Genomic DNA, 57,671 nt, shown 5'->3' with positions numbered 1-57,671 from the left:
CCGCGTGACGGTCGCTCACTACAGCGACGCGACCGCGCCGTACTTCGAGAAAATGGCCCGCAACTTCGAGAAGGCCAACCCCGGCACGACCATCAAGATCGAAGACGTGAACTGGGACACGCTGCAACAGAAGCTGCAAACGGACATCTCCGGCGGCGCCAACGCGGACCTCGCGATCGTCGGCACGCGCTGGCTGCTCGACTTCGTGAAGGACGACGTCGCCGAGCCGCTCGACGGTTATATGGACGCGAACTTCAAGGCCCGCTTCATCGGTCCGTTCCTGGCTCCCGGCCAGATCAACGGCAAGACCTACGGGTTGCCGATCGCCGCTTCCGCGCGCGCGCTGTACTACAACAAGGATCTGCTCGCGAAGGTCGGCTACCCCGACGGCCCGAAGACCTGGAATGAAGTGATCGATGCATCGAAGAAGCTGAAGGCGCAAGGCATCGCCGGCTTCGGTCTGCAAGGCAAGGAAATCGAAACCGACGTCTACTTTTACTACGCGCTGTGGACGATGGGCGGCGACGTGGTCGGCAAGGACGGCAAGGCCGCGTTCAATTCGCCGGCGGGCGTGAAGGCCGCGACGATGTACAAGCAGATGATCGACCAGGGTCTCACGCAACCGGGCGTCACCGGCTATAGCCGCGAAGACGTGCAGAACCTGTTCAAGCAGGGCCGCGTCGCGATGGTGATCTCCGCGCCGTTCCTCGCCAAGCAGATCAAGAAGGAAGCGCCGAACCTGAAGTACGGCATCGATCCGGTGCCGATGGGCACGACGCACGCCACCTACGCGGTCACCGACTCGATCGTGATGTTCAAGAACTCGAAGGTGAAGAAGACCGCGTGGAAGTTCCTCGACTATCTGTTCACGAAGGAACCGCGCGTCGAGTTCACGACGACCGAAGGCTTCCTGCCGACCACGAAGGCCGAAGCGGCTGACCCGGCGTTCAACGATCCGGACATCAAGGCATTCATCGCGCTGCTGCCCACGGCTCACTTCGCGCCGACCGTGACCGGCTGGGAAGACACCGCGAAGGCCGTGAGCGACGCGATGCAGGCGATCTACCTGAACAAGGCGCAACCGGCGGAAGCGTTGAATGCGGCCGCTGCGCAGGCGAACAAGTCGCTCGGTCACTGATACGCGGTTTTTGACAGTAACGAGACGAACAGGGGACGCGCGGCGCCGTAGCTAAAGCGCCGTGCGTTGCGCCGCGCCACTCCCACATTCGAGCCTATGCAGCACGATGCACCCTCCGGCCCATTCCGTCGTGCCCGCCGCCAGAGAGCGGGCGCGTCTTACGATCGAGCACGCATGAGCCGTTCCGTTTCTTCGCGCGCGCACGCGCCCTGGTTGCTGATTGCGCCGAGCCTCGTGCTCGCGCTGTTCATCATCAGCTATCCGATTTTCAACATCGTGTGGCAATCGCTGCATGAGGTATCGCGCTTCGGCGCGATCCGCGACTTCACCGGCGCGCAGAACTTCATCAACGTGTTTCAGGACCCGGTGTTTCTCGGTTCGGTACGCCGCACGATCATCTGGACCGTGTGCGTGGTGGGCGGCACGGTGCTGATCTCGGTACCTGTCGCACTGATTCTGAACCAGGACTTTCACGGTCGCGGCGTGGCACGCACGATCGTAATGCTGCCGTGGTCCGTCTCTTTGACGATGACCGCCGTCGTCTGGCGCTGGGCCTTCAACGACGACTACGGCATGGTCAATGTCACGCTGCAGCGGCTCGGCCTGATCGGCGGCCCGATTCACTGGCTCGCGACGCCCGAGTTCGCGTTCCCCGTCGAAATCGCGGTCGGCATTCTGGTGTCGATTCCGTTCACGGTGACGATTTTTCTTGGCGGCCTGTCTTCGGTGCCAAGCGATATCTACGAAGCCGCGCGTATCGACGGCGCGAGCGCCTGGCAGCAGTTCCGTCAATTGACGATGCCGCTGCTGCGCCCGTTCATCAACATGGCGATCCTGCTGAACGTGATCTACGTGTTCAACTCGTTTCCGATCATCTGGGTGATGACGCAAGGCGGCCCCGACAACAGCACGCACATCCTCGTCACCTACCTGTACGAACTCGGCTTCCGGCTCGGACGTCCCGGCGAAGCGGCCGCCGTTTCGCTGATCATGCTCGTGATGCTGTTCGTGTTCTCGATCGCTTATCTGCGTCTGCAACGCGCGAAAGAAGGAGTGCCATCATGAGTCTGAGCGCGAAGACGAAACGCTCGCTGTGGTGCTGGATCGCCCTGACACCGCTCGTGATCGTCATACTATTTCCGTTCGCGGTGATGTTCTTCACCGCGGTCAAACCGGCCTCGGAGATCTTCGTCTATCCGGCGCGCTGGCTGCCGGTGCAGTGGCAATGGCGCAATTTCATCGACATGTGGGACGCGGCCAACTTCGGCGTCGCGCTGCGCAACAGCACGATCATCAGTTTCCTGTCCACCGCGCTCGCACTCGCGGTGTGCCTGCCCGCCGCTTATGCGCTCGCGCGCTTCCCATTTCGCGGACGCGGCCTGTATCGGCAGTTCCTGCTCGTCACGCAGATGCTGTCGCCGATCCTGCTGGTGGTCGGCCTATTCCGGCTCGCGGCGATGATTCCGTGGGGCGACGGCAACCTGGTCGATTCGAGGATCGGCGTGATCGTGTCGTACGCGGCGTTCAATATCGCGTTCGCGGTGTGGATGCTGTCGTCGTACTTTCAGACCGTGCCGCAGGATCTCGAGGAATCCGCGTGGCTCGAGGGCTGCAGCCGCACGCGCGCGGTGTTCAAGGTGTTTCTGCCGCTCGCGGTGCCGGCGATCGTCGTGACCGCGATCTTCACGTTCATCAATGCGTGGAACGAGTTCGCGGTCGTCTATACGCTGATCCGCTCGCCGGAAAACAAGACGCTGACCGTGCAGGTGACCGATATGGTCGCGGGCAAGTACGTGGTCGAATGGCATCTGGTGATGGCCGCGACCTTGTGCGCGACGTTGCCGGTTTCGATCGTGTTTGCGTGGTTGCAGCGTTATATGGTGAAGGGGCTCGCGCTCGGCGCGGTGAAGTGAGTGACTGCGCGGCGCGTGCCGCGCAGTGTTCGCTTGCGGGTCGCGCGTCAGTCGGTGCCGCGCACGATGCGCAGATCGCGTTCGACGCCATCGCCCAATGCGGCCAGCGCCTTCTTGTACTCCTCGCTTTCGTAAGCGGCGACGGCCGCCTCGTACGTCGGGAACTCGATCACGACCGTGCGCTCCTTGAGGCCCTGCTCGCGCGCCTCGTCCGCCACGCCTCGCACGAGGAACTTGCCGCCCGCCGCCGCCACCGCGGCCGGGGCCAGTTGCGCGTACGCGGCCAGTTTCTGCGGATCGTTCGTCTTGCGGTACGACGACACCCAATAACCTTTGCTCATTCGAATCTCCTTGTGTGATGGACCAACGCGGGGCTAAAGCGGACCTAAGCAGTCGCGGTCTTACATAGTAGCAAAGCGGGCCGGCTCGCGACGCCGAGCGGTACCGCGCCGCCGCGCGGCGCGCGCCGCGCGCCGCGACTTGGACAGCATCTGCCACCACCAGCACGTGATCGCGCATAACGGGAAGTGTCTCTTTCAGCATCGCCAAAACGATTTAGCCATTAAACGGTTTGTGCACTAGGCTTGCCTTTGCACACTTCAAGCGATGGACCAAAGGAGACAACGAATGAGCGAGCGATACGAGTCGTTTTGTGCATGCTGCGGCGGTCCCGACCACCGGGCGATGAGCCGACGGACTTTCATGAGCCTGCTTGCGGGTAGCGCCGCCGGACTCGCCATGCCGTGCGCGTTCGCCGCGGACACACCCGCCGTGCCCACGATTGCTTATGACTCGGTTGCCAACCCCGTACGTTTGCCGAACGACAGGTACTTCGGTGAATGCTCGGGCGTCGCGCTCAATTCGCATGGCCATATCTTCGTGCTGTCGCGCGGCAACACCACCGGCCCCGCATATGGCGCGGCCGCCGCGCAACTGCTCGAGTTCGCGCCCGATGGACGCTTCGTGCGCGAGATCGGCCACAACCTGTATGCGTGGTCATTCGCGCACACGGTGAAGGTGGACCGGCACGACAACATCTGGGTTACCGACAAGGGCTCGGACATGGTGATCAAGTTCACGCCGGAAGGACGCGTCGCGATGGTGTTCGGCCGCAAGCAGGAAGCATCGGACGAGGAGACCGCGCCGCTCAAGCATCCGAATCCGCCGCTGCCGTCCGAGCCCGGACGTTTTCGCCAGGTGACCGACGTCGCGTGGGACAAGGCGGGCAACACCTATATCAGTGACGTACGGATAAGTAATCACCGCTTGCCTAAAACCTGCAAGTTAAATAAAATGGTCTTGTACGCTCGTGACGGCGGTCAGCGATGGGTTCGGAGATCGAGCGATATTTCTCTTTGAGGCAAGCGGGCGTAGCACGCGCGTCAGGTTCGAGTGTGGGCATACCGGGGAACAGTCTCGAAGGGACTGCTGTGCACAGCCCTTGTGGCTGTGTTCAGCCCGGTTGTCCACACGGGGTAAAACCAAAACATGGGACGAACCGACATTGACCGCGCGAAAAACTCTGTTGCCGTCCTTCGCTCTGACAGAGGTGACGGATCGCCTCGATCCTGATGGCGTTGAAGTTCACATACCCGGGGCTAGTGGCGGAAACGAGCCTCCGTCCTACTTCATGCGGCCGAAGATGGTCGAAGGCGAAAGCACCCGCCGTGATGGCAGGCCTGTGTGGACACCACATCGGTTCAATCTTTTCCCGGTTGTTCTGGATTCAACGGGAGCGCCTTGGGCCGAAGCCAACATTTGGATACTCCATTCGCTCCAAGCCCGAATCTCCTTGGCAATGAGCACCTACGCCAGCATTGCTGAAGACCTTGCTGCGTACCGCCGCTTCCTCGACGAAACATCGATCGATTGGCTGCATTTCCCCTCCAACAAATTGCAGCGCCCGACGTATCGGTTCAACGGTCATCTGAAGCATTCGGTTCACAACGCCGACATCGCACCGGCAACTGCCAAGCGCAGGATGGCAACGGTGATCCGGTTCTATCGCTGGCTCCAAGACGACGGCGCATTTGTTCCAGACAATCCTCCTTGGAAGGCGTCGGACCGATACATCCAGTTTACGGATCAGCAGGGATTCAAGCGCTCGAAGACCGTTACAACGACAGACGTGTCGATCCGAGTCGCGCAACAAGACAACCCTTACGACGACAGAATCGACGATGGAGGCAAGCTCCGTCCGCTGCCACAGATTGAGCAGGAATGGTTACTGGATGCGCTCGTTTCGCTCGGCAATACTGAGATGATGCTGATTCACCTGTTCGGCTTACTGACCGGTGCTCGAATCCAGACCATCCTGACCTTCAAGGTTAAGCACGCGCTCCTCACGTTCGACGCTCATTCCGATGGCGATTTGCGAATTCCGGTGGGTCCCGGTACCGGCATTGATACCAAGAACGACAAAAAGCTCGTCCTCCATATACCGATATGGTTCTATCGCCTGCTACACGTTTACGCAGCGAGTGACCGTTCGCGAAGTCGCCGGCTGCGCGCATACGGGGGCGATACTGAGGAACAGTATCTGTTCCTCAGTATCCGCGCGGCACCACTCTATAGCGCGCAGGCTGACGCCAACACCTTCAATGAAACCAACACGCTCCGTCATGCCAAGGTTGGACAGGGAGTCCGTCAGTACATCAGAGATTATGTATTACCCTTCATTCGGGAGAAGTACGACGTGCCCGCATTTCATTACCGGTTTCACGACACGCGAGCGACCTTCGGTATGAACCTTGTGGACGCAAAGCTTCCTTTGGTGGAGCAAAAGAAAGCGACGCTGAAAGATGTCATGGAGTTTGTCCGAGTTCGCATGGGCCACGCCTCACTCGCAACCACTGAGCGCTACTTGACATACCGCAGCAGGCTCGAGCTAGCACGTGCTGTACAGGACGGCTGGGAAGCCAGGCTGGAAAAACTTGCCCGACAAGCCATGGAGCGCAAATGAACTTCAGTGCGCGCCCGACAAAGGTCTATGACCTACCGATTCCAGCCAATGTTCCGCTACTCCATCCTGAGCAAGTAGTGCTGCAATATTACAGAGGTCATTCAATCGACTTTGGTGCTCTGTGTTACCTACGCCGCCAGAATCATGCAAAGCGGAGTCCGGGTCAGGGTCGTCAAGTTGATTTACTATCGCTCAACGCTGAGAGAGTTGCTCACGTTCGCTCGCTGATCGAATTCGTATCAGAACTGGTGACCAATGGAAGGTATGGTAGGAAAACAGTTGACGGTATTCACCGCAATTTCGTCAGATTCATGGACTGGTGCGATACCAGCGGACATAGCGACGCCCTAAAGGACGAGTCGTCCGCTCGTGATGCTTTCCGATGCTATGTTGCGCATCTACGAAGAATCGTAGCCCAACATCAGCTAAACAATAACACTGCTGCTATTCGACAGAGCAATTGCAGAGACACTTTAGAACTATTTCTAAACATCGAATCGCTTAGTAGCGGCGTTAATGTTCTGACAAAAAGCAGCAATTTCGAAACTCCGACTCAAGTTCCGAGCGACGATGCACAAGGACGAGTGATTTCGTGGTGTCAAAGTCTTTTCTATGGACTGAGTGAGTTGGTTATCGACCGGAAACCTTACCCTTTCTCGATGACGGTGCCCGAATACATGAACTGGCCCAACGACCGCCTATGGATATTCCCAAGTTCACAATGGTGCGAGCCACCCGGATCGTTACATACGGCAAGCAAAGTCGCTCATTACTTTATTGCCGATGATTACGATACCGGCACGATCAATACGCCCAAGGCGCTAGGTTCAGAATACTCGGCTAAAAGTAGCCGTGCTCGAGCACTGATGCGCAAGCAAATCGCCAAGGCACACAAATTAGTCGATGCGGCAAACAAGAACTTCCGCTCAAGAGATCGGTTGGATCGAGCGATTCTCGCTAGCAAGATTTTCGCGATCTTATTTGTTGCCAATACTGGAATGAGCCTCGGTCAGGCGTTTTCGCTGCCATGGGGGCCTGATCTGGATGATGCGATCGCGAATGCTGTTATCGAACGTCAAGGATTTCGCACGATTAAGTATCGAGCCGGAGACAAAACGGTGTGGTTCGAAATTGGCGCCCAGTTTATGCCGGATTTCCGGCGCTACCTACAATTGCGCCGCTATATACTCGATAACGAGCAATTCGGAAGTCTTTTTTTCTCCTTCGGACGTTCCAATTTGACGGTCCCGGTGATAGCTGTCCCGAGTATCATTGTTCATACATTAAAAATTTTAAATCGTTTCGATTCAACCCTTCCGAAGATCATGCCCAGAGAATGGCGAGCTGCCAAGCAAGATCACCTTATTCGGGAATACGATCCGTATGTTGCGGCGCGGTCAATGCAACATTCCTTAACAACGGCACTGCGTAAATACACGAACGGATCCGAATCCAGCCATCAGACTGAAATGGGAGAATTTTTCTCTAAGGTCGAGAAGGTCGTTGTAGCCAAAGGCCAAGAAATCAAAAATGGCGAAGTGCGCTCCATCGGCATCTGCGCGGCGCCGAGCCATCCTGCACCAATCAGTGCTCACTCCCCCGTACAGCCGGATTGTAAAGGGCCTGAAGGCTGTCTTTTTTGCGATCAGTACCGCGTACACGCCGACGAAACGGATACACGCAAACTCCTGAGCTGTCGCTACTGCGTTCGACAAATATCGCATCTAGCCAACACCCGTGAGCAGTTTGACAAATTGTTCGGCTTAATTTTGAATCGGATCGAATTCATTCTCAGCGAGATCGGGCGTCGCGATCGGATTATGGTGACGCGCATTGAGCGCGAAGTGGATGTTGATGGCGAGCTAGATCCATATTGGGCGATCAAGCTTGAAACGTTAATGGAACTGGATTTAGTATGACGACGTTCGAGGCTCGATCAAATCTTCCTAGCGACTCCCGTTCGCCGGATATCTACGACCCTCTCCAAGGGCGCATTCCGCCGGATAATTTCGTCGTTTCCAGGCACGCGGACGGTAGTGTGGCATCGACATATGGCGATCTCTCTTGGGACAGAACGCCCTACGACCCTGACGGCCGCACCCGACATCTGCACTTTAGTTTTTGGGACAAAGGCGGTTTGACCAAGCAACGAGATAATTTGACTCGTGAACTCCGGTGGCTCATGTTCCTTCTGATCTACATGCGCCCCGGCAATCAATTATCTTACAACTCGCTTAACGGTTATATGGTTGCGTTTCGTCACCTCGGAAGGCTGTGTGAAGACGAAGGCATTCGTGTGCAGGATGCGCTTGTCGATCCTGGCCTAGTGATCGCAAGCATCGTAGGATCTGAGAATCTTGCGATCCAACTGGGTTCATTGCTCACCCTATTAAGGTCCTTTGGGGAAGACCAAGTCGGCTTTCCGGTTGCTGGAAAGCCAGCTATACAAGAACTAAGGTCCATGGCCCGCCAGTGGATTGACAATGCTAGGCAGTATCCTCCAATTCCAACCGGCATTTACTCCGCCATCCTTTCCACTCTCTCCTCCGAACTGAGCGATTTGGAGAATGTCATTGATTCTGTCCTTCGTTTATATGCAGACTGCCGGCGCGATCCGTTATTTGGGCGGGGGAAAGAACGTCAGTACGAGATTCGATCTAAGCTAAGTGATGGTCCCGAAGATTATCTTCCTCATTTGTCAAGTCTTCTCAACGAATATGATCTAGCTGATTACTTTGAAGCTAAGAGTATTTCAACAAATGTAACTGGTCTTTCGACATTGCTGCGAAGAGCAATGATGGTTGCAACCCTTCAGATACAAGCCTTCACGGGTATGCGACAAAATGAGGTGATGGCTTTGCCGTACAACTGTCTTGAGTTGGTTCAACGGGATGGGACAGCCCACTACATTATTTGCGGGAGGACAACGAAGCTCAGCAAGGGGCTAGTCAAGCGGACGCGCTGGGTGACTAGTTCTGCCGGTTATCGGGCTGTATTGTTAGCTCAACGCATTGCAGCAGCAATTTATGCCGCGAGCGGACGGGTTCCGAACACTGCTTCTCTGGACGCTCCGGGCCATTACCTTTTTGTTGACCCTCAAATCAAGAATCCCCGACCAGACTTCGGTGCGACGGAATTACACTTGAACACGTTCTCCGAATTGCGCACACTACTTCAACCAGTGATTACAGAGCAGGACCTGCGCGAATTGGAGCAGATCGATCCGCACCGAGCTTGGCGGAGCGAAGACGACTTTCAAATCGGTCGGCCGTGGAAACTGACGAGCCATCAGCTTCGGCGAGCGCTTGCACTATATGCACAGCGATCGGGCCTAGTTTCATTGCCTTCTCTGAAACGACAGTTGCAGCACATCACGCAGGAGATGTCGAGCTATTACGCCAGAGGCTCTGTCTTTGCCAAAAACTTCATCGGTGATGACAAGTCCCATTTCGGATACGAGTGGCAGGAAACTCAACCGGTGTCGCAGTACCTTAGCTACGCCGCTCACGTCTTGATGACGGATGATGTACTGTTCGGTGCTCATCCACACTGGGTTGAGCACCGGTTAAAGGACACCGACGGCATCGTAATTTTTGATCGAGAAACTACGTTGAAGCGATTTAGGCAAGGCACTTTGGCATATCGCGATACGTTGCTTGGGGGATGTGTTAAGGTCGAAGAATGCGAGCAGACGCCCGTGGATCTCCTTGAAATCAAATGTCTTACTTCCCACTGCAAGAGCATGGTCGGCAGTTTGCGCAAACTCGATCGTGTCATCGCAGTACAGCGTAGCCGCGTCGAGAAACTCCGTCAACTTGATCCTACTACGCCCGAGTACCGCAATGAAGTTGCCGATCTGGCCGTGTTCGAAGCGACGCGGGAAAACGTGTTGAGAAGGACACGCACCCAATCGGAGGCCTCGTGACTGATAACCCACTGGCTGATTATTTCGCCGCCTTGGATCGGCTGAAACGGCGGCGCGCAAAGATCAATAACGATGCTGTCGCAATCGAGGCCGGGCGCACAAAAGGTAGTATTAAGAAATCGCGCCCAGCTTTCGCGGAACTGATCGCTGCGATTGAGGCGGCTGCAATTGAGCAAGCACATCCTCGCACTGATCAAATCGCGCGACTCACCCGTGCGAAGGAGACGGTAAGCGAATTGCGATCGCAGCTCGAAGCTTCCTATGCGAGAGAACTGTCGTTGCTGGCAGAGCTATACGAACTCAGAAAGCAATTGGCTGGCCTTGCTGGTGGCAAGGTACTGCCTATTCGAGGCGCCGACAGAAAAGCGCGTTTGTTGTAGGTATATGTTCGACGTCGGCCTGCGTGAACTCGCGTTGTTTCTTCTTGCCCGTCGAACGACTCTGGACTTTGGTTGGAGCGCCCAGATGCGTTCGGAGGGCGCCTTGCCGATCCGCTGGTTATCGCGTTGTGCCTGAATCGCCTGCGAGACCTGAAGGACGTGGCCCAGTCGCTTGTGTTCAACGACCGCGGCCTGATCGACCTCGGTCAGCCGGTCGTACTGCCTGCACGTCAGAACACGGCCGTCCATCCGGAGTTCGATACGCCCATCCGGGTACTCCCAGACCTCGATATATCGATCAATCAGCTTGCGGTGCTCCGGCGTGTCCTCCAGCAGGTACATGACCTTGTCGTATTGCAACGCTCGGCGTCGACCGTACAGAGCAATAATTCTGTCAACCCGAAATCGCGGTCGCAGCAGGATCTGACCGCGCGAGTTGGCGTTTTTATTTCCTTCTGACTGGAAAAATCGTCAACTCGCCTCAGTGCAACTCGGTCCGGCTGGAGACGCCGAGCTTGCGGGACATCGCTCCACGGTCAGCATGGCATCGCCTCTCAACGCGCAACCAGGCCGTTCCGCGGTCGCATCGGCGCGTCTTGACTAGCCACATCAGGGTAAACACAGATTCGTCCCGACCGGAAGCTGCATAGAATGGCAAATATTAGCAAGGAGCAATTATGCTTGCTATAGATTAATAAATCCGACTCGCAGCACACGGAGACACGATGCAAATCGATTATCAAACGATGCGGTTCGACTACGAACGAGCCGCCGACCACGACGCCGCGACGCCCACTACCTACCCGGTCGTCGTGATCGGAGCAGGCCCTGTCGGGCTGAGCGCCGCGATCGATCTGGCGCAGCAGGGCGTGCGTACCGTGCTCGTCGATAACGACGACACGCTGTCGAGCGGCTCGCGCGCCATCTGTTTCGCCAAGCGAACGCTGGAAATTTTCGATCGCCTCGGCTGCGGCGCGCAGATGGTGGACAAAGGCGTGAGCTGGAACGTCGGCAAGGTGTTCCTGCAGGACGAACTGATCTACACGTTCAATCTGCTGCCCGAAACGGGACACGCCCGCCCCGCCTTCATCAACTTGCAGCAATACTACGTCGAAGGCTATCTGGCCGGGCGCGCAAGGCAGACGGCGAATCTGCAGATGCGCTGGAAAAGCAACGTCATCGGTCTGACGCAGCACGACGGCAATGTCGAATTGCAGGTCGAAACCCCCGACGGTATCTACCCGATGCGCGCGCAATACGTGATTGCCGCCGATGGCTCCCGCAGCGCGGTGCGCAAGGCGCTCGGTCTCGATAGTCGTGGCCGTACGTTCAAGGACCGCTTCCTGATCGCCGACGTCAAGATGAAGGCGCCGTTTCCAACCGAGCGCTGGTTCTGGTTCGATCCGCCGTTTCACCGCAATCAGTCGGTGTTGCTGCATCGTCAGCCCGACAACGTCTGGCGCATCGATTTCCAGCTCGGCTGGGACGCCGACCCGGTTGCGGAAAAGCAGCCGGAGAAAGTGATTCCGCGCGTGAAGGCATTGCTGGGCGAAGACACGGAGTTCGAACTGGAATGGGTCAGCGTCTATACCTTCTCATGTCTGCGCATGGACAACTTCCGGCACGGTCGGGTGCTGTTCGCGGGCGATGCGGCGCACGGCGTGTCGCCCTTCGGCGCACGCGGCGCAAATAGCGGCGTGCAGGACGCCGACAACCTCGCGTGGAAGTTGCGGCTGGTGGTCAACGGCGACGCGCCGCCTTCGTTGCTCGACACCTATGCATCAGAGCGCGAATATGCCGCCGATGAAAACATCCTGAACTCGTCACGCGCAACGGACTTCATCACGCCAAAAAGCGCGATCTCGCGGATGTTCCGCGATGCGACGCTCAAGCTCGCGAAAGACTGCCCGTTCGCGCGACGCATCGTCAATAGCGGACGACTGTCGATCCCCGCCGTGTTGCGCGACTCGACGCTGAACACGCCCGACGCCGCTGACGCCGCGTTCTCCTCCACGATGGTGCCCGGCGCGGTCTGCACGGATGCGCCCGTGAAGGTGCAAGGCGACGACGCGTGGTTCCTGAACCAGACGGGCCACGGCGGCTTTACGGGCGTGCATTTCTGCGGCCATGGAGACGATCTTTCGGCGTATGCCGAACGGCTCGCCGTGCTCGCCCGGCTCGCGGTTCCGGTGCGCACGGTGATCGTCGTGCCGCGCGGCGCTGCGACGACGGCCTTGCCGGGCTTGCCTGGCATCACTGTGCTCGAAGACGTCGAGGGCATCGTCACGCATCGCTTCGATGCGCGTCCCGGCACCTTCTATCTGCTGCGACCCGATCAGCATGTCTGCGCACGCTGGCGCGCGTTCGACACGGGATCGGTCGCGAAAGCCGTCAATCGCGCTACGTGCAACGGATGACCATCATGACCACGCTGAATATCGAAACCAATATCGCCGACCCTGACGCGTTCTACGAAAAACTGATCGACGCGCACAACGGGCTGACCGACGAACAAAGTCATTTCATGAACGCGAAGCTGGTGCTGCTGCTCGCCAACCATATCGGCGATGCCAGCGTGCTGGCCGAGGCGCTCGCCATCGCCCGCGCAGGCGTCGCGCCCGATAACGACGCCGCGCCGCAATAGCCGCACTGATCCAACATTTCCCGTTCCACGGAGAAGCAGATGCCGGAAAACACAGATGGACTGACACGGGTGCCGGACAACCGATACCAGTCCGGATTTGGCAACGAGTTCGCCACCGAAGCCTTGCCGGGCGTGCTGCCCGTGGGCCGCAACTCGCCGCAGCAGGTCGCAAGAGGGCTGTATGCCGAGCAGTTGTCGGGCACCGCGTTCACCGCACCGCGCGCACACAACCGCCGTTCGTGGCTCTACCGGATTCGTCCGGCCGCCGTTCACAAGCCGTTCACGCGGCTGTCGAACGACCGGCTGGTTGGCGACTTTTCGACGGTGCCGACGACGCCGCCCAACCAGTTGCGTTGGGACCCGCTGCCGATGCCCGATGGTCCGGTGGACTTCGTCGATTCGCTGGTGACGATGGCGGGCAATGGATCGGTGGCGTCGATGAGCGGCTGCGCGATTCATCTGTACACAGCCACCGCATCGATGTATGAGCGCTTCTTCTATTCCGCCGACGGCGAATTCCTGATCGTGCCGCAGCAAGGCCGCCTGACGATTGCGACCGAACTCGGCGTACTCGATGTCGAGCCGTTCGAGATTGCGGTGATTCCGCGCGGCGTACGTTTTTCGGTTGCGCTGCCGGATGGCGAGGCGCGCGGCTACGTATGCGAAAACTTCGGCGCGTTGCTCGCGCTGCCGGACCTGGGACCGATCGGCTCCAATGGCCTCGCGAATCCGCGCGACTTCCTGACGCCTCATGCGGCTTTCGAAGATCGCGAAGGCCGGTTCGAACTGGTCGCCAAATTTGACGGCCATCTGTGGCGTGCGGATATCGGGCATTCGCCGATCGATGTGGTGGCGTGGCACGGCAACTATGCGCCGTACAAATACGATTTGCGGCACTTCAATACGATCGGCTCGATCAGCTACGACCATCCCGATCCGTCCATCTTCCTCGTGCTGCAATCGCCGAGCGATACGGAAGGTGTGCACTCACTCGACTTCGTGATTTTCCCGCCGCGCTGGCTGGTCGCGGAAGATACGTTCCGACCACCCTGGTTCCATCGCAATGTCGCAAGCGAGTTCATGGGACTCGTGTACGGCGCGTACGACGCAAAGGAAGAAGGCTTCGTGCCGGGCGGTGCGAGTCTGCATAACTGCATGTCCGGGCATGGCCCGGATGCGGAGACGTTCCGCAAAGCATCGGCATCGGATACGACCCAACCGCATAAGGTGGACAACACGCTCGCATTCATGTTCGAGACGCCGCGCATAATTCGCCCGACTGCGTTCGCACTGGAAAGCTCGCAATTGCAGGCCGAGTATTTCGAATGCTGGCAAGGTCTGCGGAAAAACTTCAAGCCGGAGACGCAAGCATGACGAACCCCACTTCGATGGCGTGGCAAGCGGCCAACGATCCGCGCCGTAAAAGCTGGGTCGAATCTGCAAACGATCCAGCCAGCGACTTTCCGATCCAGAACCTGCCGTTCGGCGTGTTCAGCGACAACAACAATACGACGCCGCGTGTCGGTGTCGCGATTGGCGATCGCATTGTCGATCTCGCCTTGCTTGCGGATAACGGTCTGCTGACGCCAAGCCGTGACGTGTTCGCGTGTGCGTCGCTGAACCGCTTTATCGCGCTCGGACAGGCGCAGTGGCGCGCAGTGCGCGCGCAGCTGTCGTCGCTGCTCGATGCGAACACGGCCTCGTTGCGCGACGACGCTTCGCTGCGCGAGAAGGCGCTGGTCGCGCAAGCCGATGCCCGGATGCATCTGCCCGTCGAGATTCCGGGCTATACGGATTTCTATTCGTCGAAGGAACATGCGACCAACGTCGGCTCGATGTTCCGCGATCCGAAGAACGCCCTTCTGCCTAACTGGCTGGAAATCCCGATTGGTTATAACGGCCGCGCGTCGTCGGTGGTCGTCAGCGAAACGCCCGTGAGGCGACCCAACGGCCAGATCAAGACGCCCGACAGCGATCGCCCGATTTACAGTGCGTGCAGCAAGCTCGATATCGAACTGGAGACGGGTTTTATCGTCGGCACGAATACGACGCTCGGCGAGCCGGTTCCGTGCGAACAGGCTGAGGCGCATATCTTCGGCATGGTGCTGCTCAACGACTGGAGCGCCCGCGACATCCAGCAGTGGGAATACGTGCCGCTCGGACCGTTCAATTCGAAAGGCTTTGCCACCACGATTTCGCCGTGGATCGTGACGCTCGACGCGCTCGACCCATTCCGCTGCGCACAGCCGGAACAGTCGCCGCAGCCGCTACCGTATCTGCGTCATGCGGGAAGACACGGCTTCGATATTCAACTTGAAGTCGATCTGCACGGCGCGGGCGAACGCGAGACGTCTACGATTTGCCGTACCAACTTCAAGTACATGTACTGGACGATGGCGCAGCAACTCGCGCATCACACCGCTTCCGGCTGCAACGTTCGGGTCGGCGACCTGATGGGCTCAGGAACGATCAGCGGCGCGACGCCGGATTCGTGCGGCTCGCTGCTGGAATCGACGTGGAACGGCCAGCGCCCGCTCGCGCTGCCTTCCGGCAACACGCGCGCGTTCCTTCAGGACGGCGACGAAGTGGCGATACGCGGATGGTGCCAGGGCGACGGCTATCGCGTCGGCTTCGGCACATGTTCTGGGAAGATCCTGCCCGCGCTGGAGCTTGCATGAGCGATCCCACGCTGCATGGCTATTTCCGCAGTTCGGCGTCGTATCGGGTGCGGATCGCGCTGGCGTTGAAAGCGATTCCGTTCGATCAGTCGCCGGTCCATCTGGTGCGCGACGGCGGCGAGCATCTGAAGCCCGCATATCGTGCGATCAATCCAGATGGGCTCGTACCGTCGCTGACGCATAGCGTTGGCGATGAGACGCATGTGCTCACGCAATCGCTTGCGATTATCGACTATCTCGACGAGGTATATCCAGAGCCGCCGCTGTTGCCTCGCCTGCCGCTGGATCGCGCGTATGTGCGCTCCGTGGCGTTGCAGGTGGCATGCGACATTCATCCGGTGAATAACCTGCGCGTGCTGAAGTATCTGAGCGGCACGCTCGGTATCACGGACGAGCAGAGGAGCGCGTGGTATCGGCACTGGATCGATCTTGGCTTCGCTTCGCTGGAGAAGCGGCTGTCGGTCGATCCGCGCGTCGGCACGCTCGCGTTCGGCGATACGCCGACGCTCGCCGACCTTTGCATCGTGCCGCAGTTCTGGAACGCGCGGCGCTTCGACGTGCCGCTAGACGCCTATCCGACGATAGTCAGGATCGCCGGTCACGCGATGAACCTTCCCGCTTTCGCAGCCGCCGAGCCGTCCATGCAACCCGATGCGGAGCCGCCGCCCCGCTCCGCTTAACCCCGCGCCGCGCGTCGGCATCAGCCGCACTGCCGGTCGCGGAGTCAATTGCAGGGTCGATCGCAGAGTCGCAAAGTCAGCCGCCGATCCAGCCAAAGCGCCACGACAGCCGGCGCGTCGCCGCGAGCAGCTTTTGCGCGGTCGCGCCGTCCAAACTGTGGTCGAAGCTGCCCGACGGTCCGATCAACGCGACCACGAGGCCAATGCTGCCGGTGTGATCGAATACGGGCGCCGCCAGCGTACCGATACCCGGCACCGGCGCATCGAGCGCACTGTCGATGCCGTGTGCCATGACCTTCGTGCGTCGCGCCTGATAAGTGTGAGCCAACGACGGCGCGGCTTTTTTCGCAGACACCACCACGTCGGCCGGATTGGCGGCCGCCAGCCGGACCGATTCCTGCGCCAGCAGGCCGATCAGCACGTCGTCGGAGAGGTATGCGGCAAACACCCGTCCGATCGCTGTATTGACCAGCGACATCACCGTTCCCACCCGTAAGCTGACGTGCTGCGGTCGCGCGGATTCTTCGAAGCGGATCACGGTCGGCCCGAGCGGCCCGAGAATCGCGACCGCGACGCTCATGCCCGACTCGATGGCCAAAGTCACGATCTCAGGTTCGGCGTCGCGGATCGGCGACATCCGCTGCAATGCGATCAGACCCAGCTCCATGCTGAGCGGGCCCGCATTGAAATAGCCCGCGTCGTCGCGACTGAGCACACCCACCTTGAGCAAACTCACCAGGTGTGGAAACGCCTTCGCGGCGGGCATATCGGCGGCGGCGGCCAGATCGCGCAGCGACAGCGGGCGACCTGCCGAAACCAGCGCGAGCAACAGTTCGCCCGTGCTGTCGAGCGCGCTGATGCCGCGCTGCATTTTCGGATCGCTGGCTTGAGTCGCGCTGAAGTCGGACGTGTCTGGAGTGTCGGTCTGCATGGTTTCAATTCGAGGTGACGAGCGCTTCGGTGATTTTCCGCGCGGTTTCGATTAACTGGCGAGCCACGTCGCCGTCCCAGCCGACGTCGATCGATCCCGAGGAGCCAATTGCCGTCAACGCAAGCTGCATTCGCTGCTGCGCGTCGAACACCGGCACGCTCAGGCTGCTGATGCCCGGACTTGGCGCGTCGATACCGCGCTCGATGCCGCGCGTGCGGATGGCATCGAAACGTCTGAACCATTGCGCATCGACCACCGGTGTCCTGGCCGAGTTGTTACCCGGCGACGATGCATCGGGCGCGAGCGCCTGACTCCGCGCCATCTGGCCGACCTGCTCGCGCGCGTAAAAAGCACAGAAGATGCGGCCCGTGGACGTGGCTTCGAGCGACATCACCGTGCCGATATGCAGATTGACATGCAGCGGAAAACCGCCGCGCTCATATCTCACGATGGTCGGCCCTTGCGCGCCTGCCACGCAGATCGCCACGCTGAAGCCAATCCGTTCGGCGAGCGCTGCCGCATACGGCGCGGCGATCCGGTACACAGGTTGCTGCTCGATATGCATGAGCCCGAGCCGCAACGACAGCGGGCCCGGCTCGTAATTGCCCGTCAGCGCGTCGCGCTTGACGAGGCCAAGACGCGTTAGGCTCACCAGATACGTGTGGGCCTGCGCGGAAGGCAGTTGCGCCTCGCCCGCCAGTTCGGTCAGGCCGAGCGGCACGCGATGCCGCGCCAGCGCTTCGAGCAGACGCCCGCCTACCTCGACGCTTTGAATGCCCCGTTGCTTTTTCTCGACCGACGCCTCAGCCGTCGTAGGACCCGGACTTTCGTCCGCAGCGGATTTGACCAATTCGATGCCTCGCAATGGAAGGGATAGATGGTATCCGATTGAGCCCCTTGCCCCCAACAGACGGCGAGTTTACCCTACGTTAGTGAAAGGCAAGGTGTTTTGCTATTGACAAATTTTCGCACGGCGACGACCATGTCTCATCCCCAACGAGTCGCATAACGGAGACAGACATGGCAAAGGCTTTTGCATCCCAGGCCGACCTGGAAGAAAAGAAAATCACGTGGACCCAGCTGTCCGAAAGCGCCTATGCGTACACGGCGGAAGGCGACCCGAATTCTGGCGTCATCATTGGCGATGACGGCGTGCTGATCGTCGATACGACTGCCACGCCCGCAATGGCGCAAGACCTGATCGCGAAGATCCGCAGCGTGACCGACAAGCCGATCAAATACGTCGTGCTGTCGCACTATCACGCGGTGCGCGTGCTCGGCGCGTCGGCGTATTTCAACGAAGGGGCGCAACAGGTTATCGCGAGCCGCGGCACGTACGAAATGATCGTCGAGCGCGGCGAAGCCGATATGAAATCGGAAATCGAGCGCTTTCCGCGTCTGTTTGCCGGCGTCGAAACGGTGCCGGGTCTGACCTGGCCGACGCTCGTGTTCGAAAAGGAAATCACGCTGTTCCTCGGCAAGCTCGAAGTGCGCATCGCACATCTGGGTGCCGGTCATACGAAGGGCGACACGGTGGTGTGGCTGCCATCGCAGAAGGTGCTGTTTTCCGGCGACCTCGTCGAATACGACGCGGCCTGCTATTGCGGCGACGCGCAACTCGAACAATGGCCCGCGACGCTCGAGGCATTGCGCGCGCTGAATGCGGACAAGCTCGTGCCGGGACGCGGCCCCGCGCTGCTCAATCCGGCTGACGTGAACAAGGGCCTCGACTACACAAAAGACTTCGTGACCACGCTGCTGCAAGCTGGCCGCGACGCGTACAAGGACAAGCTCGATCTGAAGGGCGCGATGGCGCTCACGCGCAAGGCGATGGACCCGAAGTTCGGCCAGGTGTTCATCTACGAACACTGCCTGCCGTTCGACGTTTCACGCGCGTATGACGAAGCGAGCGGCATCACGCATCCGCGCATCTGGACCGCGCAGCGCGACAAGGAAATGTGGGCCGCGCTGCAGGACTGATCGCGAAACAGGGCGCGGCACGCGCTGCGCTCTGATCGCACGAAGCACACCTGGAAACGCCGTCCGGCCTTTTACCGTTCAGAACATGAAGGCGCATAGACGCCTCGGGCTTGCTCGTCTCCAGTCAGACGCGCAACGCATATGGAGCGAGACATGCAACATTCCCTCGATGGCGACGCCATTCGGCAAGTCGCGCCTGTCACGGCCGATCACCTGATGTTTCAGAAGGTCGCGTGGCGCATCATTCCGTTTCTGTTTCTCTGTTATGTCGTGTCTTTTCTGGACCGCATCAATATCGGTTTTGCGCAATTGCAGATGAAGCACGATCTCGGCTTCAGCGATGCCATGTATGGGCTTGGCGCAGCCGTGTTCTACGTCGGCTATGTGCTATGCGAAGTGCCGAGCAACATCCTGCTCGCCCGATACGGCGCACGTAAGACCTTCATGCGCATCATGCTGCTGTGGGGCATCGCGTCGATGTGCATGATGTTCGTATCGAAGCCCGCGCACTTCTATATCCTGCGATTCATGCTCGGCGTGTTCGAGGCCGGCTTCTTCCCCGGCATCGTGCTGTATCTGACCTACTGGTTTCCGGCGAATCGTCGCGCGGCGGTGATGTCCGTGTTCTTTGCGGGCGTCGCGGTAGCGGGCGTGCTGGGCGGCCTGTTTTCCGGCTGGATCATGCGCGACATGAACGGCGTGATGGGACTGTTCGGCTGGCAATGGATGTTCGCAATCGAAGGCGCACCCGCCGTGATCCTCGCGTTTCTCAGCTGGCGTTACCTGGTGGACAAGCCGCACCACGCGAACTGGCTCACCCACGAAGAAAAGGACCGGCTCGTTGCACTCTGCGCGCAAGGCCAGGCGGAGGACAGCAAGCACGACGGTCGCAGTTTCGCGGCGGCGCTGCTCAATCCGCGCGTCTATCTGTTCGCGTTCGTTTACTTCTCGCTGACCTGTGCGTCGCTCACGTTGAACTTCTGGATGCCGCTGATGATCCGCGATTTCGGCATCAAGGATGTCGTGTCGGTGAGTCTCTATACCGTCGTGCCGAATGCGATCGGCGCGATCGGTCTGATCTTGATTGCGCGTCGTTCCGATCGCACGGGCGAGCGGCGCAAGCACTTTGCATTATGCACGATCGGCGGCGGGCTGGCGCTGGCAGCACTGACGCTGCATCTGCACAGCTTTCCCGCGATGCTAGCGATCCTGTCGCTTGCCGCCGTATTGATCTTCGCCGCACTGCCGATCTTCTGGTCCGTGCCGACGAGCTATCTTTCCGGCAAGGCTGCGGCATCCGGCATTGCGTTTATCAGCAGCATCGGGATCACGAGCGGCATCGTCAGCCCATGGGTAATCGGCCAGATTCGCACGAGTACGGGCAGCATGGATCTCGCGGTCTATCTTCTCGCGAGTTTGCTGGTGCTGAGCGGGCTGGCGTTGATCGTCGGCATCAAGGCCGAGGCAGTGAACGCTTAGTACTACAGCCGTAGATGTAAGGAAACTGGAGTACGCAACCGCCTTGCCGATAGTGGCACTGCTGTGCGCGGTATTGGTGCCTGCGACGCCATGCCGACCAGGACATCACATACTCGATAGAGTGAGCGCCGCGCCACAGGAGACGGCATAGCAGTCGGCTAATCTCCTGACACTGAGCGGCACCGAACCTTCAGGTGTTTTTTTGCCGCGCACCCGCAAGCAGACGAGTACGGCATGGGCCAGCAAGGCCAACGTGATAATGCCCGAAGCGGCGCTCTTCGGCGGTGATCTGCAAGCGCCACAGCGGGGTTAGTGCCCAGTCATACAGGCGCTCGCCCTTCGCGCCGGCACCCGCCGAAAGCCTCATCGTGCGCCAGCGGGCGGCTTCGTCTGCAAGTGCGTCTCGCCAGTAAAAGCCAGCCAGTACGGATTTTCTACCCATTGCCAGATGACCTCTTCGTCGGACAAGCCGAAGGCATGCTGCAGGTACAGTAGTCCCGCGATCAGCCGCGTGTCCGTTGCGGGACGCCCGCGATTGCGTTTTTGCGCCGTCAGCATAGAAACCGCATAGCAATGCTCCGTTCTCAGGTGTTCAAATTCTCTTAGGTACCGTCCTCCGGCTCTCGCCGTAGTGCATACCCCGACTACGCCGTCGTCGTACGAGTGCGGCAGACGGCAACGTCGATATTTTCTGCGACAACTTGAACCGGACGTCCTACGCCGCAGTCCGAGCGGTAAAGAAACTCCGTGTGCCATTCATCCGTGAGATCGATCGCGACTGACGGGTACCGGCTCCGACAGGCGTACCAGATGGCCCGCAACAAGCGCCAGCGTCCCGCAGGTTCCGCCCACAACGCCGAGGCCAATCCAGCCATATTGCCCCCCCACCGTGGCCCCTCCGATTGAGCCAATTGCCCCGCCGACGTAATACGAAATCATGAACACAGTGTTGAGGCAGCCGCGCACTTCAGGCTGCAGCCCATACAGCCGTGTTTGATTTGCGATAAGGTTGGCGCGACTGCCCAGGTCTAGTCCAATCGCGCCGAGAACCAACAACGCCAGGCAGTAACCCGACGCCGCAATCAGGGAAAAGGAGAGTATGACGAGAATTGCGGCGATCGATACAACGTTGCGCGCGCCCCAATGGTCAGCGAGACGACCGATCTTCGTGGAAGCCAGCATTCCAGCGAGGCCGACGAACCCGAACAAGCCAGTCAGGTCACTACCCCAACTGTAGGGCGGGCGCTGCAACATCAACGCCAACGATCCCCAAAGCACGTTGAGCGCCCCGAACAGAAGAAAGCCGGCAAGACAAGCTTCGCGTAATAAAGGCTCTCTGACGAACAACAGACCAAGCGACACCATCAACTCTGAATACGGCATGTCGCTACTCGGCCGATTAGCCGGAAGACACAACCAGACTACGACGAACAGCAGGACGTCAATGACGGCTGCCAATGCAAACATCGTTCGCCACCCCGCGTGCTCACCGACATAACCGCTAAGGGTGCGCGCGAGCAGTGTCCCGGCGAACAAACCACTCATCAGACACCCTACGGTATGGCCACGTTTGGCTGGAGCCACCAGACTTGATATCGCCGGGATAATGATCTGCGCAGTGACTCCCGTCACCCCGACGAGCATGCTAGCCGCGAGCAACCATGCTAACGAGCTTGCCGTCGCGCTTAGCACCAAGCCAGCAATGTTCGCTGGAATCAGGCAAGCAACAAGCCTGCGCCGGTCAAGTCGATCACCCAACGGACCGAATAGGAGGAGTCCGAGCGCATAGCCGATCTGGGTAAGCATGGTGATTGCCCCTTGGGCGGAGGGACCCGAGCCCACACCGGCCGCCATCGCGGGTAGTAGCGGTTGATTGTAGTAAAGCGTCGCGACGGCGAGCCCGCAGGCGAGAGCCAACGCCACCACGCGAGGACCAGATACCGGAAGAGAGTTTGAGTCTGATATCACGTTTGAGATGGTATTCACGGGCGTCATCGGCGAAGGAGCCCGGCTATCAGGCGAATCCATCGGCCTTGCTGCCGCCGAGCGCCTGCGATGACAAAGACAGTCGGAGACAGGATCGGCTACCAGCGTCGGGCCGCATCATCCAGTCCATTGCGGAGGAGACGCTTTAGCAATTCGATCAGTTTCGGCTTTTCGTCTTCCGTGAAGATGGTGAAAGGAAGGCCATCAAGTTGTTCAAATGTAGCAAAAAGCTCCTTTGCCAGCCGCATACCTCGTTGGATCAGGCAAATGCAACAGCTGCGCCGGTCCTTTGAGCTCGGAAACCGCTCGACCAATCCATAGGGATCAAGACGCGACAGTAGCCTGGACAACGCGCCTTCATCGTAGTGCAAGTCGCTTGCTATCTGCACCTGGGTCGTAGTCTGGCCGTGCGCAAGATACGCAATGAGTTTGGCCTGTGGCCACGATATACCGAAGGCATCGAGTGAAATCTTCTCCCCGGCGTGGCGAATGGACCTCTCGACATCAGTAAGAAGCACCAGGCAGCTGTAGTACACGGCTGCTCGATTGCTCTCCGAATGTTCATCATTCAGCTCTCGTTCGCGCCCGCCGTACGGAATTGTCTCCATCTGCTCGCCGAGAATATGAAAAATTGTCGTCGGTTTCGAAAAGGACGGAATTCAAAGCCAATTCGCGGGTGTCCGTCCACCCGATTCGTCCGCTGCCGCAGAAGCGGCAGGCCATTCAGCTTGATGCCGTAGCGGCTCCGCTCCATCACCATCGAGCATCGATGCGTGCAGCAAAACCATACTCCGTGCAGTCACGAACCAGCCTTCCGCAATCCACTGCCAAGCCTGAGCTAACATCGAGGGGCTTATGTCGTCATCGACTGGCATGAGCACCTCCATACAATCGGTTTTTCGCTTTGGTGGTTTGTGCAGTCATGGCATTGCCATCAACGCTCGATCAGTCTGAAATCCCACGCCCGCCCCGCCTTTCGCGACGCCAGGGTCGCCAGCGAGCGTTGTGCCCTCATGCTCGCGCTCGCGGACAGCACCCGCTGGCAGCCGGGTCGGCAGAACCGATACCTTGAACACGGCGACCAGTTCGGCAAGCTGTTCGGATTGCCGCTGCAGACTGCTCGCCGCTTGCGCAGTCTCCTTGACCAGCGTCGTGTTCTGACGTGTGACTGTTTCTATCTCGGCAGCGGTCTGATTGATCAGGTCGATGCCGTTGCTTTGCTCTGCGGTCGCACTGCTAATCTCACGTATGAGGTCGGTCATGCGCTGCACACTCTGCGTGATTTCCTCCATGGTCTGTCCGGCTTTGGCGGCCAACTCGCTGCCTGCTTGCACTTGTTGCGCGGAATCCGCGATCAGGTCTTTGATTTCCCTTGCCGCAATTGCGGAGCGTTGCGAGAGACTCCGCACTTCTGTCGCAACCACGGCGAAACCCTTTCCCCGCTCACCGGCGCGCGCGGCCTCCACCGCCGCGTTCAATGCCAGAATATTGGTTTGGAACGCAATGCCGTCAATGACCGAAATGATGTCGACGATGCGCGCGCCCGATACGCTGATGGATTGCATCTTCCGCTCGACCTCGCTCACGACTTCGTGTCCCTGTTTGGCGACCGCGGATGCCGAGATGGCGAGCGTATCAGCAATGCCCGCGTTTTCCGCTGTCTTGCGTACGGTCGTCGCGAGATCACCGATCGAGTCGGCAATGGCCTTCAGCGAGGCGGCTTGCTGTTCAGTCTGGATGGCAAGTTCGCGATTGGCGTTGGCGATGCCGGACGACGAGCCGGCAATGGTTTCAGTATTCAGGCGCACATTTCCCACGATGCGTGCGAGGTTGTCTCGCATCATGGCGACCGCATGCAGCAAGCTGGAGCGGTCTCCGTCGCGCAAAGCGACTTCGCCAGCGAGGTCGCCGTTGGCAATTTGCCCAGCCACGCCAGCGGTATAACCGGGCTCGCCGCCCAACTGCGCGAGCAGGCTGCGCGTGATCAGCATGGAAACGGCAATGCCCACAATGGTCGCAACTACGCCCATGACGATCATGCCGTTGCGAGCAAATTCCGATGCCTCCCTCGCTTCCTCGGTCGCCTGCTCATTGTTCTTGTCTTCCAACGCAACCAGTCTGGAGAGCGCTTCCATCCACTTGACCTGGACCGGCTTCAACTCGACCGCCAGAATCGAGTAGACCTGATCCATCCCGCCAGCGCGCGCAAGGTCAATGGCCCGGCCGATCAACGGGCGGGCCTCATTTTCATGCTGCTTTATCTCCGTGAGGAGGTCACGCTCAGGGCCTGAGCGCTCTTTATCGCCGGAGAGCAGCGCGAGCAATCGCTGCTCCGTCTCGCCATAGATCCGCGCCTTGACATCGATGCGCGCTACCTCCTCGTCGACTTCCGAGGCCGAACCCACCAGCGCAACGTCCCGCAATGCGACCATCCGCTCGAACACCGTGTCCCGCATCGCCATCGCCGCCCGCGACTTCATGTTGTTGACACCGGTGATCTCGTCCATGCGCGCCTGGTTGGCTGCCATGCGCGCAGTCGCGACGATCGTGATTGCAGCCATCAACGTGAGCATCAAGGCAAATCCAGTACGGAGCCGCGCGCCTATGGTGAGGCGCTGAAAGGCATTGCCGATCTTCATCTCTTCTCCTCCTTTTCCCTGGTACCGATCAACAGGAGCGCCGCCTGCTCCGGCCGCTTTGGCGCGGGTGCCCAGTTGATCACGAGGGGATCCCGCTGTCCGCGTTGGCTTATCTTTGCTTCATGCGCGCCAGCTTGTCGGCCAGGGTCATCAGCGTCCGATTACCGGCGGCCCACACGATAGCCTCCTGGGCGAAGCTGGAACGTTTGGCGCCTGGGTCCTCGCGGCCCATTCCGGGATTCTTGTGGCAAGCAATTGGAACGTTGAGGATCAGCCGGCGCAGGCAGGAATTTGCATGGTCGCACCACACGATCTGCTGCTCGCGACCCTCGATCACTTTCACGGCGTAGTCAGGGTCAGCCAGCATCTGGCGGGCGAGCATGCTCGCGTCGGCATGACCGGCATCGATGGCCTCGGCGGCCTGCTTCGGATCGGGCGTACTGGAAAGGAACAAGCGGACGTCTGGACCCAGCGCCTTGCGGAATGCCTGCGGCTCGCCGTGCGCGAGCATGTTGCCGGAGATGCTCGTGACATTCTCGCCCATGGACTCGTAGTTGCCCTCGCTGAGCGAAATGAAATCCACCCCGGCCTCGACGATGTGCGCGGCCACTTCAGCGAAACCCTCCGGTCCCTGGCCGCCAGGCATGTGGTCATTGACACTCATACGGATACCGAGCGGATAACCGGGGCCTACCTCGGCGCGCACCGCAGCGACCGCATCGCGCAGCGCCCGCGCGCGGTTTTCGGCCGAGCCGCCGTATTCGTCCGTACGCTGGTTCGACAGAGGTGAAATAAACGAAGAGTAGAAATAGCACATGTGCGCGCCAATCTCGACACCGTCGAAGCCGGCTGCCTGCGCGCGGCGCGCTGCGGAAACGACCGCGGCCTCAAGCTCCTTGATCTCCGCAATCGAAGCCTCTTTCGGCAGTGGTGTTACGCGGCCGCCCGGAATATAAAGGTTATCTGGCAAGCCGCCCGCGCCCATATTCACCGGCTTCGGGCTGGCCGACGAAATCCAGTTACCGTTGCGGGGTACACCCATTCGCCCGAAGCTCGGGAACAACTGCGCGAAGATCGGCGTGCCGTACGCATGCACGGCGTCCGTTAGCCGCTTGAGATCCGGAACGAACTCATCCTTGTCGAAACGCACGTTTGGGGAGAACGGCGATTCGCGCCACGCCCGCTCGGTCGCCACGGAACCGCCGACGATGATCAGCCCCACCCCACCCTCGGCACGCCGCGTCAGAAATGCGATGGTCTGATCGCTCGGCCGGCCGTCTGCAGTTGGACGCAGCACGGCCATCGGCCCGAGGATGATGCGGTTCCTGATTTCCAGGTTGTTGATCTTGAGGGGACTCGCAAGCACGTTGGTCGTTGTCAAGATTTAGCTCCTTGCCATCATCGCGCCGACCTTGCTGGTGGCGCCGCCGTCGATCGGCAGATTGACACCGGTAATGAAGGTTGATTCGTCGGAAGCCAGAAACAAGCCCGCGTACGCAATATCGAGCGGATAACCGTGCCTATCGAGCGACGGCGTGCTGTCGAACAGCTTGCGGAAATACGGGCTTTCGTCGTAGGGACGCTGCAATGCGGGACCCATGATGGGGCCGGGTGAAATGCAGTTCACCCGGATCCAGTACGGCGCGCCTTCCAGCGACAACTGCCGGGTCAATGCAATCACGCCGCCCTTGCCCGCCGCGTGCGCGGTGGTGCCCAATCCCTCTGCAGCCAGCATGCCGGCGCAGGACGCGATGTTGATGATCGAGCCGCTCTTCTGTTTGCTCATGATCGGCCAGACCGCCTTGGTCGGCAGGTAGATGACGTCCAGTTCGAGGCGAATGGTTTCCTTCCACTGCTCGAAAGTCATCTGATCGAACGGCGCCATGTGCACGCCGGCACCGTTGTTATAAAGCACATCGATGCGGCCGTGCTTTTGCATTACGCCGTCGATCCAGCCATTCACCTGCTCCGGCGAGGACGCATCCACCGTGGCAATGTCGATCGTCAAGCCGCGCTGCTCCGCGAGGGCGCGCGTCTGTTCCAGGGTGGCCGGATTGACGTCGCTGGCACACACCGTGGCGCCTGCTTCGGCGAACAGCAGCGATACGACCTGGCCCTGACCGCCTCCGGCACCCGTCACGAGCGCCACTTTGTCTTGCAGGCGGCCCGCGCATGGACCGCTGCTGATTTTGTCTGCGTAGTTCGTCACGATGTCTCTACTTTGTCGGATGGCTAAGATAAGCCGCTAATGCGGCCAGATCGGTGTCGCTGACTTCGGTCTTGCGGAAAGCCGGCATGATCAGCACGCCGTTGCGCACGAAATAGCGGATGAAGTCCGGATTGAGGTCCGTGCGTTCTTCCAGTGCGGCCGGGATGCTGCCGCTGTACTTGGCCGCCAGCGACGCGGTGCCTGCCATGTGATTGCCCACGCCGTGGCAGGATGCGCACCACTGGTTGAAGACATGCTTGCCCCGGGCCAGGATGGCGCCGTCATCGGCCATGGCGGAACTGGCCCAAGTCACCATCGCCGCCAGCAATATCGTGTCAAGGTTCTTCATCATTTCGCGTTTTTCCGCAGGTTCTTCGGCCAGATGCCATAACGGCCCGGAGACAGGATGCCGTTCGGATCAATCGCGTCCTTGATGGTTTCGTGCAGACGCAGCAGGCTGTTGTTGTTGAACGAATACAGGCCCATGGCCTGATCCTGGAACTCCGGATGGCAGCGGTATTCGCCCCAGCCATGCTGCGCACCGATGTCGAGCAGAGTGCGATAAGCCTTGACGATGGACTTGTTCAATTCCTTGTCGTCGGTAATCGGGAAGCCGACGATGAACAGGAAATTGCGTTCGTAGAACGGCGCAGGCAGCGCGAACGGCCGCAGGTTCCAGATCGGCACCTTCTGCAACGCGGGAATCGTGCGGGCGGCTTTGTCGAACACGCGGTTGGCTTCAAGGATGCCGTCGGCAGTTTGCGGAATCACCGGCGAGAACCACATGTGGCCGCGCATCGGATTCGGATTGCCGCCTGCACGTGTGCCCATGCCGAAGAAATCCATGTTCGGCACGCCCACGTCCTGCGGATAGAACGTCCATTCATTTGCAGCCTTGTGCGGATCCGTCTGGATTGGGTCATCCTGGAAGACGACGTTCTTGATCGACTTGCTCGCCAGCTCCTTCACCGCTTCCCACTGCGCAGCGACAACTTTCGATGGACCGTAGAACTTGAGGCTCAGGCCCCAGTACGGAATCCTGTTGTCCGCGCCATACTTCGCCAGTTCACTGGAATAACCAACCCTGGATTGGGCGACGAGATCGGCCTGCTGATGCGGCAATTGCGGCGGCCCCTTGTAGAAAGCGTCGACGAGGTTTTTCGTCTTGTTGCTGACGCCAAGCAAGGGACTCAGCAACTCCGGTGTACCAGGAGCCAGGCCAGTGTTTTCCGCATATTTGAGCAATTCGACCAGCGGGTGCAGATCCTCATAGCGCGGGGCGAAGATCATGCCCTCCATGAAGGCTTCCGGCGCCGGCATCAGCCACATGCCGATCTTGGTGACAACACCGAAGTTGGACTGCGAGAAAATGCCGTCCACCACCGGCCCCATGCCATGCCGGTACTGCGCCCAGGTCGTGGATCCGGGAAGCGCGCCCATGCCGGTGCGCACCAACTCACCATTGGCCAGCACCACTTCCATGCCGCAATGCGCGTCGAAGTGATTGCGAAAGCGCGACAGAGTGTGCCCGACTCCGTGGTCCAGCGCGTTGCCCATCACACTGCCCCAGCCCGGGTCTGCCACATCGAGCCACAGGTTCAGGCCTTTTTGACGAATGTAGTTGTACAGATCGAAATAGCTGACGCCCGGTTCGACGATCGCATAGGCATTGCTCTCGCTGACCTCGATGATGCGATTCATGCGCTTGAGGTCGAGCACCACGCTGCCGGAATGGTTCGGCGCCGAACCGCCGTAGCCGAGGTTCTTGCCGGTGGAAATGGCGTACAGCGGGATCTTGTACCTGTTGGCGATGCGCACCACCGCTTGCACTTCTTCGACCGAGGCCGGAGCGACAGCGGCAGAAGCGCTGCGGTCTTCCGGTATGTCGCGCAACGGCGAATAGGCGTCCTTGTACGGAAACAGATCTTCGTCGCTGGTGAGCACCCAATCTTTGCCGACGACCGTCGCGAATTCCTGCAGTGCCGTGACGAAAACTTCTGGAGATACGTTCTGTGGGGTTTTCATGGTGTCACGCGATGATCCAGGAAACGAGGTTGTCGGGGTGACCATTGTTGTCAGCGAACTGAGTCAGTACGCGGGTGCGCAGCGCGTGACTGCGTGCCTGCTCGGCGAGGCACTGCCAGACCGCGCGCGTGGTCAGGCCCGCAACGGCGCCTTCGCGCTGTTGCCATAGCGGTTGCAGGTGCACCTGCCACAGCCGGGTCAGGCCGTCGGTGACGTCAAGTGTCTTGCCGTCCGGTGCTGCCAGCGCCTTCGCGTGCGCCAGACTTTGCGCATAACGACTATCCGTGACGATGTAGCGGATGTCGGAAAGACTCGGCTCTCGCGCGGACGACGAAGTTGCGGCGGCAGCGGAAAACAGCGAAAGGTGCCCCACCGCAGCCAACGCCGCGGCGTTGCCGGTGGTGATGAGCAGCGAGCGGCGGCTAATACGGAAACCCTCGATACCCATGCTCAATCTCCGAAAAATTCACGGTAGGCGGAAAAGCCAGGAATGTGGATCGACACGCCACCATCGGCAACGAGCGTCTGCCCGGTGATATTGCGCGCTGCATCCGAGGCCAGGAACGCGACCGCTTCGGCGATGTCTTCCGGTGCGCCGACACGCTCACGCGGCGTTTCATCCAGCACCAGCTTGAGCATCGCCGCGGGGAAATCCTTGGCCACCGTTTCGGTCATCACGAGGCCTGGCGCGACCGCATTGCAGCGCACGCCCTTGCGCCCGTAGGCGGTGGCCACGGCGCGGGTCATCTGCATCATCGCGGCCTTGGTCGCGCTATACGCGTGGAAGCGGATGTTGCCCTGCAAAGCCATGCCGGACACGGTGTTGACGATCGCGCCACTACCGCTCCTGATCAGGTGCGGCAGCGCTTCGCGGGTGACGATCATGGTGCCGCGGCAATTGGTGTTGAAGAAGGTGTCCCAGATTTCGGTCGCCATTTCGCCGATACCGTTGTCGGCGGCGACCAGTTGCTGGCCGACCGCGGTGGCGTTGTTGTGCAGGATGTCGAGGCGGCCGAAATGTTCGACCGCGCGCGCGATCATGGCCTTGATCGAGGCCTCGTCGGTGAGATCCATGCCGACGGCGATCGCGGCATCGCCATAGCTGGCAGCAAGCACTTGCGCGCGATCCACAGCAATGTCCGCAATCGCGACGCGCGCGCCACGGCCGATCATCAGGTCGACGGTGGCCTGGCCGATACCGCCCGCCCCTCCGGTGACAATGGCGACCTTGCCCTCGAGATTTAGAGCCTTGTACATCTCGTGTCTCCCTGGTCGTTATTTTATATATACAACTCGTATCGTATATTAAATACCCCCAAGCGCGACGTACTTGATCTCCAGATAATCGTCGACGCCATACCTGGAGCCTTCACGTCCAAGACCGGACGCCTTCACGCCGCCGAATGGCGCGACCTCGGTCGAGATCATGCCCTCGTTGACACCGACCATGCCGAACTCGAGCTCTTCGACGACGCGGAAGATGCGGCCCACGTCGCGTGCATAGAGATACGAGGCGAGGCCGAACGGCGTGTCGTTGGCCAGAGCGATCGCTTCCGCCTCGGTCTCGAAGCGAAACAGCGGCGCCACCGGACCGAAAGTTTCATCGCTGAAAATCAGAGCATCGTGCGGCACGTCGGTCAGCACAGTAGGCTCGAAGAAGAAGCCGCCCAACCGGTGCCGCTTGCCGCCCGCGGCCACGCGGGCGCCCTTGGCCACCGCGTCGGCGATATGTTGCTCGACCTTGAGCACCGCGTCCTCGTTGATCAGCGGCCCTTGCACCACGCCATCCTCCATACCGTTGCCGACCTTCAGCGCGGCCGTGGCCTCGGCCAGCTTCCTGGCGAACGCGTCGTAGATGCCGGACTGCACCAGCAGGCGGTTGGCCGCAACGCAGGCTTGTCCGGTGTTGCGGTATTTCGCGGCCATGGCGCCTTTTACGGCGGCGTCCACGTCGGCGTCGTCGAACACGATGAAAGGCGCGTTGCCGCCCAGCTCCATGCTGGTCTTCTTGATGGTCGGCGCGCATTGAGCCAGCAACTGCGCTCCCACTTCGGTGGAGCCGGTGAACGAGAGCTTGCGCACGATCGGATTGGCCGTCAGTTCGCCGCCGATGGCGCGGGCCGACCCGGTGACCACGTTGCACACACCCGGCGGAAGGCCGGCGCGTTCGGCCAGCACGGCCAGCGCCAGGGCCGACAGAGGTGTCTGGCTCGCTGGCTTGATGACGCCCGCGCAGCCTACGGCCCATCCCGGACCGGCCTTGCGCGTGATCATCGCCGACGGAAAGTTCCACGGCGTGATCGCCGCGAACACGCCGATCGGCGCCTTCAGCGCCAGGATGCGGCGACCGTCGACATTCTGCGGAATGATGTCGCCATAGACGCGGCGCGCTTCTTCCGAGTACCACTCGATGAAACCCGCGGCGTAGAGGATTTCGCCGCGCGACTCGACCAGCGGCTTGCCCTGTTCGGCCGTCATGATGACGGCCAGGTCCTCGATATGCTCGAGCATCAGTTCGTAGAGCTTGCGCAGCACCTTTGCGCGTTCCTTCGGCAAGGTCTTGCGCCAACCACGCATCGCGCGCTCGGCCGCGTCGATGGCGCGCCTCGTTTCGGCTGCGCCGCCGTTAGGCACGCGCGCCACCAGCTCGCCGGTGGCGGGGTTGACGACATCGATGCTCTGGCAGCTGTCGGCCTGCACCCACTTGCCGTCGATCAGCATCGCCTCGCGCAGAAGGTCCGGATCCTTCAGGGGCAGTTTTGTCACGTCACTCATGAGCTATACCTCAGACTGGATTGCGGCCGATGAAGAATTCCTCGTCCGGAGAACTGGTCGGGTTGAGACCCGCCGCTTGCGTGGCGTTTCTCAGCAGCGCCATGTCCTTACCGTGCACGCGCGCGGTCGGGTGGCGGATAGGCCCACCGTTGTAGCCCTGCAGCCAGCTCTGGTACTTCCACAACAGGCGGTTGGACAAGCCCTGACCGCCGAAGCCCAGCGTGGACACCGCACGACGCATCGGCTCGAGCTTGTAGTACAGATCGGTCGCCTCGTCGTACCTGCCTTCGCGGATCAGCTTGTGCGCGCGCGGAATCCACGGACCGAAGAAGGCGCTGTAATTGGTGCCGCAAAACGGGATATCGAGGACCTGCGCCAGCGGGATGTATTCGTATTCCAGCGGCGAGGAGATCACCACTTCCTTGTGGAAATGACGATGCACTTCGATGGCCGACATGAAGTACGGCATGCCGCCCTCGGCTTTGATCGCCACTACGTTCGGGCAGTTGTCGACCAGCTTGCGCAGTACCGCCACCGGAATGTCGGCTGGATGCAGGCGGCCAAAGCCCCAGGTCGGCACCGGGAAGATGATCACGCCGAGGTTGGTCGCGTCGCAGACGGCCTTGCTGTATTCGTACACCTCGTCCAGCGATTTCGGATAGAAGTGCGGCGGGTAGCCGAGCAGCACCAGATCGGCGCCATTGGCTTCGGCGCGCTTGACTGCCGCGATGTTGTCTTCCAGCGTGTTGAAAGCGGCGTGGTGCACGACGAGGAGTTTGCCGTTGGCCTCGTCGACCATGATTTGCTGGAACTGGTCATGCTCTTCCAGCGACAGCGGCACTTCGGACACTGCCAGCGAGCCGATGAAGCCATGTTCGATGGACAGGCGCACGTCGTGGCGAATCGCCTTCTCGTTGATGTGCTTGAAGTCGTTGGTCATCGTCGGAATCGTGACGTTGGCGACGCCGACTAGCGCTTGTCGCGCCCATTCGCGGGCTTCCTTCCTCGTATAACTGGCCATGATGCGTGTTCTCCGTGTTGGTGGTTCAGATGCTCTTGCTTTCGAATTCGATCGGCAGGCTCGTTGCCAAGCCCATTTCCAGCGCGCGGGTCAGGATCAGTTCCGCGACCACGATGTCCTGCAGGCCGCCGCCGACCGACTTGAACATGCGCCTTTGCGCGCCACGCAATTGCTCTTCGAGCTTGCCGCTCATCAGGTCGACCATGCTGAAGGACTTGTCGCGGAAGGCGATACCTGCCTCTCTGGCGGCGAGCATGTCGCCGGTTTCTTCCAGCACTTCTTCCAGCATGTCGCACACGATGACGTCGCTGTGCTCCACGACCGACGGGTCGATCTCACGTTGCGAGGGCACGGTGGAACCGATGGAAACAATGGTGGCCTCGGGCGCGAGCCAGTCGCCATACAGGATGGGAAGCTCGCCGTGCGAACGGGCCGCGCACAACACCAGCCCGGCGCCGTCCACCGCCTCCTGACCCGAGGCAACGCCGCGTGCCGGCACGCCGAGGTCGCGCGTCGCGGCCTCGGCGAATGCGGCGCGCTTCTCGGGCGTAGGACTGAACACCACGATTTCGGTGAGCTCGCGCACGCTGGCGATGGCGCGCACATGCATCGAGGCTTCGAGTCCACTGCCCAGTACGGCGAGGCGTGCCGGGCGCCGAGGTGCGAGGCGATCGAGCGCGGCCGCCGAGGTCGCCGCGGTCCGGAAACCCGTCACCAGTGCGCCGTCGACCAGACCCGCAATGCGGCTTGTTTCACGGTCGAACAGGACGATCAGGTATTCCACCGCGGGATGCGTGCTGCCCATCGCCGCGCCCATAACCTTGGCGCCGTAGTAGCGCCCGCCCACCGGTACGGCTGATAGCGTGCGCAACCAGGTCTTGCCGACGGCGGCCACGCTGCGAGCCGGCGTGGACTGGGGCGGGACGGGTTGAGAATAGGCGGCTTGCAGAGCTGATATCGCGTCTTTCCATATGAATACGGATCGTGCCGTATCGCTTGAAACGAAAACAGGGGAATGAGATGTCGTCATGATGATGCCACTCGTGGATGTCGGGCCAGCTTAATTGGCAATAAACGGTTCGTCAATTCCTTTATTGATTGGCATCATTTGCAACCGTCAACTCCGTTCCGATTTTCAGTCGCACACCGTCAGAAAGTGCCGCGGGAAAAGCGTCCATACCGTACGCGCTACGACTGATGGTGGCGACTGCCTCGAATCCGATCACGGGCATTTGCGTCCACGGGTTGATCGCTCGGCCCGTCAGCGTGGCGTCGAACCTCACCGGCAGCGTAACGCCCCGCAGAGACAATTCGCCATCGATCACATAGCGATCCTCATCGCCTCGTCGCACCGTGTGGGACACGAATATGGCGTTTGGGTGCGCGTCCACATCGAACCAGTCGGCACGGCGCAGATGTTCGTCGCGCATCTCCAGAGCCGTATCGATCGAAGCGGTCTCGACCTCGAACTTCACGCTGGAGGCCTCGACGTTCTGATCGTTGAACCGCAGTTGCGCAGCAAAGCGTTTGAACACGCCCGGTGTGCGAGTCAGCCCCAGATGGCTGACCGAGAAACCAATATGGGTGTGCGCTGGGTCGAGCACCCACGCGGCCAGTTCTGTCATTGGATTGCTCCTGTTTTGGAAAACGATGAAGGCAAATTGGGCCGAATTATGTATCATTCGCCGAGATAATATGCATCAATCTACTACCATGAATCTGATCGACGACGATGTGGTCCGGTTGCGCAACTACATCGAGACCCGTGCCAGCACTGCAGACGACTCGCGCCTGCCTCCTGAGCCCAAACTTTGCGAAGCCTTGGGTATCTCGCGAGGGCGGCTGCGCACGGTACTCAAACGACTGGAAAGCGAAGGCCTGATCTGGCGGCATGTTGGCAAAGGCACCTTCATCGGCCCGCGCCAGATACGCGCTGACGACGCCAGCCTTTCCGCCGCGATCAGCCTCGACGATCTGCTGGACGCTCGTCTGGTGCTGGAACCTCAACTGGCCGCGCAGGCAGCCATTCACGCCACCGCGGCTGACATTGCAGTGCTGGAGCAGTGCCTATCAGAGATGCAAACCGCGAAGCCTTTCATACAGTGGAAGCGCCTCGACGAGCGCCTGCATCGCGCCATCGCGGAAGCCACGCACAACGCGCTCCTGCTGATGCTGTACGGCACCGTGCGCACCCAGATGCAGGTCAACCTCGACTCGCGCATCGAGGCGGTTTACTCCCCGATGAGCGAGCCGCGCCAGGACACCGACAACGAGCATCGCAAGCTGGTCGACGCCATTCGCGCGCACAACCCCGACCACGCCGAGCAGGCCATGCGCGAGCATTTGCGCTCGGTACGTACCCGCCTGTTCGGCCAACGTTAGCACCTACCTACCCCCTGCGAATATCAGCGTCATTTTCGATTGACCGGTTCACTTCTTTGTGAAACGATACGACTCGATCTGTATATAAAGATAGGAGACGTGGATGAAGAAGGTCATCATCACCTGCGCCATCACGGGTGGCGCCCACACCCCTTCGATGTCACCGCACCTGCCGGTGACGCCCGAGGAAATCGCCCAGCACTCCATCGAGGCCGTCGAGGCCGGCGCGGCCATCATTCACCTGCACGCGCGCGACCCCATCACCGGCAAACCCACAGGCAGCCCCGACGTCTTCCGCCAGTTCGTTGGCAAGATCAAGGACAGCACCGACGCGGTCATCAACATTTCCACCGGCGGCGGCGGCCCCAGCATGCCGATCGCCGAACGCGCCGAAGCCGGCCGCGTGCTCAAACCCGAGATGTGCTCGCTCAATATGGGCTCGATCAACCTGGTCCTGTCCGAGATGGCGCAAAAGGATCGCGCGTGGAAGCACGACTGGGAACAGCCCTTCCTGGAGTCGACGCGCGGAATGATATTCCGCAACACATATGAGGACATCGAATGGATCCTGGCCAACATCGGTCAGGCAGGTGGCACGCGCTTCGAGTTCGAATGCTATGACGTCGGCCACCTGTACACGCTGGCCTACTTCCTCGAACGCGGTCTGGTGAAGCCGCCGCTGTTCGTGCAGAGCGTGTTCGGGCTGCGCGGTGCGCAAGGCGCCCACCCCGAAGACCTGATGCACCAGAAGCGCACTGCTGACCGCCTGCTCGGCAACGACTACCACTGGTCGATCCTCGCTGCGGGGAAGAGCCAGATGCCGCTGGCGACGATGTCGGCAATTCTCGGCGGCAACGTGCGTGTCGGCCTTGAAGACAGTCTCTACATCGGGCGTGGCGAGCTGGCACAGTCCAACGCCGAACAGGTGCGCAAGATCCGCAACATCCTGACCGAGTTGGGGCTGGAAATCGCCAAACCCGACGAAGTGCGGCAGTTGCTGCAGTTGAAAGGCAAGAAAGAAGTTGCCTTCTAACTCACCTTCCAAGCAAAAAAACAACTGGAGACAACAATCATGTCAGACGTGAAAAGCGTCCTGATCGTGGGCGCTGGTATCGGCGGGGCCATGACCGCGTACGCCCTGGCACGCGCCGGGATCAAGACCCACTGCGTGGACATCGCGCCGAAAAGCGCGGTTGCCGGCACAGGTATCTGCCTGCTGCACAACACGATGCGTGCGATGCACCGGGTCGAGCTGGCCGAGCCCTGCCTGGAGTACGGGCAGCAAATCGATCACTTTCGCCAGTTCGACGCCGCGGGCAACCAGATCAGCGAGAATCCCACGCCACCCGGTATCGGCATCAAGCGTCCTGACTTGGCGCATGTTCTCGAAAGCGCCGCGGCCGGAGCCGGCGCGAAGATCGAATACGGCACTACCGTAACCGAACTCGAAGATCTGGGCGATCGCGTCAAGGTCGTTTTCAGCAACGGCGAGCGAGGTGAATACGACGTCGTGGTGGGCGCCGACGGCGCCTATTCGAAGATCCGCCACAAGGTGTTCGGTGCCGAGTACGACGCCGAGTTCGTCGGTCAAAGCTGCTGGCGCTTCTCGGCACCCCGCCTGCCTGAGCACGACGGCTTCTGGCTGTTCCGCCACAACGGTGCTGGCGTCGGCGCAATCCCGACCTCGAGCGACGGCTGCTACCTGTTCATCCTCGAAAACAGCGATAAGCCGCTGCATATGCAGGGCGACAAGCTGGACGTGCTGCTGAAGGACCGCCTCGCGGCCTACACCGCGCCACTCATCCGTCAGGCGATCGAGCAACTCACTAACCCCAGGCAGGTGCTGTTCCGCCCGTTCGACGCGCGCCTGATGCCCGGCCCGTGGTGGCACAAGGGCCGCGTGGTGTTGTTGGGCGACGCCGCGCACGCGCCGACCCCGCAGCTCACCTCCGGCGGCGGCATGGCTATCGAAGATGCGGTGGTGCTCGCCGAGTGCCTCGCCGCTCCGGGCACTGCCGCGCAGGCGCTCGAGACCTACAGCAGCCGCCGCATCCCGCGCGTCAAACGCGTCTGGGAGGCGTCGTTCCAGATTTCGCGTTGGGAGCGCGAAGACCCGGTCGGTAACGCGCAGAGAACTGCAGCGTTGCTGTTGGACACCTACAAATTTCTCGGCGAATCAATTTAGGAAGCCGAACAGGCAGCACTAGCCACCACAACACGACACGGTAGAGGAGACAAACGGTGGAACACTGCAAGAAACCCAATCATCGCATGAGCATGCTGGCATTGGCGGCGGCGGTCTGCGCCACGCCCCAAGCGCATGCTTTCAATATCGACACTGGCAATGACGATCTTTCCGTCCGCTGGGACAACACGCTGAAGTACAGCAATGCCTTCCGAGTGCATGGTCAGGACGAGTCACTCCTCACCGGCAACGTGTTTTCCGCCAACACGGACGATGGCAATCGCAACTTCAAACCGGGCCTGATTTCCAACCGCGTGGACTGGTTGAGCGAGCTCGACGTGGTCTATGCGCAGCGCTATGGCTTTCGTGTCAGTGGCGCGGCCTGGTACGACAGCGTCTACAACACGTATAACGATAACAATTCTCCGGGTACGTCCAACCGCTTTTCGGGCGCCTATAACACCTTCAACCCCACGACCCGCACTCTCCAGGGCCGCGACGTTGAACTGTTGGATGCCTTCATGTTCGGCGGAATCGACATCGGCAGCACGCGTCTGAACGTGCGTGCCGGTCAGCACTCGGCACAGTGGGGCGAAAGCCTGTTCTTCGGCATCAACGCCATTGCCGGCGCGATGGCCCCCATCGACGCCATCAAGCTGGCCTCCGTGCCGAGCACGCAGTTCAAGGAAGCGATACTGCCCGTTCCGCAACTGTCGGCGCAGTGGCAACTGACGCCCGCCGTTTCGGTGGGCGCATACTACCAGTTCACCTGGAAAGCCAACCGCCTGCCCCCCGCGGGCAGCTACTTCTCTGGCCTGGATTTCATGCCCGAGGGCGGTGAAGGTATGTACATCCCCGGCTCTCCCAACCCGTTGCTTCGTGGTGCAAACCAGGACGCGAAGAACAGCGGCCAGGGCGGCCTGCAAGTGCGTTTCTCGGCGCTCGATACCGACTTCGGGCTGTACGCCGTACGCTTCAACAGTAAGAGCCCGCAGATCGTCAATGACATCGGGGCCGCCGGCGTGCCGACCAACTACCACCTGGTCTACCACGAGGGGATCACCGCTCTGGGCGCCAGCGCCTCGCACACCTTTGGCGACATCCAGGTGGCGATCGAGGCATCGATCCGTAACAACCAGGATCTGGCCTCCACCGGCTCCAATGATGTGTCCGCGTTGACCGGCACGGCCGCCAACGACAACAGCGGCAATCCCGCCTATGCCGTTGGACGCACCGCCCACATGAACGCCAGCACGCTTTGGACGCTGCCTTCGTCGCCGCTGGCGCGCGAAGCGTCGCTGACCGCCGAAGTCATGTGGAACCGCGTGCTGTCAGTGACGAAGAATCCCCAGGCGCTCGATCCCAACTCCACGCGCGACGCCTGGGCATTCCGCATGGTGCTGGAGCCGACCTACCGCCAGGTGCTGCCGGGCCTCGACATCAGCGTGCCGCTTGGCCTCGGCTGGAGCCCACGCGGCTCGCGCTCGCAAGCGTTGGGCCCCTCGCTGCCGGCAACCAATGGCGGCGACATGAGCATCGGTTTGAAGGGCAGCTATCTCGACGTGTGGCGCTTCAGCCTGAACTACACGCACTTCTACGGCCCGGCCGCCACGATGATGAACGGCTTTCCTCCGACTTTCACCTACGGACAGTTCATGAAAGACCGCGACTTCGTCGCGCTGTCCATCAGTCGCACGTTGTGATTCAACAAGGCAAAAGAGGAGCAATTCATGGAATTCCAGACACTCGCCCGCGTCGCCACGGTGCTTTTCGCCGTGGCCGTAGTCGCCCCCGCCCAGGCCGCCGTCACTGCGGACGAAGCCGCTCACCTGAAAAGCGACCTGACGCCGTTCGGCGCCGAAAAGGCCGGCAACAAGGACGGCACCATCCCGGCCTGGACCGGCGGTCTGACCACACCCACCCCGGGATTCAAGAGCGGCGGCCGCCGCCCTGATCCCTTCGCCAACGAAAAGCCGATCCTGCAGATCACCGCGAAGAACATGGATCAGTACGCCGATAAGCTGGCCGAGGGCGTCAAGGCGCTACTGAAGAAATACCCCGACAGCTATCGCCTCGACGTCTACCCGACGCACCGCTCCGCCGCCGCGCCGCAGTATGTGTACGACAACACCTTCCAGAACGCGACGCGAGTCACGCTGAGTGACTCCAGCGCGGGGCCGGTTCCCAAGGGCGGGTACGGCGGCATTCCGTTCCCGATCCCCAAGAACGGCGCGGAAGTCATGCTGAATCACAAACTGCGCTGGCGCAGCGAGTCCTGGGTCAAGACCGCGCACAACTGGCAGGTCACGGCCGACGGCAAACCCGTGCTGCTTTCGGACGTCACCCAGCAGAACAACACGCCCTATTACTTCAAGGACGCACCGTCAGACAAACGCGGCGACGACTACTGGATGGTGCGCCTCGACACTCACGGCCCGGCCATCCGCGCGGGCGAAGCGATCATCGGCCACCAGACCATCGACGAATCCAACACCAACACCTGGGTTTACCTGGTGGGCCAGCGTCGCGTGCGCAAACTGCCCAACGCCTGCTGCGACACGCCAACCCCGGCCGCCGCCGGCGTGTTGTCGTTCGACGAGATCGAAACCTTCAACGGTCGCATGGACCGCTTCGACTGGAAACTGATCGGCAAGAAGGAGATGTATATCCCCTACAACTCCAACCGTGTGCTGACGGCCGCCAGCGACAGCGACATCCTCGGCGCGCATCACCTCAACCCCGATTACATCCGCTGGGAACTGCACCGTGTCTGGGTAGTGGAAGCCACGCTGAAATCGGGCGAGCGCCATACCTCGAAGAGGTCGGTCTACTACGTCGATGAGGACAGCTGGCTGGCTGTGCTGGCCGACCGCTACGATGCCAACGACAAGCTGTGGCGAATGGCTTACTCGACCCCGGTCGCCATGCCCGACGTACCCGGCGAGATCGCCTTCGGCTTCGGCGCCTACGACCTGTCGGCCGGCAGCTACGTCGCGATGGAGCTCGGCGCCGAGCAGAAGATGCAATACAAGGTCAACGCGACCCGCTATCCGGAATCGTTCTTCGCACCGGAGAACATGGCGGGCGAGAGCGTGCGCTAACCGTCACATCAACCTGAGTATCACCATGCAAACACAAGATAAGAAAGAAGTGCTGCGCCAGCTCGAATACCGCCCGGTGCGCCGCATCGTCACCGGCACGAACGCTCAGGGCCGCTCCTACATCCAGTCCGATGGCGACGCGCCGAACGCGTTCTGGGAACCGGGCCGCCCCGCGGCGCACGTGCTGTGGGCCACCGGCGAAGCGCGTGCGCCCGGCGACGAGCCGGCGCCTAAAGGACACAGGTTCCCGTTTCACTCGCCACGCGGCTCGCTCCTGCGCGTCGCCGACTTCGCTCCGGACTCGTTCTACAACCAGGAGGAGCTGCTGAAGTTCCTCGACGAATCCGGGGTGCGCGACAGCAACAAGCCGCGTCATTTCTGGTTTCACAAGACCGACTCGCTCGACTACGCCATCGTGCTGGAAGGCGAGGTCTACGCGATGATGGACGAAGGCGAGGTACTGATGCGCCAGGGCGACATCCTCGTTCAGCGCGCCACCAACCACAGTTGGTCCAACCGCTCCGATAAGCCGTGCCGCATGGCTTTCGTGCTGCTGGACCTGGTGCCCGGCGAGCCGCTGTGAACCACCCCATTAAGGACACACAATGAATATCATCGGACCCGACTACCTGGTGTTCGCGGTTGACGACCTCGCGGCCAGTTCGCAGTTTCTGACCGACTACGGCCTCGAAGATCAGGGCAACGGCCTCTTCACGGCGCTCGATGGCACCGGGGTCATCATCCGTCACACCGACGACCCCAGCCTGCCCAGGTGGACCCAATCGACCTCCAACCAGTTGCGCAAGACGGTCTACGGCGTGGCCGACAAAGCCACGCTCGACGCCATCGCCAACGAACTGGCGAGGGACCGCGAAGTGAAGTCCCTGACGGACGGCTCGATAGAGTCCATCGACGACATGGGCTTCATGCTGGGTTTCCAGGTCACGGTGCGGCGCAAACTGGACCTGCCGGTCGAACAGATCAACGCCCCCGGCGCCCCGCAACGCGGCTTCAATGTCAACGGCGTCGACAGCAGCGTCAACGCGCCACTGCCGAAGCCTCGCACCCTGTCGCACGTCGTGTATTTCGTGCCCGACACTGACAAGGCCGAATCCTTCTACATCAAGCGCCTCGGGTTCCGCTTGTCCGACCGTTTCGTCGGCATGGGTCCGTTCCTGCGCCCGGCCGGCTGCGTCGACCACCACACGATGTTCCTCATTCAGACACCGCCTCACATGCTGGGCTGCGAGCACTTCACCTTTCATATGGGCGGTCCCACCGAGGTGCTGCTGGCCGGCCAGAACATGCAGCGCAAGGGGTATGAATCGTACTGGGGACCTGGCCGGCATGTGATGGGCAGCAACTGGTTCTGGTACTTCAATTCCCCGTTTGGCTGCCACATCGAGTATGACGCCGACATGGATCTGCATGACGACAACTGGGTGCCGCGCGTGGAGGATGCCAAAGCGGATCGTTCGCAGATCTTCCTGTTCAACTGGCGCGAAACCTGGGCGCCAAACGGCCCCGATGGTCAACCCTGAGTGCTGAATGCAAATGTCTACCTCCGACGCCCCCGCCTGGATCCGGCTCTGCGAATTGAACGAGCTGCCCCAGTTGGGGGCGCGTGGTTTTGATCTCCAGGGTCGTGGCACCGACGACCTCTTCATCGTCCGCTGCGGCGAACTGCTGCGGGCGTACCGCAATTCCTGTCCGCATTGGCCGGAAGCGTCGATGCCCTGGCGCAAACATGCCTACCTGGATAGCAACGCCGAGCACATCGTCTGCCACGGCCATGGCGCGCGCTTTACGCTCGAAGAGGGCTTGTGCGTACTGGGTCCCTGTCAGGGTCAAGCGCTGAGGGCCGTACCGCTGCGCATCGAAGAAGGCCGTTACGTCAGCGCCCTTTTTTGATGCCAGCAATCAATTCGTGATGCTTTGGTGTCTACCGATTCGGTAGGCACTCATCTTCAGCATCCATATCGTGCATAGCTACACCACCCCGATCAAGCCAACTATCATCCACGTGCTGGTGCTCAGCGTTCCAGTGGGGCGACGATACAGAACCGGAAGTGCTTTCCGTTCGCGCCGCTGATCACAACGGCGCGATCATGTGGTGGATGTGCGGTTGGCCGGGCCTTCAGGGGGAATGGCGGAATCGTTCGCTCGCGCACCCGGCTGTACGGCGCATCGATCGACGTACCGCCGGGACTGGCGACTATCAGAATTTCACCGTCAAGCGATCCTCGGCTGGCCGCTGGTCCCGCGCAGTTCACCACGCACTGTGGCCACGAAGAAGCCAACGCTGACCACCGCGAGCGCGACGACTATCCAGCCCAGACTTTCGTAGCCAAAGCGCTGCGCTACCGCACCGCCCAGGAAGGGGCCGATGGCCGATCCGGTCATCAGCATCACCGGAGTGGCGCCAACCGCACGGCCAGAGGGGTCCAGGCGCGCCAGGTACGCGAAGATGAAGGTGTGCGTGAAGGTCATCACCACCGGGAACAGGCAGGCTCCCACTGTATAGACGCCATAGACCGTCGTTTGTGTCAGCATCAGGCACAGCACGGCATGTAGCGCCGGGCCGAAAACGATCACGACCTTGGGGGAAATCTTTTTCTCGAAACAGGTGGCGAGAATGCCGGGGGAAAGATTAACGAGACCGATCGCAAGCATCGTGTTCATAAGCTGCGCGCGGCTGAACCCATGGGAGTCGCCGACACGTTCGACGAAACCGAACATCATCGAATGATTCAGCAGCGCGAAGCCGGTCCCGATCATCGCGAGCCAGACCACCCGCGGCAACCTGTCATGGTGAACCGACGCATCGGGGTTCGAGATGCCGGGCCGTCGAGACGGGAAACCGATGAGCGCGAACAATGCGGTCACCAGCATCATGCTACCTAAGGCCAGAAACAGCGCCGGGCCGCCGTACGCGACCACCAGCTTGGACACACCTCCCAGGAATCCCAACGACACCAGGGTCAGGCCCAGGAACGCGACGGCGATCAGGCGGTGCGGGTTGGAACTGGCGCCCATGGTGGCGTGCGCCATCGACAGCCCTACGCCGACACCCAGGCCGCCGACGAAATGCAGTGCGATCATCGTGCCGTAGTCGCGAGTCGTGGCCATAGCGATGAACGCTGCGGCCGCGACGCCATAACCCAGTGGCACCGCCAGCGCGCCGCGTATACGGTTGACGCGCGGAGAAACTATCGCACTACTGATTACCGCTGCACCGAGGAAGCACGAAACCAGGGTGCCCGCGCTTTGCGGGCTCAACCCATACATGCCGATCAGCACAATACCGATCCACACCGGCATCGCAACGAGGTCGATCAACCCCGAGCAGTGGCACAACACGAGAGAGATCCAGCTTTTTGAGCTGTCCACAGGTCTGTTCATCATTGTCTCCATATTATTAATGCGTTCGTTTTGTGGTACTTCAGTTTAGATACTATACGATTCGTTTCATATAACAGTGAGAATCCATATTGGCTCGCGACGCAGCGCATATTCAGCGGAATAACCGGATAACCACGTGCATCTGTAAAATAGCGCGGGATATTCATCAATCATCGAGGGGACCTGTGACGACAGCAGCACAACGCTCTCCAGGGCGCACACGTAGCACCGCCTCACGCCTGGCGATTCTTAACGCCACGCTCAAACTGCTGGAAACGCAGCCGCTGCAGGACGTCTCGATTGAGGCCATCGCGCGCGAGGCGGGTGTCGGAAAAGCCACCATCTATCGCTGGTGGTCTACCAAGGCGGCGGTGGTGATCGAAGCCTTTCTGATCAACCATGTCAGCCACGTCGCGGCCCCCAGGGGCATGAAACCCCGCGAGGCCCTGACCCAGATCTTGCAATTGCTGATCAAGGAATACGCGGGCCGGGAAGGCCGCATCGTGTCGCAGATCATCGCCGAAGGGCAGAGCGACCCTGACGTGCTGCGCGAATTCCGTGAGCGCTTCTGGTACGGGAGACGCGCCATGGCCTTGGAACTCGTCAACGAAGCACGCCGGCTAGGCGAGTTCCGCGACGACATTCCGGCCGAGTTCCAACTGGACCAGCTCTTTGCGCCCGTCTATTTCCAGTTGCTCACGGCGCATTCCCCACTGACTCAGGAGTTCGCCAACGCTCACTGCGACAACGTCATGCGGCTGATGGCGCCGGTCGCTCGTCAAACACAGACAAAGCCGAAGTCGCGCTAGCCAGCAGCCGTTCGCCGCTGGCGTCGAACAACGAAGCGCGGGCAAAGCCTATCGTGCGCCCCACGCGCTCAACATTGGCTGTGGCCACCAGCGGCCCGACTCTGGCTGCCGCCAGCATGTTGACGGACAGGTTGATCGTGGCGCAAACGCGACCCGGCGGCAGCATCGACAGCATGGCCATGGCCATGGCCAGGTCCAGCATGCTGGCCAGCGTGCCGCCACTGACCACGCCGTTGCCCTGCGTGCTCTCGGGTGGCGCGACAAAGCCCAAGCGCAGTTCACCCGGCTTGCCTTCGCGCAATACCGCGCCCAAGCTGGCCGAGGCGGGGTTGGTGTCGAGCAGAATGTCGCGGCGGCCGGCGACCACCGCCGCCGCGACATGCGCCCGCGTCGGATTGTCTATCAGTTCGCTCACGTGGGCCTCTTGCATTACATGAAGGGCTTGCGGCGCTCGGGCCACCACAATCCTCCGATCGGCTGTCCCATGGTGGTACGCAGCACGCCGACGCCACCAGCTTCCAGTTCGACAACATCGCCCGGCTTCAGCTCGCGACCCAACTCCAGCGCCGAGCCTCGGCCCATCGTGCCAGAACCGATCAAGTCGCCCGGCAAGATCTTCTCGCCCAGCGAGACATAGGCGACCAATTCGGCCACCGTCCACAGCTTGCCGCCGCTATTGCCCGTGCTCCAGGTTTCGCCATTGACGCGGACCTCCATCGAAATGGCGTCCAGATCCTGGAATTCGTCCAGCGTGGTGATCCACGGACCGATCGCATGCGCGAAGTCCTTGCTCTTGGTGCTGCCCATACCGATCGGCAGTTCGTCGTGCTGCAGCTCGCGACCGCTGAAGTCGTTGTATAAGGTGATGCCAAAGACGTATTTCATCGCATCTTCTGGACGGACGCTGCCGCCCTCGCGACCGATTACGTAGCCCAGTTCCAGTTCGTAATCCATCTTGTTCTTGATGTAGCCAGGCCACGGCACGATCGAGTTGTGCCCGATCACCGTGCTGGGCGAGTTCTTCGTGAAGCCGGGGATACGCAACATGCTGTCCGGTACTTCGCGATCCATGCGCTCGTGCCAGCCCTTGATGTGATCGACGAAAGTCAGACCATCACGCAGCACCGGAGGATCGGAAGCCGCCAGCCAGGTGACGTCCTTGATATCGAGCGAGGCATCATCGCCATAGCTTCCCTGAATCACTTCGGTGGCAGTCTCGACCAGGATGTCGCTGGCACCCAGCGCCTGGGCCATGCTGCCTGGGAACTGCGCCTGGGCCAGGCGCATCGCGGCGGCCTGCGTCGCGTGGCGCTTACCCATCGCGTGCAGCACGCCGGCGCGAGCCAGATCAATCACGCGTCCCTTCTCGGGTTCAACGACCACCAGGCGGGCGATCATGCCATCAGGGCTTTCTCGGGAAATGCGTCCGAACTTCATCACGTCTCCTTGTTTGATGAGATAGGTCGAGCGTGGCGCGCAGGTTGTTGCATCACTTTGAAATTCGCGCGCACGCTCAGGATTGCACGTCGGTCTCTGCTCAACTCTGTGAATCTATACGTATCGTTTCGTAACAAGCTACGCACAACGGCGTCGGCTGTCAATTCATTTAATGAACGATACCGGTGACTTTTACGATTGGCGGTCGACGACTTATGAGCCGAGCTTGAGCGCGCCCTTCATCATGGTCCAATGGCCGGGAAACGAGCAGAAAAATGTGTAGCCCTGGCCCGCGGCCAACCTGGTTGCATCGAAGGAAACGGTGGCGGACTCACCTCCCCCGATCACTTTGGTATGAGCAACTACAGCGGCGTCGTCCGGCACGTAATCCTTGGCCGCGCCAGCAGACATGCCGGCCGTCGCTATGCGCTCGAAATCGGCATCCCTCGTCAGCACCCAATTGTGACCCATGGCGGTCCGAGGCAGTTTTCCTGTGTGCTCAAGTGTGACGGTGAACCGCTTGCATGCCTTGTCGACCGTGATTTCCTTCGCGTCGAATTGCATGGCGTCGTTAGCCTTGACGACCTGGCCGCAGCCTGCCCAGGTCGGTCCTGCTGCGACCGCCAGCCCGGCGACGATCAAATGCTTGCGCATGGAAGACTCCTTCTTGTAGATATATTGGAAAAATCAGCGATCTGCCTGCCCGGGCGGGCTCAACACGATCATTGCGCTTTCGGCGAGTTCATCAGCGAATTTTCGGCTCAGCGGTAGATGCCCCATGAGGAGCCGGAAATAAACAGGCGAGTACACGATGTCCATCAGAAACTCGGAGTCCATATCCGTGCGGAATTCGCCGTTACGACGCCCTTCCTCGATGACTTCGCGGACCATGGCGCGACGGCCATAGAAGAAACGCTCGCGGAATACCCGAAGAACCTCAGGATCGGACTGCCCTTCGGCCAGTATCTGAGCGACCAACCGGCCGCCTCGCCCGTCATACTGTTGCACCATGCGACGCAGATGCACGGCGATAGCCTCGCGGCAACTGCCGCCTTTCGGCATGGGCGTCTGCACGATGTGGTTCTGCACGAAGGCGTCGATCACCACGGCCGCCTTGGAGGGCCACCAGCGATAGATGGTCGCCTTGCCAACCCCTGCTTCCCTGGCGATCGCCTCGACGGTGATCTGCTGCGGCGACAGCGTTTCGAGCAGGTTCAAGGTAGCGTTCAGAATAGCGACACGTGCGGCCTCGCTGCGCGTGCGTCCCGGCGAACGCTTGTTCCGAACTGAACTCGTACTGGGGACGGTGTTGCTCGCAGTCAATGCTTTTCTCCATAGCGGCGGATGGAATTCGCCAAACCCTCGTTAGTCATATCCGTGCATACCCGAGGAACAACATCATGCGTTTGACGCGTGTATGGTTCGTCTATATTCTAATACGGTTCGTATCGAATTTGATATAAGAAAGATCCCTCCGCAGGAGACAACGTTATGTTTTATTACCCAGCCCGGTGGCACGCGCGAGCACTGCTTGCCGCCTGCATCGGTGCATTTGGCGTGGGCGCGGCGTGGTCCGCCGCGCCTGTCGGCCACGCACTGGATCGCCCTGCTGTCATCTCGCAGCGGGCAGCGCAATCGGTAGTACTCGGCCTCGCGCGGGCGGGCAAGCGTCTGGTTGCAGTGGGCGAACGCGGCATCGTAGTGATATCGGACGACGATGCCGCTACATGGCGTCAGGTATCGGTGCCCGTCAGCGTGACGCTGACTGCAGTTCATTTCGCCGATGAAAAACATGGCTATGCGGTCGGTCACAGCGGTACCGTGCTCGCCACCGCCGACGGTGGCGAAACCTGGAGACGCGTGCTCGACGGGCGTCAGGCCGCGCGGATTTCCGTTGCCTCTGCCGAGGCCAATGGCAACGCTGCAGCGCTGCGAGACGCCGAGCGCCTGGTGGCCGATGGCCCTGACAAACCGCTGCTGGACCTGCTCGTGCTGGACGCAAGGCGCGTGATTGTCGTCGGTGCGTATGGCATGGCCTACTCGACCACGGACGGCGGGCAAACCTGGCTCTCCTGGGCGGACCGCCTGGACAACCCTCGCGGCTTGCACCTGTACGCGATCCGGCGCCACGGCGAACGCATTCTCGTATGCGGCGAACAGGGACTGGTGAGGCTGTCGAAAGACGGCGGCCAGAGCTTCGCGGCAATCAAGCTTCCTTACAGTGGCAGCTTCTTCACCGCCGAGCTTCCCTCCGACGATGAAATCGTGGTGGCCGGACTGCGCGGCAATATGCTGCGTTCGCTCGATGCTGGCGCGAGCTGGAAGCAAATCACGTCGCCGGATGCCGCGTCCATCACGGGCTCTGCACTGCGCGCCGACGGATCACTGGTGCTGGTGGACCAGGCGGGCAGGGTGCTCAGTGAAAGCGAAGGCGCTCTCGTTGCGCTGAACCGAACCCCGCTGCCGTCCCTGACCGGCGTTTTCCCCGAAAGCGACGGTTCGCTGCTCACGCTCAGCGTGCGCGGCATTCTCTCCGCCCCCAACGGAGGCCAGAAATGAAGTCCGCTCCCGCCATCGACATGAACACAGCCAGCAGCTTCGATCCGCGCTCCGGCTCGCTGATCGAACGAGCGCTGTTCAACCACCGTCTCATCGTCGTTGTACTGTGCGCGATCGTCACCGCGCTACTGGGCTGGCAGGCGACCAGGCTGCACCTGAACGCCAGCTTCGAAAAGACCATCCCATCCCATCACCCCTATATCCAGAACTATCTGCGCTACCAGAACGAACTCTCCGGCTTAGGCAACGCGGTACGCATCGCCGTGGAGAACCCCAAGGGCACCATCTACGACGCCAACTACCTGCGCGCGCTACGCGGTCTTTCCGACGAGATCTTCCTGCTGCCCGGCGTCGACCGGATGAAGATGAAGTCGCTGTGGACGCCTTCGACCCGCTGGGTCGGCGTGACCGAGGACGGCCTCGAAGGCGGCCCCGTGATACCCGATGGCTACACCGGCACGGAGAAAAACCTGGTGACGCTCGAGGCCAACATCGCCCGCTCGGGCGAGATCGGCCAGACCGTTTCCCTCGATTCGCGCTCCACGGTCATCTTCGTGCCACTACTCGCCCGCACGCCCGACGGCCAGCCGCTGAGCTACGCCGCCTTCTCCGAAAAACTCGACACCTTGCGCGCGAAATACGAGCAGCAGGGCCTGAAGGTACACATCACCGGCTTCGCCAAGCTGGTGGGCGACCTCATCGACGGCGTGCACGCGGTGTTGATGTTCTTCGCATTGGCGGTAGCGATCGCGGCAACCATGGTCTTCTGGTACACACGCTGCATCCGCTCGACCCTGCTGGTCGTAGCGGCTTCGCTGGTCGCCGTTGTTTGGCAGCTCGGCTTGCTGCCGACACTCGGCTACACGCTCGACCCGTATTCCATTCTCGTACCGTTTCTTGTGTTCGCCATCGGCATGAGCCACGGTGCGCAAAAGATGAACGGCATCATGCAGGACGTCGGGCGCGGCATGGACAAACTGGTGGCGGCCCGCTTCACCTTCCGCCGCCTGTTCCTCGCGGGCCTGACTGCGCTACTGGCCGACGCCGTGGGCTTCGCCGTGCTGCTGGTGATCGACATTCAGGTCATCCGCGAACTGGCCATCGCCGCTTCGCTCGGCGTGGCCGCGCTGATCTTCACGAACCTGATCCTGCTGCCCATCATGCTGTCCTACACCGGCGTCAGCGCGAAGGCCGCCACCCGCAGCCTGCGTGCCGAAACCGCCGACGCCGCCGGCGCGGACAAGCATGCCGTATGGGCCTTCCTGGACCGCTTCACCCAGCGCAAGTGGGCTTCCATCGCGGTCACGACGGCGGTGGTCATGAGCATCGCGGGCCTGGCCGTTGGCGCCCGTCTCAAGATCGGCGACCTCGACCCGGGAGCGCCCGAGCTGCGCGCAGACAGTCGCTACAACCGCGATGTGAGCTTCATGAACCGGAACTACGGTGCCTCCAGCGACGTGCTGGCGGTCATGGTCAAGACGCCGGAAGGCGCGTGCGCCAGGTACGACACACTCAACAAGATCGACGCGCTGGAATGGCAACTGCGCCAGCTTGACGGCGTGGAGGACACTAGTTCCCTTGCGCTCCTGAACCGCCGCATGCTGGTCGGCCTGACCGAAGGCAATCCAAAGTGGTACGAGTTCCTGCCCAACCAGGACATGCTCAACACCGTCACGGCCGGCGCGCCGCGCGGTCTCTACAACGATAGCTGCGGCCTCCTCACTCTGTACGTCTACCTTCACGATCACAAGGCCGACACGCTGAACCGCGTGGTCGAGCACGTTCAGGCCTTCGCCAACGAGAACAACACCAAGGATGTGCAGTTCCTGCTGGCCGCCGGCACCGCAGGCATCGAGGCGGCGACCAACATCGCGGTCAAGGATGCCTGGCGCAAGATGCTGTACCTCGTGTACGGTGCCGTAGTGGTGCTGTCCTTCATCACTTTCCGTTCGTGGCGCGCGGTGGTGGTCGCGGTGCTGCCGTTGATGCTGACTTCCGTGCTTGCCGAGGCGCTGATGGTGGCTCTTGGCATGGGTGTGAAGGTTGCCACGTTGCCTGTAATCGCTCTGGGCGTGGGCATCGGCATCGACTACGCGCTCTACATTCTGTCGGTAACGCTGGCCCAGCTGCGCGAGGGCAGGAGCCTGTCGGAAGCCTACTACCGCGCGCTGCTTTTCACCGGCAAAGTCGTGATGCTCACAGGCGTCACACTGGCCATCGGCGTGGTCACCTGGGTCGCCAGCCCGATCAAGTTCCAGGCCGACATGGGTCTGCTGCTGGCCTTCATGTTCCTGTGGAACATGCTCGGCGCGCTGATCCTGCTGCCGGCACTGGCGCACTTTCTGCTGAAACCGGCGCGCGGCGCGCCGTACCGAAAAGGAAAAAACGCATGTCGAATCGCATCAACGTAATGTGGTTCGTGCCGCTGCCCCTGGCTGTGCTGGCCGGGCAAGCGCCAGGGGCAACGGTGATCCAGCCCAGCCGCAATCCTTCTTCCGATGCACAGTTCGAGGCATTGGTCGCGGGCGAAGTCGATGCTGTCGTGACGGCGATGGACAACGTCATCGGCTGGAATCGACGCTCGGGCCCCAAGGATTTTCGCGTGGTGGCGCAAGTCGAGCGGACCACGCCCCTTGCGCTGATCGCTGCGCGCGACCGCAAGAGCATGGCTGACCTGCGCGGAACCAACCTGCTCGTCGACGCAGTGGACAATGGTTTTGTCATCGCGCTACGAGCCATGTTGCGCGAAGCCGGCGTCGATGAAGACGGCTGCCGTTTTACCGCCGCTGGCGGCGTGACAGAACGATATGAGGCCCTGTTGGAGGGCCGCGGCGATGCCACGCTGCTGGGACAGCCCTTCGCGACGCAAGCCGCCAAAGCCGGGTTGGTGCAGATCGCCAGCGTGCCGCAAGCCTACCCGGCCTTTCCAGGCCAAGGCATCGTCATGCGCACGGCCAGCCCCGCGCGTGAGCGCATCGGTGCATGGCTGTGCGAACTCGAGCAGGCGCGTCTGCAAATACAAGATCCGGATTCACTACGACCGACCGACGAGGGCGTTGCCCTGCTGATTGAACACCGTCGCCTGCTGGGGCTGCCAGGCGGCGAGGACGCTTATTCAGACGTGGTCGATACCTCGCTGCTTGCAACCTTCCTGGGAAACGATCAATGAAACCGTATGGATTGGGTACCTTTTCGCATGCACACGACGGCCGCAAGTTCGTGGGTCTGGTCGTGGACGACCACGTGGCCGACGTGGCAAAACTGGCTGGGTTTCACGACGCACCGGCGCTCGCCAGCGCCGGCTCGGTACTGACCTTGTTGGACGCCTGGGAAACCAACTGCGCCGCGCTCGACCGGCTCGCTCTTGCCATCGACGGCAAGACGGAACATTGGTACCCACTGGACGCGCTGCGCGTGCACCCTGCCGTCGATCTGCCACGACAGATTTTCTGTACCGGTGCCAACTACCGCAAGCATGTGGTCGACATGACGGTCGACGCCAGGGTCGGTCCGCCGGGACTGGACGAAGCCGGTCTGCGCCGCTGGGCCGAGAACATGATGGACGAACGCGCCGCCACGGGTGAACCCTATGCGTTCACCAAACCGGTTTCCACGGTGTCCGGCGCGTATGACCCGCTGGTGCTGCCAAACACGACCACCCAACCTGACTGGGAGCTGGAACTGGCCGTCGTCATTGGCCGCGGCGGCTACCAGATTCAGCGCGAACTGGCGCTGGACCATGTGGCAGGCTATTGCATCGTCAACGACATCTCGGCGCGCGACCTGATACCACGCACCGACTACAAGATGCTCGGCACCGATTGGCTGCGCTCGAAGGGCCAGCCCGGTTTCCTGCCGCTGGGCCCCTACCTCGTACCGAAAGCCTTTGTAGCCGACCCGCATCGCCTGAAAATGCGCCTGTCCGTGTCCGGCCAGGTCATGCAGGACGAGTCCACGGCCGACATGCTGTTCGGCATCGAACGCCAGATCGAATACATCTCGCGCTATTCGCGTCTGCTGCCAGGTGACATCGTCTGCACCGGTTCGCCCGCTGGCAATGGCACGCACTACAACCGCTACCTGCGGGCGGGGGACGTGATCGAAGCCGAGATCGAAGGTCTCGGTCGGCAACGACAGGTTTGCGTTTAGTGCGGGCGAAACGATCAACCGCACCGAAATGCAAAAACCCATCTTATAGACCCCTTGCGCTCACTGAACGGCACGTGAGCACACCCAGCTCGTTCCTCGCTGGAGTGCGCAGAACGAGCAAACAATCTGCTTCGTCTGCGCACGTTTTATCTTTTGTCCCAGGCCGATCTCTGGCCTGGTCATCACACAGCCGCTGCGCGTTCTTCAGGATGAGGTGCGAGTGTAAGCGCCCTTCCGAGCGATACGATCATGTCTTTCAGCTCGGCCTGATGTCGTGCCGTGCCATAGGCAAAACCGTCGGGGCGAACCATTGCCGCTACGCCCCCCGTCTCGGCCAGCCAGCGCGCGACGAGGCCCAACTCCTCGGTGACCGCAATCAGCTCCGCCTCGAGACTCGCGCCGCCCTGCCCTTCATCCACCACGCAAACGACCTTAGCGTCGGTCAACGATGCGACCACGCCGAGCGCATCGCGCGCGGCTGCAGCAAGCGCCCAATCGCGGATGACGATATAGAAGTTGCCACGCACCAGGTCGTCGAGGCGCATCGGACCGATGCCTTCGCTGTTCACCCATGGTTGCGGAAACAATTTACCCGCACCGGCGCTCCGCTTACCGACCGCATCCCGATACAGCAGACCGGTTTCCAGGCCCGGGATGAACGACTGTCGAATCGTCTGTGCCGTACCAGCCGCCAACTCCTCGCCAAGACGACGATCCCGCTCGCGTGCGGCCTGCTCGTCGAGCTCACCGATGATCAAGCCGAAGGACTTGGCGGTTTCGACCACGGTCTGGACATGGGGACGGCGTTCCTGCCCATAGGTATCGAGTAATGCATCCGCAGCGTTGCCGCGCAACACTGCATCGAGTTTCCAGGCAAGGTTGTAGGCATCCCGTACCCCTGCACACAAACCCTGCCCCATGAAAGGCGGCATCTGATGGGCTGCATCGCCGAGCAGGAATACGCGGCCTTCACGCCACTTCTCGGCGACGACGGCGTGGAAGCGGTAGATCGCGACACGCTTGACTTCGACGCCGCTTGGGTCGACAAAGGTCGAGAGGACGCGCTCCAGGTGTTCAGGATCGTTGAAAGACTCTGGCGCCTCGCCCGGCAGCACCTTGATTTCCCAGCGGCGCAGACGACCCGGCCCCACGATGTAGGTGCCCGGACGCGTGGGGCGGCAATATTGCACGCATCGTTCGGGTAACTCGACGTCGTCATGCAAATCGGCATCGACCACTACCCACCGTTCGTCGAAGGCAAGATCGTACAAGGGGGACTCGATCTGACTACGCACCGCACTGCGCGCGCCGTCACAAGCAAGCAGATACTTGCCCCACAGCGTCTTGCTCGACTCATCAGGGCCAGTGATGTTGACCTCCACTCCCTCGGCATCCTGGCGCACCGAAACGAGCGTGTGCTCGAGCAACACATCGACCGATTCGAAGCGTTTGACCCCGTCTCTCAGTACACGCTCGAGTGTGGGCTGATAGAACATGAAGGTCGGCTCCCAGCCAAGAGGACCAGGCGCCGGCAGTGGATAGAAGCGTTTGATGACCTGCCCCTCGACACCGATGAAGTCGGTGCCGGGATGAGGACAGGTCCCTTCCGTGATTTTCCCGGCCAGGCCGGCCGCCTGGAAAGCGCGCAGCGTCTCGTGGTCGGCTGTAATCGCGCGCGGCTTGTCGTAGATGTCCTTGTCGCGCTCGACGATCGCCACGCGCATGCCCATCGTGGCAAGCAGGTTGGCCAGCGTTGCGCCGGTCGGGCCGTAACCCGAGATGATTGCGTCGAATGTTTCCATGATTCTTTTGCCCGCAATAAAAATTCAATTGATTCGTGGGTTCACGCGGCGGCTCAAAGCGTGGCCGCCGTAAAACCGTCCCAGACCGTGTCATAGTCCGGCTGGCGATTGACCGCTTCGAGCGAACGGCGCGTGAGTTTGAATACGTGGCAGCTCTCGAACATGAAGGTCAGCGTGTTGTCGACCTTGTGCGGCTTGAGTTCGGCACTGCTGGCTTTGTCGAAGGTCGCGGCATCCGGACCATGCGGCATCATGCAGTTGTGCAGGCTCACACCTCCCGGCACGAACCCCTCGGCCTTGGCATCGTAGACACCATACACGAGGCCCATCAGTTCACTCATCACATTGCGGTGGAACCACGGTGGACGGAACGTGTCCTCGGCCACCAGCCAGCGTGGCGGGAAGATCACGAAATCGCAATTCGCCGTTCCGGCACCGTCGAAGGCGAAGTCAGCAGCGTATAAATCGACGAACCCGGGTGATCGAACGAGATCGTGCCGATCGCCATGAATCGGGCCAGGTCGTATTTGCAGGGCGCGAGATTGCCATGCCACGCCACGACGTTAAGCAGCGAATGGTTCTGCTTGCCCTCCCAGAACGTGCCGAGGAGCTTGCGCACGATCCTGACCTCTCGCTGACCTTCCTCGTAGGCGGCGACCGGCGTCAGGAAGTCCCGATGATTCGCCAGGCCATTCGAGCCGATCGGACCCAGCTCCGGCAGCCGGAACGGCGCACCGTAATTCTCGGCGATATAGCCACTCGCTTCGCCATCGTCCAGATCAACGGCAAAATGCAGGCCAAGCGGCACCACCGCAATCTCGCCCGGCGCAACGCCGAGCACGCCCAGCTCGGTACGGATCGTCAGCCGGCCGAGTTGCGGCACGATCAGCATTTCCCCGTCGGCATTCAGCAGATAACGGTTCGTCATTGAAGCATTGACACGGTAGACATGCGCGCTCATGCCCGACTGTGCCTCGGGGCTGCCGTTACCCGCGATCGTGATGATGCCGTCGACAAAATCGGTCGGCACCGTCGGGGCCGGCCACGGATCCCAGCGGAAACGGTTCGCCGGCGTATCGACTTCGCCAAAAGGTCCGGACTCCCCGGTCGGGTGCTCGATTTTCCGATAGGCGTCGTGCATAGCGGAAGGCAGTACGCGGTACATCCAGGTGCGTCGATTCTCCGCGCGCGGCGCCTTAAACGCCGCGCTGGACAGCAATTCGGCAAATAGCCCATGCAGGGTACGCTGCGGCGAATTGCGCCCTTCGGGCAAGGCGCCCGGAATAGCTTCGGTAGAAAACTGGTTGCCGAAGCCGCTCATGTAGCTCAGGCCGTTCGGCGATGTCTGGGTACTCATCTGTTTGTCGCGACTCTCTGTTCACGTTGCGGAGCGGCATCTCACGCACCTGGAACTCGCATGCCCGGGCATGCGGTCTCCTTGTCGATCCCGGACCCATCAGCCCTGATACTTCTGGATCTCGTTGTCGATCGTGCCGAAGATCGAGGCGCCCTGCGCATCGAACATCTCTACACGCACGTGATCGCCGAAATGGAAGAACGGCGTGACCGGATTGCCGTGCTCGACAGTCTCCAGTGCACGCTTCTCCGAGATGCAGCAAAAACCGTTGCTGCGATCGTGATTCGATACCGTGCCCGAACCCAGTATCGTGCCGGCACCGAGCGTGCGGGTCTTCGCGGCGTGCGCGATCAGCTGGGGAAAATTGAAGTACATATCGACACCCGCGAGCGGCGCACCGAGCTTCTCGTTGTTGATATGCACCGTGAGCGGCAGGCTGAGCTTCGAGCCATCCCATGCCGCACCCAGTTCGTCCGGCGTCACGGCGACCGGCGAAAATGCCGTCACGCCCTTGCCGTTCACGAAACCAAAACCCTTGTTCAGTTCTGCCGGGATCACGTGGCGCAGCGAGATGTCGCTGAGTAGCATCAGCAGCTTGATGTGCGATCTGGCCTGCTCCGGCGTGACCGACATCGGTACGTCGTCGGTGATCACCGCGATCTCGGCCTCGAGGTCCGCACCCCAATCCTCGGTCGCGATATAGACCGGATCCCGCGGACCCGTGAAATAGTCCGAGGAGCCCTGATACATCAGCGGATCCTGGAGCAACGACGGCGGCATCTCGACACCCCGCGCCTTGCGCACGAGTTCGACGTGGCTCAGATACGAACTTCCATCCAGCCATTGGTAAGCGCGCGGCAGCGGCGACTCAGCCTTCGACTGGTCAAAGGCAAACGCGCCGCTTGCCGTACCGGCATTGAGGGCTTCGTAGAGGGCCTTCAGGCGCGGTTCCACCTCGTTCCAGTTTTCGATCGCAGCCTGTACGGTCGGCCCAATATCCGCAGCAGCCACGGCGCGCGTTAGATCGCGCGACACCACGATCAAAGCACCGTTACGGGTACCATTTTTGAGCGATGCAAGTTTCATAATCTGGATTCCACCGATTGGAAGGATTGACGACACT

The 57,671-nt window shown here is 60.9% G+C and carries 51 protein-coding genes and 3 pseudogenes (1 of these 54 only partly in view); 28 read left to right on the top strand and 26 right to left on the bottom strand.

What is annotated here, in order from left to right:
• The 3 genes from HDG37_RS08870 to HDG37_RS08860 all read left to right on the top strand — a co-directional run.
• Positions 1 to 1,138 carry the 3' portion of an ABC transporter substrate-binding protein gene (locus HDG37_RS08870; protein WP_184046187.1) on the top strand. It extends 95 nt beyond the left edge of the window, so 1,138 of the gene's 1,233 nt are visible here — the last part of the coding sequence; the start codon falls outside the window, past its left edge; its stop codon occupies positions 1,136 to 1,138.
• A 174-nt stretch (positions 1,139 to 1,312) separates the two neighbouring features.
• Positions 1,313 to 2,203 carry a carbohydrate ABC transporter permease gene (locus tag HDG37_RS08865; protein ID WP_184046186.1) on the top strand — a complete coding sequence of 297 codons (891 nt, stop codon included), beginning with the start codon at positions 1,313 to 1,315 and terminating at the stop codon, positions 2,201 to 2,203.
• Positions 2,200 to 3,051: a carbohydrate ABC transporter permease gene (locus tag HDG37_RS08860; RefSeq protein WP_090807642.1), complete on the top strand. Its 852-nt coding sequence runs from the start codon at positions 2,200 to 2,202 to the stop codon at positions 3,049 to 3,051. Before HDG37_RS08865 ends, HDG37_RS08860 begins: the two co-directional genes overlap by 4 nt.
• 47 nt (positions 3,052 to 3,098) lie before the next feature.
• On the opposite strand, the gene HDG37_RS08855 is transcribed toward HDG37_RS08860, so the two are convergent.
• On the bottom strand, positions 3,099 to 3,392 hold the full coding sequence (locus HDG37_RS08855) for a DUF1330 domain-containing protein (RefSeq protein ID WP_018423759.1): 294 nt from the start codon (positions 3,390 to 3,392) through the stop codon (positions 3,099 to 3,101).
• Between the two features lie 286 nt (positions 3,393 to 3,678).
• Here HDG37_RS08855 and HDG37_RS08850 point away from each other — a divergent pair, with 286 nt between their 5' ends.
• The 5 genes from HDG37_RS08850 to HDG37_RS08830 all read left to right on the top strand — a co-directional run bounded on the left by HDG37_RS08850 (position 3,679) and on the right by HDG37_RS08830 (position 10,318).
• Positions 3,679 to 4,410, top strand: a complete 732-nt coding sequence (locus tag HDG37_RS08850) for a hypothetical protein (RefSeq protein ID WP_260332808.1) — start codon at positions 3,679 to 3,681, stop codon at positions 4,408 to 4,410.
• A gap of 439 nt (positions 4,411 to 4,849) precedes the next feature.
• On the top strand, positions 4,850 to 6,013 hold the full coding sequence (locus HDG37_RS08845) for a site-specific integrase (protein ID WP_184046184.1): 1,164 nt from the start codon (positions 4,850 to 4,852) through the stop codon (positions 6,011 to 6,013).
• Positions 6,010 to 7,932: a hypothetical protein gene (locus tag HDG37_RS08840; RefSeq protein WP_184046182.1), complete on the top strand. Its 1,923-nt coding sequence runs from the start codon at positions 6,010 to 6,012 to the stop codon at positions 7,930 to 7,932. The genes HDG37_RS08845 and HDG37_RS08840 overlap by 4 nt, the downstream gene beginning before the upstream one ends.
• Positions 7,929 to 9,938 (top strand): integrase, encoded by a 2,010-nt coding sequence (locus HDG37_RS08835; protein ID WP_184046180.1) that lies wholly within the window; start codon positions 7,929 to 7,931, stop codon positions 9,936 to 9,938. Before HDG37_RS08840 ends, HDG37_RS08835 begins: the two co-directional genes overlap by 4 nt.
• On the top strand, positions 9,935 to 10,318 hold the full coding sequence (locus tag HDG37_RS08830) for a hypothetical protein (protein WP_184046178.1): 384 nt from the start codon (positions 9,935 to 9,937) through the stop codon (positions 10,316 to 10,318). The genes HDG37_RS08835 and HDG37_RS08830 overlap by 4 nt, the downstream gene beginning before the upstream one ends.
• Position 10,319: 1 nt before the next feature.
• Here the strand turns inward: HDG37_RS08830 and HDG37_RS39130 are convergent.
• A pseudogene (locus tag HDG37_RS39130) lies at positions 10,320 to 10,678 on the bottom strand (ISNCY family transposase); the annotation flags it as partial.
• 365 nt (positions 10,679 to 11,043) lie between these two features.
• Between HDG37_RS39130 and HDG37_RS08820 the strand changes: the two are divergent.
• The 5 genes from HDG37_RS08820 to maiA are packed head-to-tail and all read left to right on the top strand — an operon-like array spanning position 11,044 to position 16,320.
• Entirely contained in the window at positions 11,044 to 12,735 is a 1,692-nt protein-coding gene (locus HDG37_RS08820) for an FAD-dependent oxidoreductase (protein WP_184046174.1), read from the top strand.
• A 5-nt stretch (positions 12,736 to 12,740) separates the two neighbouring features.
• On the top strand, positions 12,741 to 12,962 hold the full coding sequence (locus HDG37_RS08815) for a DUF2783 domain-containing protein (RefSeq protein WP_184046172.1): 222 nt from the start codon (positions 12,741 to 12,743) through the stop codon (positions 12,960 to 12,962).
• Between the two features lie 39 nt (positions 12,963 to 13,001).
• Positions 13,002 to 14,336 (top strand): homogentisate 1,2-dioxygenase, encoded by a 1,335-nt coding sequence (gene hmgA / locus HDG37_RS08810; protein WP_184046170.1) that lies wholly within the window; start codon positions 13,002 to 13,004, stop codon positions 14,334 to 14,336.
• Positions 14,333 to 15,640, top strand: a complete 1,308-nt coding sequence (fahA, locus tag HDG37_RS08805) for a fumarylacetoacetase (RefSeq protein ID WP_184046168.1) — start codon at positions 14,333 to 14,335, stop codon at positions 15,638 to 15,640. Before hmgA (HDG37_RS08810) ends, fahA begins: the two co-directional genes overlap by 4 nt.
• Positions 15,637 to 16,320 (top strand): maleylacetoacetate isomerase, encoded by a 684-nt coding sequence (gene maiA / locus HDG37_RS08800; protein WP_184046166.1) that lies wholly within the window; start codon positions 15,637 to 15,639, stop codon positions 16,318 to 16,320. Before fahA ends, maiA begins: the two co-directional genes overlap by 4 nt.
• Before the next feature lie 76 nt (positions 16,321 to 16,396).
• Here the strand turns inward: maiA and HDG37_RS08795 are convergent, their stop codons facing one another.
• On the bottom strand, positions 16,397 to 17,251 hold the full coding sequence (locus HDG37_RS08795) for an IclR family transcriptional regulator (protein WP_184046164.1): 855 nt from the start codon (positions 17,249 to 17,251) through the stop codon (positions 16,397 to 16,399).
• Between the two features lie 4 nt (positions 17,252 to 17,255).
• Positions 17,256 to 18,101 (bottom strand): IclR family transcriptional regulator, encoded by an 846-nt coding sequence (locus HDG37_RS08790; RefSeq protein ID WP_184046162.1) that lies wholly within the window; start codon positions 18,099 to 18,101, stop codon positions 17,256 to 17,258.
• A 170-nt stretch (positions 18,102 to 18,271) separates the two neighbouring features.
• Between HDG37_RS08790 and HDG37_RS08785 the strand changes: the two genes are divergently transcribed.
• The gene (locus HDG37_RS08785; protein ID WP_184046160.1) at positions 18,272 to 19,231 is read left to right on the top strand and encodes an MBL fold metallo-hydrolase; all 960 of its coding nucleotides are present in this window, start codon (positions 18,272 to 18,274) and stop codon (positions 19,229 to 19,231) included.
• 153 nt (positions 19,232 to 19,384) lie between these two features.
• The gene (locus HDG37_RS08780) at positions 19,385 to 20,710 is read left to right on the top strand and encodes an MFS transporter (protein ID WP_184046158.1); all 1,326 of its coding nucleotides are present in this window, start codon (positions 19,385 to 19,387) and stop codon (positions 20,708 to 20,710) included.
• 378 nt (positions 20,711 to 21,088) lie between these two features.
• On the opposite strand, the pseudogene HDG37_RS08775 reads toward HDG37_RS08780, so the two are convergent.
• From HDG37_RS08775 to HDG37_RS08710, 14 genes and pseudogenes are all read right to left on the bottom strand, one after another.
• Positions 21,089 to 21,244: pseudogene (locus HDG37_RS08775) on the bottom strand (transposase); the annotation flags it as partial.
• A gap of 222 nt (positions 21,245 to 21,466) precedes the next feature.
• Positions 21,467 to 22,705 (bottom strand): MFS transporter, encoded by a 1,239-nt coding sequence (locus HDG37_RS08770; protein WP_221311947.1) that lies wholly within the window; start codon positions 22,703 to 22,705, stop codon positions 21,467 to 21,469.
• 89 nt (positions 22,706 to 22,794) lie between these two features.
• Positions 22,795 to 23,304 (bottom strand): MarR family winged helix-turn-helix transcriptional regulator, encoded by a 510-nt coding sequence (locus HDG37_RS08765; RefSeq protein WP_184046156.1) that lies wholly within the window; start codon positions 23,302 to 23,304, stop codon positions 22,795 to 22,797.
• Positions 23,305 to 23,616: 312 nt separating this feature from the next.
• Positions 23,617 to 25,335, bottom strand: a complete 1,719-nt coding sequence (locus tag HDG37_RS08760; protein WP_184046154.1) for a methyl-accepting chemotaxis protein — start codon at positions 25,333 to 25,335, stop codon at positions 23,617 to 23,619.
• Between the two features lie 109 nt (positions 25,336 to 25,444).
• Positions 25,445 to 26,716 (bottom strand): NADH:flavin oxidoreductase, encoded by a 1,272-nt coding sequence (locus HDG37_RS08755; RefSeq protein WP_184046152.1) that lies wholly within the window; start codon positions 26,714 to 26,716, stop codon positions 25,445 to 25,447.
• Positions 26,717 to 26,719: 3 nt separating this feature from the next.
• On the bottom strand, positions 26,720 to 27,544 hold the full coding sequence (locus HDG37_RS08750; protein ID WP_184046150.1) for an SDR family NAD(P)-dependent oxidoreductase: 825 nt from the start codon (positions 27,542 to 27,544) through the stop codon (positions 26,720 to 26,722).
• A 7-nt stretch (positions 27,545 to 27,551) separates the two neighbouring features.
• Positions 27,552 to 27,896 (bottom strand): cytochrome c, encoded by a 345-nt coding sequence (locus HDG37_RS08745; RefSeq protein WP_221311940.1) that lies wholly within the window; start codon positions 27,894 to 27,896, stop codon positions 27,552 to 27,554.
• A complete protein-coding gene (locus HDG37_RS08740; protein WP_184046148.1) occupies positions 27,893 to 29,569 on the bottom strand; it encodes an FAD-binding oxidoreductase in 1,677 nt (558 codons plus the stop codon). The genes HDG37_RS08745 and HDG37_RS08740 overlap by 4 nt, the downstream gene beginning before the upstream one ends.
• A 4-nt stretch (positions 29,570 to 29,573) precedes the next feature.
• Positions 29,574 to 30,017 (bottom strand): hypothetical protein, encoded by a 444-nt coding sequence (locus HDG37_RS08735; RefSeq protein ID WP_184046146.1) that lies wholly within the window; start codon positions 30,015 to 30,017, stop codon positions 29,574 to 29,576.
• Between the two features lie 2 nt (positions 30,018 to 30,019).
• Entirely contained in the window at positions 30,020 to 30,826 is an 807-nt protein-coding gene (locus HDG37_RS08730; RefSeq protein WP_184046144.1) for an SDR family NAD(P)-dependent oxidoreductase, read from the bottom strand.
• 48 nt (positions 30,827 to 30,874) lie between these two features.
• The gene (locus tag HDG37_RS08725) at positions 30,875 to 32,344 is read right to left on the bottom strand and encodes an NAD-dependent succinate-semialdehyde dehydrogenase (protein ID WP_184046142.1); all 1,470 of its coding nucleotides are present in this window, start codon (positions 32,342 to 32,344) and stop codon (positions 30,875 to 30,877) included.
• A gap of 10 nt (positions 32,345 to 32,354) precedes the next feature.
• On the bottom strand, positions 32,355 to 33,365 hold the full coding sequence (locus HDG37_RS08720) for a dihydrodipicolinate synthase family protein (RefSeq protein ID WP_184046140.1): 1,011 nt from the start codon (positions 33,363 to 33,365) through the stop codon (positions 32,355 to 32,357).
• Between the two features lie 25 nt (positions 33,366 to 33,390).
• Positions 33,391 to 34,395, bottom strand: a complete 1,005-nt coding sequence (locus tag HDG37_RS08715) for an ornithine cyclodeaminase family protein (protein WP_184046138.1) — start codon at positions 34,393 to 34,395, stop codon at positions 33,391 to 33,393.
• 61 nt (positions 34,396 to 34,456) lie between these two features.
• Positions 34,457 to 34,990, bottom strand: coding sequence for a YceI family protein (locus HDG37_RS08710; RefSeq protein ID WP_184046136.1), 534 nt, complete (start codon positions 34,988 to 34,990; stop codon positions 34,457 to 34,459).
• Between the two features lie 88 nt (positions 34,991 to 35,078).
• Between HDG37_RS08710 and HDG37_RS08705 the strand changes: the two genes are divergently transcribed.
• The 8 genes from HDG37_RS08705 (at position 35,079) to HDG37_RS08670 (ending at position 42,944) form a co-directional block, all read left to right on the top strand.
• Positions 35,079 to 35,747 carry a FadR/GntR family transcriptional regulator gene (locus tag HDG37_RS08705; protein ID WP_184046134.1) on the top strand — a complete coding sequence of 223 codons (669 nt, stop codon included), beginning with the start codon at positions 35,079 to 35,081 and terminating at the stop codon, positions 35,745 to 35,747.
• A gap of 103 nt (positions 35,748 to 35,850) precedes the next feature.
• Positions 35,851 to 36,780, top strand: coding sequence for a 3-keto-5-aminohexanoate cleavage protein (locus tag HDG37_RS08700; protein WP_184046132.1), 930 nt, complete (start codon positions 35,851 to 35,853; stop codon positions 36,778 to 36,780).
• A 39-nt stretch (positions 36,781 to 36,819) separates the two neighbouring features.
• The gene (locus HDG37_RS08695; RefSeq protein ID WP_184046131.1) at positions 36,820 to 37,932 is read left to right on the top strand and encodes an FAD-dependent oxidoreductase; all 1,113 of its coding nucleotides are present in this window, start codon (positions 36,820 to 36,822) and stop codon (positions 37,930 to 37,932) included.
• A gap of 56 nt (positions 37,933 to 37,988) precedes the next feature.
• On the top strand, positions 37,989 to 39,635 hold the full coding sequence (locus HDG37_RS08690) for a DUF1302 domain-containing protein (protein WP_184046129.1): 1,647 nt from the start codon (positions 37,989 to 37,991) through the stop codon (positions 39,633 to 39,635).
• 27 nt (positions 39,636 to 39,662) lie between these two features.
• Entirely contained in the window at positions 39,663 to 41,033 is a 1,371-nt protein-coding gene (locus HDG37_RS08685; RefSeq protein ID WP_184046127.1) for a DUF1329 domain-containing protein, read from the top strand.
• 25 nt (positions 41,034 to 41,058) lie between these two features.
• Positions 41,059 to 41,616, top strand: coding sequence for a cupin domain-containing protein (locus HDG37_RS08680; protein WP_184046125.1), 558 nt, complete (start codon positions 41,059 to 41,061; stop codon positions 41,614 to 41,616).
• Positions 41,617 to 41,638: 22 nt separating this feature from the next.
• Positions 41,639 to 42,574: a VOC family protein gene (locus HDG37_RS08675; RefSeq protein ID WP_184046123.1), complete on the top strand. Its 936-nt coding sequence runs from the start codon at positions 41,639 to 41,641 to the stop codon at positions 42,572 to 42,574.
• A 7-nt stretch (positions 42,575 to 42,581) separates the two neighbouring features.
• Positions 42,582 to 42,944, top strand: coding sequence for a Rieske 2Fe-2S domain-containing protein (locus HDG37_RS08670; RefSeq protein ID WP_311541204.1), 363 nt, complete (start codon positions 42,582 to 42,584; stop codon positions 42,942 to 42,944).
• A gap of 321 nt (positions 42,945 to 43,265) precedes the next feature.
• Here the strand turns inward: HDG37_RS08670 and HDG37_RS08665 are convergent, their stop codons facing one another.
• Positions 43,266 to 44,438, bottom strand: a complete 1,173-nt coding sequence (locus HDG37_RS08665) for an MFS transporter (protein ID WP_260332807.1) — start codon at positions 44,436 to 44,438, stop codon at positions 43,266 to 43,268.
• Between the two features lie 182 nt (positions 44,439 to 44,620).
• Here HDG37_RS08665 and HDG37_RS08660 point away from each other — a divergent pair, with 182 nt between their 5' ends.
• Positions 44,621 to 45,244, top strand: a complete 624-nt coding sequence (locus tag HDG37_RS08660) for a TetR/AcrR family transcriptional regulator (RefSeq protein ID WP_184046121.1) — start codon at positions 44,621 to 44,623, stop codon at positions 45,242 to 45,244.
• Here the strand turns inward: HDG37_RS08660 and HDG37_RS08655 are convergent.
• From HDG37_RS08655 to HDG37_RS08640, 4 genes are all read right to left on the bottom strand, one after another.
• Complete coding sequence (locus HDG37_RS08655) at positions 45,186 to 45,659, bottom strand: PaaI family thioesterase (RefSeq protein ID WP_311541203.1); 474 nt, start codon at positions 45,657 to 45,659, stop codon at positions 45,186 to 45,188. The two genes, HDG37_RS08660 and HDG37_RS08655, sit on opposite strands and share 59 nt — an antisense overlap.
• A 14-nt stretch (positions 45,660 to 45,673) precedes the next feature.
• Positions 45,674 to 46,681: a fumarylacetoacetate hydrolase family protein gene (locus HDG37_RS08650; protein WP_184046117.1), complete on the bottom strand. Its 1,008-nt coding sequence runs from the start codon at positions 46,679 to 46,681 to the stop codon at positions 45,674 to 45,676.
• Between the two features lie 213 nt (positions 46,682 to 46,894).
• Entirely contained in the window at positions 46,895 to 47,335 is a 441-nt protein-coding gene (gene azu / locus HDG37_RS08645) for an azurin (protein ID WP_184046115.1), read from the bottom strand.
• Positions 47,336 to 47,368: 33 nt separating this feature from the next.
• Entirely contained in the window at positions 47,369 to 48,004 is a 636-nt protein-coding gene (locus HDG37_RS08640) for a TetR/AcrR family transcriptional regulator (protein WP_184046113.1), read from the bottom strand.
• Positions 48,005 to 48,172: 168 nt separating this feature from the next.
• Between HDG37_RS08640 and HDG37_RS08635 the strand changes: the two genes are divergently transcribed.
• Genes HDG37_RS08635 through HDG37_RS08620 form a run of 4 tightly spaced genes read left to right on the top strand, consistent with a single transcriptional unit; the run spans position 48,173 to position 53,389 of the window.
• Positions 48,173 to 49,240: a YCF48-related protein gene (locus HDG37_RS08635; protein ID WP_184046111.1), complete on the top strand. Its 1,068-nt coding sequence runs from the start codon at positions 48,173 to 48,175 to the stop codon at positions 49,238 to 49,240.
• Entirely contained in the window at positions 49,237 to 51,651 is a 2,415-nt protein-coding gene (locus HDG37_RS08630; RefSeq protein ID WP_184046109.1) for an RND family transporter, read from the top strand. The genes HDG37_RS08635 and HDG37_RS08630 overlap by 4 nt, the downstream gene beginning before the upstream one ends.
• Positions 51,630 to 52,409: an ABC transporter substrate-binding protein gene (locus HDG37_RS08625; protein ID WP_184046107.1), complete on the top strand. Its 780-nt coding sequence runs from the start codon at positions 51,630 to 51,632 to the stop codon at positions 52,407 to 52,409. The genes HDG37_RS08630 and HDG37_RS08625 overlap by 22 nt, the downstream gene beginning before the upstream one ends.
• Entirely contained in the window at positions 52,406 to 53,389 is a 984-nt protein-coding gene (locus tag HDG37_RS08620) for a fumarylacetoacetate hydrolase family protein (protein WP_184046105.1), read from the top strand. The genes HDG37_RS08625 and HDG37_RS08620 overlap by 4 nt, the downstream gene beginning before the upstream one ends.
• A gap of 182 nt (positions 53,390 to 53,571) precedes the next feature.
• Here HDG37_RS08620 and HDG37_RS08615 read toward each other — a convergent pair whose 3' ends face one another.
• The 3 genes and pseudogenes from HDG37_RS08615 to HDG37_RS08605 all read right to left on the bottom strand — a co-directional run bounded on the left by HDG37_RS08615 (position 53,572) and on the right by HDG37_RS08605 (position 57,634).
• Complete coding sequence (locus tag HDG37_RS08615) at positions 53,572 to 55,191, bottom strand: bifunctional 3-(3-hydroxy-phenyl)propionate/3-hydroxycinnamic acid hydroxylase (RefSeq protein WP_184046103.1); 1,620 nt, start codon at positions 55,189 to 55,191, stop codon at positions 53,572 to 53,574.
• A gap of 53 nt (positions 55,192 to 55,244) precedes the next feature.
• Positions 55,245 to 56,548: pseudogene (hmgA, locus tag HDG37_RS08610) on the bottom strand (homogentisate 1,2-dioxygenase).
• A gap of 99 nt (positions 56,549 to 56,647) precedes the next feature.
• Complete coding sequence (locus tag HDG37_RS08605; protein WP_184046101.1) at positions 56,648 to 57,634, bottom strand: fumarylacetoacetate hydrolase family protein; 987 nt, start codon at positions 57,632 to 57,634, stop codon at positions 56,648 to 56,650.
• Positions 57,635 to 57,671: the final 37 nt, after the last annotated feature.

This window comes from Paraburkholderia sp. MM5384-R2 (genome assembly GCF_014201025.1).
In the GTDB taxonomy this organism is placed as follows: domain Bacteria; phylum Pseudomonadota; class Gammaproteobacteria; order Burkholderiales; family Burkholderiaceae; genus Paraburkholderia; species Paraburkholderia tuberum.
This window is presented reverse-complemented; position numbering and strand designations above follow the sequence as displayed.

Excerpts from the sequence above, each read along its gene's own strand:
- HDG37_RS08615 (WP_184046103.1), bottom strand. The coding sequence starts at position 55,191 with ATGGAAACATTCGACGCAATCATCTCGGGTTACGGCCCGACCGGCGCA.
- HDG37_RS08680 (WP_184046125.1), top strand. The coding sequence starts at position 41,059 with ATGCAAACACAAGATAAGAAAGAAGTGCTGCGCCAGCTCGAATACCGC.
- hmgA (WP_184046170.1), top strand. The coding sequence starts at position 13,002 with ATGCCGGAAAACACAGATGGACTGACACGGGTGCCGGACAACCGATAC.
- HDG37_RS08730 (WP_184046144.1), bottom strand. The coding sequence starts at position 30,826 with ATGTACAAGGCTCTAAATCTCGAGGGCAAGGTCGCCATTGTCACCGGA.
- HDG37_RS08665 (WP_260332807.1), bottom strand. The coding sequence starts at position 44,438 with ATGATGAACAGACCTGTGGACAGCTCAAAAAGCTGGATCTCTCTCGTG.
- HDG37_RS08700 (WP_184046132.1), top strand. The coding sequence starts at position 35,851 with ATGAAGAAGGTCATCATCACCTGCGCCATCACGGGTGGCGCCCACACC.
- HDG37_RS08855 (WP_018423759.1), bottom strand. The coding sequence starts at position 3,392 with ATGAGCAAAGGTTATTGGGTGTCGTCGTACCGCAAGACGAACGATCCG.
- HDG37_RS08710 (WP_184046136.1), bottom strand. The coding sequence starts at position 34,990 with ATGACAGAACTGGCCGCGTGGGTGCTCGACCCAGCGCACACCCATATT.
- HDG37_RS08605 (WP_184046101.1), bottom strand. The coding sequence starts at position 57,634 with ATGAAACTTGCATCGCTCAAAAATGGTACCCGTAACGGTGCTTTGATC.
- HDG37_RS08715 (WP_184046138.1), bottom strand. The coding sequence starts at position 34,395 with ATGACGACATCTCATTCCCCTGTTTTCGTTTCAAGCGATACGGCACGA.
- HDG37_RS08650 (WP_184046117.1), bottom strand. The coding sequence starts at position 46,681 with ATGAAGTTCGGACGCATTTCCCGAGAAAGCCCTGATGGCATGATCGCC.
- HDG37_RS08845 (WP_184046184.1), top strand. The coding sequence starts at position 4,850 with ATGAGCACCTACGCCAGCATTGCTGAAGACCTTGCTGCGTACCGCCGC.
- HDG37_RS08840 (WP_184046182.1), top strand. The coding sequence starts at position 6,010 with ATGAACTTCAGTGCGCGCCCGACAAAGGTCTATGACCTACCGATTCCA.
- HDG37_RS08670 (WP_311541204.1), top strand. The coding sequence starts at position 42,582 with ATGCAAATGTCTACCTCCGACGCCCCCGCCTGGATCCGGCTCTGCGAA.
- HDG37_RS08815 (WP_184046172.1), top strand. The coding sequence starts at position 12,741 with ATGACCACGCTGAATATCGAAACCAATATCGCCGACCCTGACGCGTTC.
- maiA (WP_184046166.1), top strand. The coding sequence starts at position 15,637 with ATGAGCGATCCCACGCTGCATGGCTATTTCCGCAGTTCGGCGTCGTAT.
- HDG37_RS08740 (WP_184046148.1), bottom strand. The coding sequence starts at position 29,569 with ATGAAAACCCCACAGAACGTATCTCCAGAAGTTTTCGTCACGGCACTG.
- HDG37_RS08785 (WP_184046160.1), top strand. The coding sequence starts at position 18,272 with ATGGCAAAGGCTTTTGCATCCCAGGCCGACCTGGAAGAAAAGAAAATC.
- HDG37_RS08675 (WP_184046123.1), top strand. The coding sequence starts at position 41,639 with ATGAATATCATCGGACCCGACTACCTGGTGTTCGCGGTTGACGACCTC.
- HDG37_RS08820 (WP_184046174.1), top strand. The coding sequence starts at position 11,044 with ATGCAAATCGATTATCAAACGATGCGGTTCGACTACGAACGAGCCGCC.
- HDG37_RS08835 (WP_184046180.1), top strand. The coding sequence starts at position 7,929 with ATGACGACGTTCGAGGCTCGATCAAATCTTCCTAGCGACTCCCGTTCG.
- HDG37_RS08725 (WP_184046142.1), bottom strand. The coding sequence starts at position 32,344 with ATGAGTGACGTGACAAAACTGCCCCTGAAGGATCCGGACCTTCTGCGC.
- HDG37_RS08625 (WP_184046107.1), top strand. The coding sequence starts at position 51,630 with ATGTCGAATCGCATCAACGTAATGTGGTTCGTGCCGCTGCCCCTGGCT.
- HDG37_RS08795 (WP_184046164.1), bottom strand. The coding sequence starts at position 17,251 with ATGCAGACCGACACTCCAGACACGTCCGACTTCAGCGCGACTCAAGCC.
- HDG37_RS08695 (WP_184046131.1), top strand. The coding sequence starts at position 36,820 with ATGTCAGACGTGAAAAGCGTCCTGATCGTGGGCGCTGGTATCGGCGGG.
- HDG37_RS08865 (WP_184046186.1), top strand. The coding sequence starts at position 1,313 with ATGAGCCGTTCCGTTTCTTCGCGCGCGCACGCGCCCTGGTTGCTGATT.
- HDG37_RS08685 (WP_184046127.1), top strand. The coding sequence starts at position 39,663 with ATGGAATTCCAGACACTCGCCCGCGTCGCCACGGTGCTTTTCGCCGTG.
- HDG37_RS08745 (WP_221311940.1), bottom strand. The coding sequence starts at position 27,896 with ATGATGAAGAACCTTGACACGATATTGCTGGCGGCGATGGTGACTTGG.
- fahA (WP_184046168.1), top strand. The coding sequence starts at position 14,333 with ATGACGAACCCCACTTCGATGGCGTGGCAAGCGGCCAACGATCCGCGC.
- HDG37_RS08765 (WP_184046156.1), bottom strand. The coding sequence starts at position 23,304 with ATGGAGACAATTCCGTACGGCGGGCGCGAACGAGAGCTGAATGATGAA.
- HDG37_RS08720 (WP_184046140.1), bottom strand. The coding sequence starts at position 33,365 with ATGGCCAGTTATACGAGGAAGGAAGCCCGCGAATGGGCGCGACAAGCG.
- HDG37_RS08860 (WP_090807642.1), top strand. The coding sequence starts at position 2,200 with ATGAGTCTGAGCGCGAAGACGAAACGCTCGCTGTGGTGCTGGATCGCC.
- HDG37_RS08620 (WP_184046105.1), top strand. The coding sequence starts at position 52,406 with ATGAAACCGTATGGATTGGGTACCTTTTCGCATGCACACGACGGCCGC.
- HDG37_RS08850 (WP_260332808.1), top strand. The coding sequence starts at position 3,679 with ATGAGCGAGCGATACGAGTCGTTTTGTGCATGCTGCGGCGGTCCCGAC.
- azu (WP_184046115.1), bottom strand. The coding sequence starts at position 47,335 with ATGCGCAAGCATTTGATCGTCGCCGGGCTGGCGGTCGCAGCAGGACCG.
- HDG37_RS08780 (WP_184046158.1), top strand. The coding sequence starts at position 19,385 with ATGCAACATTCCCTCGATGGCGACGCCATTCGGCAAGTCGCGCCTGTC.
- HDG37_RS08770 (WP_221311947.1), bottom strand. The coding sequence starts at position 22,705 with ATGACGCCCGTGAATACCATCTCAAACGTGATATCAGACTCAAACTCT.
- HDG37_RS08630 (WP_184046109.1), top strand. The coding sequence starts at position 49,237 with ATGAAGTCCGCTCCCGCCATCGACATGAACACAGCCAGCAGCTTCGAT.
- HDG37_RS08705 (WP_184046134.1), top strand. The coding sequence starts at position 35,079 with ATGAATCTGATCGACGACGATGTGGTCCGGTTGCGCAACTACATCGAG.
- HDG37_RS08635 (WP_184046111.1), top strand. The coding sequence starts at position 48,173 with ATGTTTTATTACCCAGCCCGGTGGCACGCGCGAGCACTGCTTGCCGCC.
- HDG37_RS08760 (WP_184046154.1), bottom strand. The coding sequence starts at position 25,335 with ATGAAGATCGGCAATGCCTTTCAGCGCCTCACCATAGGCGCGCGGCTC.
- HDG37_RS08735 (WP_184046146.1), bottom strand. The coding sequence starts at position 30,017 with ATGGGTATCGAGGGTTTCCGTATTAGCCGCCGCTCGCTGCTCATCACC.